Genomic DNA, 57,671 nt, shown 5'->3' with positions numbered 1-57,671 from the left:
TCTTTATTTTGAGGTGAGAAACTTGTTGGCGTTGTTCCTGCAATTTTACCAGCCCAGCTACCGCCACTCATAATAGACCAAGATTCAATAGGCTCACCTTGACCGCTATATTGTGTATCATACTCATCTGGAAGACCTAAATCATGACCATATTCATGTGCGAATACACCAACTGCGCCATCTTCTGGCTCAATTGTGTAGTCAAATGCTGCCATCTTTCCGCCCCAATACGGAACTTTCGCTTGTGTGCCTTCGATTGGGAATGGTTTCGGTCCAACAGTCCAGCGATGCGACCAAATTGCATCGTCACCTAATTTACCACCGCCTGCTTCTTGTCCAACACCTGCATGAATAATCATTAAGTGATCGATTAAACCATCCGGTTGATTTTGATTTCCGTCGCCATTTACATCGTATTGGTCAAATTGGTCGAACTCTGATAAATCAATACCGCTATCTACAGCTGCTTTTAATGCATCTTTTACTAAATCACGTGGTCCTTTTGGTCCTTTATTATCATGACCGCCGCTTGCAGCATCCGCACCGTAATCAGCAGCTTTACCAGGAACTGTTAACCATTTTGTAACTGTTCCGTCTACTGTATAACTACCGCCAGATTGCTCTTCATAATATTGTTTAAATGTTTCGATTTTACTTCCATCATTTAATGTGAATGGCTCATTACCGAATAACATTTTTTCATAATGTTCTTTGTTAAAGTCTTCCGAATACATATAACCAGGTTCTTTATCGATATTGTTATGTTTAAAGTCAGCGTACTCTACAAGTAAAACGAGTACTTTATCTTTACGAACATCACCGTTATACGCTTTTTGCTTTGCTGGAGATGTTGGTACTTTACCATTTAGACCACCTTTAACTGGCCCTGTCGCTGCAGGTGTTCCTGTTGCTGGTTTATCTACCTTTTCTTTTGTATCTGCTTTTGCATCTTTCACTTTCTTTAAAAAGTCAGATGCTTCTTTCGTAAGTGGATCGCCATTTGATACTTCTTTCCCAGGATTTTCACCCTTTTTGTTCTCTACGTATTTTTCGACAGCTTTCTTTGTTTCTGTCTCTGAAGCCTTCGAATCAATTACTCCACGTTTTTTTAGCGCATCTGCTAAACGTTCTTCCGGAATTAAATGATCATCAACTGGGCTCGTAGCTGTCTTATTTACAGGTGTTTCAGCATATGTAGATTGAGTACCAGCTCCGAACGAAAGGCCTAATACAGCTGTCAAAGCAATTGATGATAAAACTTTGAACGGTTTCTTGTTCATCCCTTATTTCCTCCCCTAATAAATAATATGTATTACAAATTGAATTTTATTAAAAATTCAATATTTTTTCAATATTTAGTCATATTATGTAATGTTTTTAATATATTTGTAAAAATTTCATAGTTAATATACGAATATATCACAATTCAACAATGTTTTCTGAAAATATTGAAAATAATTGTCAGAAACTTTATAATTTCCATAGAGAGAATTTAATGGGGATTTTATCTTTGTTTTATCTACAGAATATTTGATAATTCACTACATAAAATACAAAATTCGATTGCATTATCACGTGTTCTGTAGCAGCAGTTATGACCGATAATTAGGGAGGAATTACATTTGTACAAAGATAAGACTGACGCACTGGATCAAGAATGGATTGATTTAATACTTGAAGCTCTAGACTCTGGTATCGCCCTACAAGATATCGAACATTTTTTCCAACGTATGAAGTCATCCAGTCAGGCTCAATAGGTTTGTTCTTTTTAACGAAATTTATGTTATAATAATGACATCATAAGACGACGACATATTGATAGAAAGGTGCGCAAATATGATTGGAGAACGTATAAAACGCCTGCGTTTACAAAAAGGTATTTCATTAACTGAACTTGCCGAAAAAGCTGGTGTTGCTAAATCTTACATTAGTTCTATAGAACGAAATTTACAAAAAAACCCTTCCATTCAGTTTCTTGAAAAAATCGCAGCAGTTCTACAAATTCCAGTTGATACTCTACTTCATGATGAAACAGCAAAGGAAAATCACCTAGACTCCGAATGGACACAACTCGTTAAAGATGCAATGAGCTCAGGTGTCTCCAAAGAACAATTTCGTGAATTTCTTGAATTTACAAAATGGAAGCAAGATCAAAAATAATAAATAGAAAGAAGTGCTTACAATCGGCACTTCTTTTTTCTTTATAAAAAAAAGCGGGGGATACCCGCTTTTTTTATTTATTATCTTTCTTCGCCATCTGCTTGATGAGCGTTGAATGTCCATTCTAAGTTTAATGAATCACCTTGGAATTTATTTTGATCTTCTTGATTATCTGTGAATTCAAATTGTACCCATAAATAGTCCTCTGTACCAGCATCTAAGCCACCGTTTTCTCCCCACTCAGGAGCAAAGATTGCTTTAGCTAAAACATCTGGCTTTTCGTTTTGTAACTTAGCTAATGTTGTTTCATATACAGGCTCACTTTGTTTATCCCAATTCCAAATGAATTTCACCTTAATATGCTCACCAAAGTCTACACCAGCATTATCACCTTTTGCATCTTTCACAGTATACTTTGTTGCTAATTGAACATCTTTAATTGCTATCGTACCACTGTTCTTTAATAAGAATTCTTTCTTAACAGAATCCCCTGGTTTTAAATCTTTAATATCTACAAGCGTTTTAGGGTCTAATGTAAGATCTAACGTCCCAGCTGCAAATGTATTGTTCGATACTTCTTTATCGCTAAAGTAAGCGAATGTTCCTCCACCAATTAAAGATAACCCCAATGCTGCTGATGCAACTCCCATACCTAATTTCTTTTTCAGACTCACAATCAATTCCCCCTAGCTGTTTTTTATATTTTTATTGCCATCTCTTATTTAAAATAAGAGATGTAGCTAAAACTATATTAGATTAGCTACTATTTGTTCTTTTTTAAAAACCTTATGTTCATTATAACGAACATAACTATATAAATACAACACATATTTATTAATATTTTCAGTTATTTTTATTTCTCAATATTATTCCGAAATTTCTAAAAAATATTGAGAAATAAAAAAACATTAATTAATTTTCTTATCTATACTAATTATTAGCCTTCACCATCATACTGCCAATTAATTTTCTCGCATCTGCTTTTTGACATGCATTGTTAAAATAAAGAGGACACGCCGAATAGGTGAGTCGTAATACTTCTCACCTACTCGGCTTTATAACCGCTATTCGCTCTATATGTTGCTATATTTTACTTGCTACTCTTGTTTCTTACTCTCTTCTTGCTTTTTTGCTTCCTCTTGTTTCTTCTCTTCTAGTTTTTTCGCTTCCTCTTGTTTCTTCTCTTCTAGCTTTTTCGCTTCTTCCTGTTTCTTCTCTTCTAGTTTTTTCGCTTCCTCTTGTTTCTTCTCTTCTAGCTTTTTCGCTTCCTCTTGTTTCTTCTCTTCTAATTCCTTTTGCTTCTCAGCCTCACTCACTTGTTTTGCTGTTTCATCTACTAACAACTTCTCAAAATCTTGAATTTGTTTATCAATCACCTGTAAATTAACTTCTTTATCAACATACTCGCAGTTTTCTTTCACTATATGAAAACCAGCATTCACATACGAGAATACTTGCTTATTCGATTCAGTTGTATTTCCTTTTAACTCTTCTTGTACTTGATTATAAGGTTCTTCTATTGATTTATATACTTTTTGTAACGATTCTCTCTCAGTAGCTATCTTCTCACGCCCTTGCTTCCATATAACAAGCGCCTGTTCTAATTCCTGAGTGGATCTAACATTTAATTTTGATTTCATCCCTTCGTACTCATGCAAAATAACTTCCTTATGCTGCTTAGCTTGTTGTATTAATTGATCAACTGTTTTTGGAAAAATACTTGCTGTAGAAATAGTAGCCGCTACTTTCGTTTCATGAATGAAAGCTGCTTCTGTATAAGTCATCATTTGAGAGCCTAAATAAAAAGTAATCGAACACAAACATGGCAATATAAGCATCTTTTTGAATTTACGAGGTGGCTTCAGCATTTTAATCTCTCCTATCGAACAACGTGTTCTTTATCAAGAACTATATCTTTATTATAATAAAATGAATTACAAAATGATATAAAAATTATGTTTCTTTTTACATTTCACTTTTAGCAGAAAAAGAGACTATCACTTTCGATAGTCTCTTTTTGTTGTCCTTATTATTTTGTTTCACCATCGCCTTGCTGTGCATCAAACGTCCAAGTTAATTGTAACTTATCGCCTTGGAATTCATTTTGATCTTTTTTATTATCAACGAATTCAAATTTCACTTTGAATTTATCAGATTTACCTGCTGAAATACCTTTTTCATCCCAGAACCAAGCAGCTAAATCATTATTTACCGCAGTAAGTGTGTCACCCTTCAATTTATCTAGCGTTGTTTCTTTTACGATTGTTTCATGCTTGTCTACATTTTTTAAGAATGTTACTTTAATATGTTTACCAAAATCATCTTTATTATCTTTCTTCACATCTTCTACATTGTAATCTGTTTTTAGTAGTACTTTTTTAATATCTAATGTCCCTTTATTTTCTAATTTAAATTCTTTTTCAACTGTATCACCAGGCTTTAAATTCGATACATTAACAACTGTTGATGGATTTAATGCTAAATCAAGCGTACCAGACGCAAATGTATTATTTGACACTTCTTTATCGCTAAAGTATGCAAATGTTCCTCCGCCAACTAATGCCGCTCCTAATACTGCTGATGCGATACCCATCCCTAATTTTTTCTTTAAAGTCATGTCCATATCCCCTTAATATATATATTTGTTAACTTCCTAAAAGGAAAGTATAACCAAACGAACTAGACGGATTGTTCTACTTTTTTCTCTTTCTTTTCTCCGTCAATGCTACGAATAGCACTAAAAATAGAAATCGCGGAATAGCCTAGTAAAAAGACACCTGGAATAATAAGAAGCAAAGCAGCTCCAGCTTTTGAATTCGCATAATTTAATGCATACCCTGCATATGGAACTGTAATATCTGCATATTTCCCAATGACATTCTCCGCAAGTACTGGTTGTAAATCAGGGCCGTTGTTGTTATCCCCTTTTGTTTCATACATTACTTTTCCATTTGTATCTTTCACACCGATAATACGGTGAGTGATAATTTTTTCATCTTTCTCTTTAAAGGTAATAACATCACCTTTTTCATATTTAGAACCATCTTTCGTCGGCTCTATTGCAATGATTGATCCTGTTAAAAATGTTGGTTCCATCGATCCTGAAAGAACGCTCTTAAATTGATATCCCATCACCGTTGGATCACCACCGCTCGCTTTTGAAGAAATAACTACAAAAGCTAAGCAAACCATTAACGTAAATAAAACAAATGAGATTACGTTGCTAATCACCTTCCAAATTAATTTCATCGTTTCTCTCCCTCTCCGTTGTTTTATATTATTTGAAGTATGCAATATTCACTTAAGTTCTTTAACGAGAACACAAGTAAATAATATAACGAACAAAACTGAAATGCAATAAGAAAATTTACAATTATTAGTTATTTTAAATATAAAAAAAGACTGTGACAAAATCTCTTCACAGCCCTTTAAACTAGTAATTTATTTTTTTTCTGATTTTATTCCTTTTGTATTTCGGCGTAGCACTACAAATAAAATGGCTCCAAATAATATGGCGGCACCTATCCCAATGCTTATTATTTTCACGTTTGATTCGTTTACTTCAGGCTCGACAGTATCTTTTTTAGGCATCGCAAAAGTAACATCTTCTTTAGAAAGAACATTTACCGTCGCAATTGTTTGATTATTTTTCGTAATATCAACTGCCCCAACTACCTCACCACGATGAATTCCTTTATGATACAAAGAATCTTTATCTAATGATGCCGCACGGAAAGTCGTCCTCACATTTTTCCCTTCATCTTTCTTAAGCATCAGTTCTGCACTTTTTTCAAGCTCGCTATCAATATCTTTATTTAAATACGTTGCCTTTTGATGCCAACTATGTTTATCTAGTACAGTTTGCTTCACAAATTGACCAAAAGAATAGTCCGCCATCTGCTTTAAATCTTCATAAATTTCAGGTCTTTGAGAAGCCATTACTACGTTTATAATACGATTTCCATCCTTCTCATTTAATAAAACGAGTGTATTACGCGCTTCATTTGTAAAACCTGTCTTACCACCAATACTAAATGGATTTTCAAAATAAGTAGATTTATTAAAAATAGACACAGTCTGCCTAGATGTCGTAACTGTCGTCCTTTTCGTATTCATCGCTTGCAAAATCTCAGGGTACTTTTGCACACCTCTCGTAATCATAGCCATATCAAATGGCGTAGTATAATGGTTCGGATCGTGCAATCCATTTGGTGTTACAAAATGACTATCGGTAGCCCCTAATTGCTTCGCTCTCTCATTCATCATATTAGCGAAATTCTCAACACTTCCGCCAATACGTTCCGCAATCGCATACGACACATCATTCGCACTCAACACCATTAAAATCATCAGTGCAGTATTTCTATTAATCGTCTCACCAGGTTGAAACTCAATTTGATAATTACTCTTCTCTTGATCTAATGCTAATTGTGAAAACGTAAATTGATCCTCTGGCTTCGTATGCTCCATAAGTAAAATCGCCGTTAACACTTTCGTCATACTAGCCGGAAATGCACGATGATGTGCGTTTTTGTCATACAAAACATCTCCAGTTTTCGCATCAATCGTAGTTGCAAACTGACTAAAAACATTTGGCCCTTCCTTAGGTGGTGGTGCCACTTGTTCTGGATTCACTCCAATATTCGTCTCAGCACGCAACGTCATAGGTGTCAATAAAAATAAACAAATAACGGTAATAAAAGCCAAAATTTTCTTAAAATTTACCATATGACTCTCCCTTTTCGCTATACTCTCACAGCTTACAAACTGAATCTACCAATCTATATGTAATTTGTATTAAATTGGAAGGATATTCACTGTTTTTTACTATATCATACTTTTACGATAAAGAACATAAATATACAATAAAAAATAAGAAAGAATTATTCTTTCTTATCCTTCTCATCAATCAATGAATCTATTAAATTTTGACTAGCTTCCTCAGGTGTAATTTCATCTGTCATCCCCATAAACGACCAACCTTTAGAATCGACCCACTCAACAAACTCTTGTAAAAACTCATCATGTGTAACATCCACATCAAGAATTGAGCCATTAATTGAAATCGTTCTATTTCTAGATACGCGCATCTTGAACGTCTTCCTTACCATTACAATAATTCTCCCTCTACTTCTGAATATTTATAAAGTGAAACTTTAATCAGTGGGGGGTCTTCATTCCCCACTGATTATCAGCCCTCACCAATCGGGCTTTTACGGGCAGTTGATATCCCACCTAACTTCTTTGCTTTCGCTGAATTTTGAGCGAGGATCTTACTGCCCGCAAATAGCGGGGTAAAATAATCTTGTATCTCTGTTATACATGATTTTCAGTAAATTGTAAAAAGGATATATTGGCCAATTTGGACATTAAACATAGAAATCTCTTATCCTACATAAACCTCGTACGATATACAAATGGTCATAGTATTCAACAATTAGACCATTTAGATGAATAAAAAATTATGGTCTTTTGGAAGATATCATGCAAAATAGTATAATTTGAATAAGAGCACTAAGGCAGCTCCATTTAGATGAATTTTTACGTTGTAGACTTAGAGACTGATGCGGAAAGTACTATTTGGTTCCTATTTCTATACATAATATTGCTGGAAAGAAGGTAGTACGGTGAAAACAACAGAAAATTTTACTGACAAGGCCGATATATATGCGAAATATCGGCCTAGTTATCCCAATGAATATATTGAGTATTTGCTTTCGGCTAACGAACTAAATGAGAATCAAATTGCCGCCGATATTGGTTCAGGTACGGGGATATTTAGCCGCCAGCTACTTGAAAGTGGTTTACATGTTATTGGAGTTGAGCCAAATGATGACATGAGAAACATGGCAGAACAATCGTTAAAACGATATCCTCGTTTTCAATCCATAAAAGCAACTGCCGAACATACCACTTTAAAAGAAAATAGTGTAGATTTAGTGACTGTTGCTCAAGCATTTCATTGGTTTGATAAAGAAGCTTTCAAAATCGAATGCCAACGAATTTTGAAACAAAAAGCAAATGTTGCTCTTGTTTGGAATAGTAGAGATGTAATTAGTCCCATTATTAAAGAAAATGCAGACATTTGCGAGAAAACCTGCCCGAATTTCAAAGGATTTAGCGGTGGAATCGAGGAAACTCCAGAAATGTTTAACAGCTTTTTTAAAGATGGAAAGTACGAATTTAAAGAATATCAAAATGATTTACTTTTTGATTATGAAGGTTTTTTAGGAAGAAATCTATCAGCGTCCTATGCTCCGAAAGAAAATGACGAAGAATATCAAAACTTTATTTCTCTCCTATCAGAGTTATTCGAAAAATACAGTAAGAACGGAAAAATTGTTCTCCCAAACTTAACGCGAAGTTACATGGGCAATGTGTAAATAGCTGGAATCAGCCCTCACCAAACAAGCACGATCATTGAATAAACCTTAGCTTTATTTTTATATGTTGAGTACAATGCAGTACACTATATTGAAAATTAAGCAAGCATACTCCCGGTCTTGATTTAGGACGGGGGTATGCTTGTTTCGTGCGATGAAATGTAATAGCTTTATTATCTTTTTATAAAAAACTCACATTTTATCACACGAAATACACTTGACTTTATTACAATGAAATGGAATATATTAGAAAACACTTAAAAACGAGGAGGAACTCAATGGCGCACTGTACGTATTGTAAAACGAATGGAAAGTAAAAGATGTATGGTCGATACTCGTGACATTTGAAAAAGATTGTCCGTATTGTTTCGGAAGGCAATACCTATCAAAGAAAACAATAAACGCTATGCCAGAACTTATAAGCCTACCTTTACACTTCTTATTACCTTTTCTTGTTGATTTGAGTGATGAAGGCCCTTTGGATTGGTATCGAAAAAAATAATATAACCACTTTATTCAAACCCTCTTTTCATTAAATTCTCTACTTATATATTCCTTAATACACTACTAATGTGATTCCAAATACTTTCCTTTCAAAAGATTAATATAAAAATATTGTAAAATTTCAGTTAATTATATATAATTGCTTTAACATAATGATTAAAGATGCTGTTACATACGCATTTTTGAAGATCCCGTAGCTCAGCAGGGAGAGCGCCACCTTGACAGGGTGGAGGTCGTGAGTTCGAGCCTCTCCGGGGTCATAAAAAAAAAGACACCATATCTATGGTGTCTTTTTTTTATGTAAGTCAATCACTTCCCATCAAACATCTGCTTCAACGACTTCGCATTAGCAAACAATACTTCTTTCAAGTTATCATCTGCAACGATTTTATAGTCGCCATCTTTGTTTTTCTTTAAGTTCAATGTAACTTTGCGAGTTGCCATGATTGCATCTTTATCTGATAAATGTTTGATGATCGCTGATGTCATTGTTTTTTCGATTGCTTTTTCAGATTGTTCTTTGTCTTCGCTAAATGCGCTAGCAAAGGCCATTGGCATAACTTCTCCCACTGCTTTTGTTACAGCAACGGATAGATCAGCAGATGTAATTTCCACTTGCACTTCTGATTTGTCATCCTTTTTCGATACTTCTTCTAGCTTTTCAAATTTAAAGTTTTTCGTAATGGCGCTCAGCATTGCTTTCGCTTCCGCATCATCTGTTTTTTCATTTAGTTTATTAAATTCTTTGTCACTCTCAACAAATGTACGAGCCTTTTCTACATCACCTTTTTGTATCGCAGTTAAAAATTCTTCTGTCGTATCTTTCGAATTTGCACATCCTGCTAAAACACCGACTGTTAATCCTACTACCATCATTAACAGCAATAATTTCTGTATCTTTTTCACGTTCATTCTCCTCTTATCTTTTCTAGTAAGTCAGCAGTATACAATAGTATGAAACTTACATTACAAACATTTTTTAGTATAGCATTTATATGAGTCATTCGTTTCTATTTTTTCAAACGTTCCTGCTTTCCATCTCATAACGCCCACTACTCTCTATTAAAAATTTGTTTCTTCATTATAAATAGCAAAATAAAAACCAGCAACTTTAAGATTGCTGGCTTATCTCTTATTCATATTCGAAAATACAATAACAATTGCTCCAAGCACATAATGCCCCGCTACCATCCACATGCTCCGGTCCAAAATCTTAAGTGACACCCAAAGCGATATATTAATAGCAGCAAATAATACGTATAAAATAAAGTCTCTCTTTTGTAGTGCCCCCCTATTCATTACAATGTAAATTGCACCGATTGGCGGAAGGATGAAGCAAAGGAAAAAAACAAACATTTTTCTTAACGACCATGGATATGAGGTTACTGTCTGCATATGAGTCTCCTTTTCACTTTATAGTACTTGGAACATCGGTCTTGCTACTCTATATTCGTCACTATAAGGCTCCTTTATGATTAAAGGTGAGTGAGGATTTTTTTCTTCTTCTACCATTGTGAATACTTTTGTTTTTTCTTGTAATATGTTGGATTCACTGTTTTTAGTAGGTTTTTTACTCGTTTCGATTTTCTTTGTTACTTCTCCGAGCCTTTGTCCAACTTTTTCAGCTTCGGCAGGTTCATGCGTTACATAGTATTCCTGACCCTCCCATACTAACATAGGTGGCACTGGTTGGCGTTTGTTACATATTATATAAGTAATACTAGCTATAAGTAGTAGACATGTTAGTCAACTCTCCCCACTGAGATAAAACGTTTCAGTGGGGGCTTGAGTTTGAATGCTAGGTCTTTTCGGTCTATCACTAGACTGTTTGACGCTCTAGCATTCATGCCACCTTACGGTAACACCCCAAGTATGTTTTTTGGTTGGTACTAAAAACGAACAATCGTTTTCCCACTTGCACCACCCTTTCGCAAAAGAGCAGTTCTTCCTTGCAGAAGAAGCCACCACTCAGATGAATCTGGCGTGTGCTACAAGCCCCGACAAGTCGAGTACACATGGATGGTTGACACACCCACTAAGCTATGCGCGAAGCAACAGCCTTACGTTTTTGCACTTCTAATAGAATCGGCGTTTTTACCTTGAGATTGTCGTCCAATTCTATAACTTTTGATTTTTGCAATGTATTCAGCGCACCATTAATATCAGCGTGGATGCATGTTCCTGCTTTACTTTGATACAGACCACGAGTAATTCGTTTGCCACTAAAGCGATAATGCGTCCTATCTTCCTTAGACCAAACTGGAACTGGATCTTTATCAAGAAAACTAGCTTTTGAAGTATAGCTTTCTTCTTGTTTTAAAAATTGTATACCTTCTTTTACACACTTATTCTCAATTGCTGCCATCAGTTTATGAAATGGGATTTGAACAAATGTTTGATTATTCTTTTTTCCCATATCAGATTTTTGTTTCCAACCCGCGTTATACCCTACGACAATCGTATCTATATCGAATGCTTTCACTTTTTTGAACAATAAGCCTACCGTTTGTGAAATGTAACCATTGATTTGTCTTTCCCGTTTATGCCAAAGTGCAGCAATTTTATTCGTTACAACGCGTTTTGAAAGCCCGTTTTCTATATTTTTCCGTTGCAGATTACGTATCATTTTGTTGAAGTACTGGTTAATAGATTTTAATTTTTTTCCATCAATTAAAAATGCATCGCCTGTATTTGTTACACAACTTACTAATCTATCTACACCTAAATCGCAACTCAAAGCGTTACTCGTAGTCGTGGATAGTTTCTTCATTTGAGAAACGTGCATTTCATATGTATAATGCACCTCAAAGAACCGACCTTTTTGCTTCGGTACAATCTCAATGTAGGAGATTTTTTTATGCCTTACGTTTTTCGGCATACGTATTTTAATGGAACCGAATTTTTTTCTAAATGCAACATTCATCGGAATCATCCAATACCCGTTATCATCCACTTTTGGAATTTGATAGATTTCAATGATTCGTTTATCCGTTGAACGAGAATAATTCGGAAACTTAGGACGACCTGTGAAGGTTTTAGGGTTTTTCTTCCACTGTTCCAACGCTTTAAAAAAGCTCTTCACTTCTGTAAATAAGGCTCTACGAATCGCTTGAACAGAGTTTGATTGAACGCCCGAGTAATTCAAATCAGCTTGCATGGCAGTGTCCACTTCTTTTACAGTAGCCATCTTGTTATAGTTCAAGTAACTTTGTTTAATCGTGTACAATCCGACATTTCGCAACGCTTTTGAACTATGTGACATGCGTTGCAGTAAGCGAAATTCTTTTGCAGTAAGGCAAGCTCGTCCGATATTCTGTTTCTGCGTGAATCGTTGCATGGTTTCTCTTTTCTTTTGTTTCCGTAATACTTTCACTGCTTTCTTTCTAGCCATTGTTTTCACCACCTTTCTCAGAGAGTTCATTACAATTATTTCTTTCCTAAGATCGTGTTTTTTCTTAGGAAAGAAATAATTTTGTAACTGTTAATTACTTTTGACAAATCAATATTTAGAACGGAACAAAATGTGAACATGTTCTTCATCTTAATTTCTTTTGGTTCAAGCAGCCGAATGATTATGATTATCTAATTTCGTTGTCCTACGATATATCCCCTACTCATCTAGAGCAGATTATATCGTAAGACAAAAGAAACAAAATTGTTTCGTCTACCTGCTGACGGCAATTCATCTCCACCTGAATTGTTGTGCTTCACCCGTAACACAAATCAGATGGAGTCTTCTTGCCGAAAAGGATAAAAAAGAAGATAGTTTTTTTATTCATATACTATGCTCCCTATCTATCATTTTATCAAATTATATAATATCAATTATATGTAGCAAATGGATTTAGTGGGGATTTTCGGATTTTATACAAAAAAGAAAAACCTTACTCAAGTAAGGTTCATTCTATAGTGATTGATTTATTAAAACAATCATTATGATAATTGCTATAAACATAACAACTAAACAGCCGATCATTTTATAAAAGCCTCTTTTCGTTAACGTCCCACCTTGCACGTCTTTCCGAATAAATAAGAATACGGCTAAAAATAATACAAGCCCAATGCCAAAAGCATACATCATTTGCATCTGTTAATCTTCCTTTCTCTTTTCCATCTTAATATCTTTTGGCCAAAACAACAAATGAGATAAAGACGGTACTCATCGTGAGTGCCATAAGTATATTCAATAGTTCAGTAGCAGATAGTGTAAATATTTTTAAGTTTAAGCCGATAGAGAAAAGAAGGTAATATGCTGTTAATGCAAAAAAAGTCACGAACATCCCTTTATAACGAATGAGTTTCATGCGTTCGTCTTTTTCTTTAAATTGTGGGTGTAAATAACTTAGGCAGAAACACATAATCATCATACCAAGTAACGGATAAGTCGCTGTTGGCGGTGCGGAATGCGTCATAATACCTGTTAATATCATAAATCCACTCATAAATAGAAAAATAATTCCCATCATCACAAAGTACTTTTGTGAATAATTCATTCCGATTCCCCCTCTTCTGTTCCTTCATAAATAAATACATGTTCTATCGTTGTCTGAAATGTTTTCGCTATTTCAAATGCTAACGGAAGTGATGGATCGTATTTTCCTTTTTCAATTGAAATGATGGTTTGTCTGGAAACGCCAAGTTTCTCAGCCAATTTTTCTTGAGATAGTCCAAATTTTTTTCGGTATTCGACCATTTTATTTTCCAAGGAAATTTCTCCCTCCTCCCTTATACCGAGTATATATGTAAAGCAAACTTTACGTCAAGCTTCCTTTACATATATTTTAGTTTGCTTCATTCCATTTATATAGAAGAAACCTTTTTCAATTTCAGCACGTCTATTTTGTAATGAAACATGGAACAATGTAAATAACTGTTACTATATCTCCACTTCTCTTTTTTTAAAATTTAATATCTCCATATTTGTTTTATCCTTTTAAAATATTTCATTTATCCCTTTCTTCCGCGAAATGTATTATTGGTTTTACGGTGTTTTTCGGCATATTTATAGAAACTAACTGTTTATGAAGCATTTTTTATGTTTAGCAACTTTTTTTGTAGAAATCCTTCACTTTCCTTTCAATATTTAACACTATCTAAATAAAGTTTACGCTAAATTCATAATTTTTTATTTTTTATACTATATCCCGTTATATTGTTGTATAATATCAATGAAAGCGCTTATTATTTCAATATACATAATTCGAACTCATTTTTATCGAAACATTCTAACTATTATACTTATATTTACATGCACCAATCTTAGTTATTTGTATAGGTATACCAAATATATCCACCCTATTTTTCTGTAAAATTACTTTATAACATGAAAGATTAACTTGGGTGATAAGTTATTGTGAATGTTTTTTTACAAAACAGATAAGTAATAGTGTTTGGTATTATGTAAATTATTGTAATAACATAAGAGTAAAGAAAAACATTTACATTGATTATTGGTTCATCAATTATTGAAAAGAGCAAAATGCACCTTTTTGTATGGAAAAAGGATTATATGCATTGGGAGGTTTAAACAAATGACGAGGAAGAATACAACGACAAACCCTTGGGCCAAGTTCCACGGTCCGAACCTTGGTTATGTTATTGAACAGTATGATCTTTACGTAACTGGAGCAGGTTCTGTTGATCCGGAATTACAAGAGCTTTTTGAAATTTTTGGAGCTCCTTCGTTTCAAGATGATGTCGTAACAGGGGACAACACAGCAACACATTTTTCTCCTCAAAACACAGGTAACATTGAAAAGATTCTTAAAGTCGTTCAGCTTGTTGAACAGATTCGTTCTTTCGGGCATACGTTGGCTCACATCAATCCGATGGAGGATGCTGCAAATGGACAATCTCTTCTTGAGAAAGCAATGAACGAACTGAGCGATGCTGATTTGAAAGCGATTCCAGCGAAAACAGTATGGCAAGATGCACCAGAAGGTATTCACACTGCACTTGATGTAATTCATAGATTAAAAGAAGTGTATACACAATCTTTAGCTTATGAATTTTCTCATATACAAGATAGTGAAGAACGCGCGTGGTTGCATCAAATGGTGGAATCAAATTCATTGCGTCAACCACTATCAAATAAAAAACGAACTGCTCTTTTAAAACGTTTAACAGCTGTTGAAGGTTTCGAGCAATTCTTGCATAAAACATTCGTTGGGCAAAAGCGTTTCTCTATCGAGGGCGTTGATATGCTTGTACCTGTTCTAGATGAAATTGTGCTAGAAGGTGCAAAGAACGGCGTAGAAGATGTCATGATTGGTATGGCTCACCGAGGTCGTCTAAGCGTACTTGCACACGTATTAGAAAAACCATATAGTCACATGTTTGCTGAGTTCAAACATGCAAAAATAGAAGGCGCAGTAGCAAACTCTGGCTGGACTGGCGACGTAAAATACCATTTAGGTAGAGAACAAGTCGTTAGTAACGAAGAAGTTAGCACTCGCGTTACATTAGCAAATAATCCAAGTCACCTTGAGTTCGTTAATCCTGTCGTAGAAGGTTTCGCACGTGCGGCTCAAGAAAACCGTAAAAAATCTGGTCTTCCAGAACAAGATACTTCAAAATCATTCGTAATTTTAGTTCACGGTGATGCTGCATTCCCTGGTCAAGGTATTGTATCTGAAACACTCAACTTAAGCAGATTGAACGCGTACCAAACAGGCGGAACAATTCATGTTATCGCAAACAATGCAGTTGGTTTTACGACTGATAGCTATGATTCTCGTTCTACAAAATATTCAAGTGATCTTGCAAAAGGTTTCGATATTCCGATTGTTCACGTGAATGCTGATGATCCGGAAGCTTGTCTTGCTGCTGCTAACCTTGCGATTCAATATCGCATGTTGTTCAAAAAAGATTTCTTAATCGATTTAATTGGTTACCGCCGCTACGGTCATAACGAAATGGATGACCCAGCAGTTACACAACCACAAGTGTACAAAAAGATTAAAAATCACCCAACGGTAAGAGCAATTTATGCAGATCAATTACAAGCTGCTGGTGTTCTAAATGCAGATGAAATTGAAACAATTACACAGTTTACGCAAGAGCAATTAAAATCTGACTATGCACAAGTACCGCCAGCTGATACGAGCGATGCAACAATTCACGTTAAAGTGCCAGATGTTGTTGCAAAAGGTATTCAGCCAATTGATACTGGTGTTGAGCTTGACTCACTTCGTGCAATTAATGAAGGTCTACTCTCTTGGCCAGAAGGCTTTAACGTATATCCGAAAGTGAAGAAAATTCTTGAGCGCCGTAAAGATGCTCTTGAAGAGAACGGTAAAATTGAATGGGCACTTGCTGAGTCATTAGCATTCGCTTCTATTTTACAAGAAGGTACGCCAATTCGTTTAACTGGTCAAGATTCACAGCGTGGTACATTCGCGCACCGTCACATCGTATTACACGATACTGATACAAATGAAACATATTCACCATTACATCGCTTACCAAACATCAACGCTTCATTCTCTGTTCATAACAGTCCGTTATCAGAAGCTGCTGTTGTTGGTTACGAGTATGGTTATAACGTATTCGCTCCAGAAACGCTTGTTATGTGGGAAGCGCAATATGGTGACTTCTCAAATACTGCACAAGCATTATTTGATCAATATGTTTCAGCAGGAAGAGCAAAATGGGGTCAAAAATCTGGTTTAGTTCTTCTATTACCACACGGTTATGAAGGTCAAGGACCAGAGCACTCTAGTGCGCGTCCTGAGCGTTTCTTACAGTTAGCTGCTGAGAACAACTGGACAGTTGCAAACTTAACGAGCGCGGCACAATACTTCCATATTTTACGTCGTCAAGCATCTATCTTAGGAACAGAAGCTGTTCGACCATTAGTACTGATGACGCCGAAGAGTTTATTACGTCACCCACTTACGCTTTCAACTGCTAGTCAGTTAAGCGAAGGACGTTTCCAACCTGCTTTAGAACAAGAAAACCTTGGTACAAAACCAAACAAAGTAAAACGTCTTGTTTTAAGCACAGGTAAAATGGCGATTGACTTAGCAGCAGAAATCGAGTCTGGTAAACATGAGTACAACTTAGATGAAGTTCATATCGTTCGCATTGAGCAGTTGTACCCATTCCCTGCTGAGAAAGTTCAGTCTATTATTAAACGTTTTAAAAACTTAGAAGAAATTATTTGGGTTCAAGAAGAACCTCGTAATATGGGCGCATGGCATTACATGGCTCCAATTCTGTTCGAACTAGCTGGAGATAAAGTGAAAACGGGTTACATTGGACGCCCAGATCGCTCTAGTCCATCTGGTGGCGATCCATTCGCTCACAAAGCTGAGCAAGAACTAATTGTTGCTCACGCTTTAGACGTGAAGTATAACTTCCGTCAAGATAAATTAGAAATTGAAGTTTTCAGCAACTAAAAAGTAACAATGAAGGTTTCTAGCTTGTTCCCCTGGGCAGATATTCTGCCCAGGGGGGCGGCTAACAAATGGAGATTACCGAAGACAAAAGAAGAAAAAACACACCGTTAGGCAAATAAGGGGAGGACATTTAAAATGATCGAAATTAAAGTACCTGAGCTTGCAGAATCTATTACTGAAGGAACTATCTCACAATGGCTTATCAACGTAGGCGACAAAGTTGAGAAAGGTGGCAGCGTTGTTGAGCTTGAAACTGATAAAGTCAATGTAGAAATCATTGCAGAAGATTCAGGTATTGTATCGAAGTTACTAGGCGAACCTGGGGATACAGTTGAAGTTGGCGCAACTATCGCAATTTTAGACGCAAACGGGGCACCAGTTGCAGTAAGTACACCTGCACCGGCTGCTGAGCAACCAAAACAAGAAACAGCTGAAGCACCAAAAGCTGCGGCACCAAGTGCTGAACAAACTGCAACTCTACAAGGTTTACCAAATACAAACCGTCCTATCGCATCACCAGCTGCTAGAAAAATGGCTCGTGAATTAGGAATCGACTTAAACGACGTACGTAGCACAGATCCACTTGGACGTGTGAGACCACACGATGTACAAGCTCATGCTGCAGCACCAAAAGAAGCACCAGCTGCTCCAAAAAGTCCAGCTCCTGCTCCAGTTGCAAAAACTGAATTCGAAAAACCAGTTGAGCGCGTGAAAATGTCCCGCCGCCGTCAAACAATTGCAAAACGTCTTGTAGAAGTTCAACAAACATCTGCAATGTTAACAACATTTAACGAAGTTGATATGACTGCAATCATGGAATTACGTAAAGAGCGTAAAGATGCTTTCGAGAAAAAACATGATGTACGTCTTGGTTTCATGTCATTCTTCACAAAAGCAGTTGTTGCAGCATTAAAACAATTCCCATTATTAAATGCTGAAATTCAAGGTGACGAGCTTATCATTAAAAAATTCTATGATATCGGTATTGCAGTAGCAGCTCCAGATGGATTAGTTGTTCCAGTTGTACGCGATGCAAACCAATTAAACTTCGCTGAAATCGAAAGCGAGATTCGTGAATTAGGTAAAAAAGCACGTGACAACAAACTTTCATTAAAAGAACTACAAGGTGGTACATTTACAATTACAAACGGTGGTGTGTTCGGTTCTCTAATGTCAACACCGATCCTAAACAGCCCACAAGTTGGTATTTTAGGAATGCACAAAATCCAAGTACGTCCAGTTGCAATTGATAACGAGCGTATGGAAAACCGTCCAATGATGTACATCGCTTTATCTTACGATCACCGTATTGTTGATGGTAAAGAAGCAGTTAGCTTCCTTGTTGCTGTTAAAGATATGCTTGAAGATCCAAAATCATTATTATTAGAAGGTTGATAGATTAACAATCTATTCCAGGCTGTAGAATGAATCATTCTACAGCCTTTTTTTATTGCGTTCATACGGGACAAATGTCATGACATAAGCTAATAATGTATGCCTAAAACGTAAGGAGGATTAAAATGAGTACCCTTCCAATTCATGCAAAATTGAAAGCAAATAAAGATACTTTCTTCCTCCCCGACTCAAACGGGGGTGTCTATTTTCGAAATAACGCCAGTTCATTTCGTATGGACGGTGATGGAATTTATAATTGGATTGAAAAATTAATGCCGATGTTTAACGGTAATTATTCTTTAGCAGAAATAACGGATGGTCTCCCTCTTCCCTATCAAAATCGTGTGTTTGAAATTGGAGAGATTTTATATACAAATGGGTTTGTCCGTGATGTAAGTCAAGATGCACCTCATGAATTAAACAGCGCATTACTTGATAGATACGCTTCGCAAATTGAGTTTCTAGAAGCTGATTCTCATTCAGGCGCATTAAAATTCGAAACGTACCGCAAAGCGAATGTCCTTATAATTGGTTCTGGAGATATGCTTACTTCCTTAGTTTCTTCTTTATTAGAATCCGGATTACCTACCTTCCATTACCTTGTGACAGATTATGAAGAAACGAATTACGACCGCATTCATGAGCTAATAGAACTTGCACATGAAGTGGATGATACTGTACTTGTTCAAGAAATAGATACGACAATTGATCGTCCCCTGCATGAAGTGTTCGAGCCCTTCGACTGGGTTTTATACGTTTCTCAAAATGGAGATATTGATGGCCTAAGAGCAGTTCACACGATTTGCAAGGAAGTAGGAAAGAACTTCATACCAGCCGTCTGTTTATCAACAGTTGGTTTAGCTGGTCCTGTCGTAATGGCTAATCGTGAAGAATGCTGGGAATCCGCATGGCATCGACTACATGAAACGACTTTACAAAATGAAAATTCATCAGCCGCCTTCTCTCCTATTACATCTGCAATGCTAGCAAATATAATCGTTTTTGAATTATTTAAGCACGTTGCTAATGATTCTTACCGAGAAAAAGAACCTCAATTCTTTTTATTAAATTATGAAACACTCGAAGGAACATGGCATCCCTTTATAAAACATCCTCTCGCAACTGATGAAAGTTTTACAATTGATACGATAGAAAATCTTTCTGAACAACTTGAGCAGCGGTCTATCCAGCATACTTCAACTGATTTATTCCGTTTTTTCGATTCATTAACTTCTAAAGAAGCTGGTATATTCCATGTATGGGATGAAGAAGATTTATATCAATTACCATTATCACAATGCAATATTCAAGTAGCTACACCTCTATCAGATGGCCCAGCTTCCCTCCTGCCTCTTATGACTTGCGCTGGTTTAACTCACAATGAAGCGCGCCGAGAAGCTGGTTTAGTAGGAATTGAAACATACGTAGCAGAAATTATGCACCGCCTTATCCCTGAACATACCGATATCGGTATTGGCGCTGGAGAAACGATGACAGAGGGTGTATACCGGGCATTACAACAACATTTAAATCACAAACTGTATGAACGACAATCACATATGCTAGAAGAAATTACGACGATCGACTTAACCGAAATTCATGATAAACATTGTAGATTTTATTACGATGCCCTCGCTACAATTCATGAAACACCTAAAATCGCAATGGGTGAAGATATTCTCAGCTTTCCAGTCGTTTGGGTCGGTATAAATGATCGATGGTATGGTGCATCTAATATTAATATGACGTTAGCCTTACGAAACGCACTACAACTATCACTTCTTCATAGTCAAAATGAAGAGACTCCTTACAGAACTAATATCTTGCCTGAATCCTCTATTATTTTATATGACACGGATTCTTTTAGAGTGGAAATACAAGCGGAAAAAGAAATTCCAGGTATGCAATCATTACAACTTGCCCTGCACCATTTAGAAGAACATAATTTTTATCCATTTGTGTTTGATTTAGCGATTGAATCATTTTTGAAAGAAAACTTAGATGGTGTGTATGGCGTATTAATTGCAAAGGAGGACGGTCTATGACTCAAAATATATTGCTTATAGGAGATAGCCTTCTTGCAGACTATGTACATGATCAATTATGCAAACAATATTCCATCATTCGCCAACATACAATTGCAGATGAACTCCCTGAAAATATCGAACTCGCTCTCGTATTACACGACGGCTCTCCTTCTACTATTCATCATGACGCTGAGCTAATTTTCCGTTCAAATCATATTCCGTGGCTACGTGGTTTTACTTCATTTGGTGAAGGTATTATCGGTCCTTATATTCATCCTCTTGCAGCAGGATGTACTCATTGTGCTGATGGACGACGCTTTATCGCTGGATTTGATCAAAAAGAAATGTGGGAGTTACAACGAAAATATGCGGTAAAAGAAGAAAACGTAACGAGGCGTGATGTACGTGCCACCCAAAATGGCATTCTGCAAATGTGCCATCTTATTTGCGCAGAAACAGAGAAAATATTAACTCATACTCATTCTTCTTTAGAAAATGAACTCATTTTACTAAACTTACAAACACTGCAATGTACGCGGCATTCTTTTCTTCTAGATCCGCTCTGTCCTGTATGTAGTAATTTGCCTGATGACACGGCAGATGCAGCAGCGATTTCATTACAACCGAGCTTAAAAACAAGTGATGCAACATATCGCTGTCGTTCCATTCATGAACTAAACACATTTTTAACGAAGGACTATTTAGATTACCGAGTCGGTATGTTGAACGGAAAAATGCAGCATTCTTTATTACCATTTGCTGACGTTATTATAAACATGCCGTTACTGTTCGGAAATGAAGGGGTTGCAGGCCGAACTCTTTCATTTGCAATAAGTGAAGCAACTGCTATTTTAGAAGGTTTAGAACGATATTGTGGTATGTCACCTCGAGGGAAAAAGACGAATGTGCATGGTAGTTTTCATGATTTAAAGGATCATGCACTGAATCCCCTTACGCTCGGTGTTCATACAAATGAACATTATAATCGTGATGGTTTTCCATTTAAACCGTTTGATCCTGACTATGAACAAAACTGGGTATGGGGATATTCATTGTCACAAAACCGGCCAATTTTAGTTCCTGAATCAATCGCTTATTATAGCCTCGGTCATCGAGATGCTTACGTATATGAAACATCAAATGGATGTGCCATTGGTGGTAGTTTAGAAGAAGCAATTTTTCACGGCATTTTAGAAGTTGTAGAGCGTGACGCCTTTTTGCTCACTTGGTATGCTGCATTACCTCTTCCCCGCCTTGATCTTAGTTCAGCAAATGATACGGAATTACAATTAATGATTCAGCGGCTGTACACGATTACCGGTTATGAATTGCATGCTTTTAACGCAACGATGGAACATGGCATCCCAAGCTTATGGGTAATTGCGAAAAATACGCGTGAAAATGGAATGAACGTTGTTTGCGCTGGAGGCTCTCATTTGGACCCAGTCCGCGCTTTAAAGAGTGCCATTCACGAAATAGCAGGCATGTTACTTATAACAGACGATGAGCTTGAACAAAAAAGAGAGCACTACGAAAACTGCTTACAGGACCCTTATCTCGTTAGCCAAATGGGAGACCATAGTATGTTGTACGGATTGAAAGAAGCGGAAGAACGTCTTCACTTTCTTCTGCGTAACGATGCCCCGATGCAAACGTTCCAAGAAATGAACAGGTTACAATCATTTGATCTTGATTTAACATCCGATCTTCATCAACTTTTAAACCGTCTAGGGCAATCTGGACTTGAAGTAATCATTGTAGATCAAACCGTACCTCTTATAGAAAAAAACGGATTACATTGTGTAAAAGTCATTATTCCAGGCATGCTACCGATGACGTTCGGTCACCATCTTACTCGGGTTACAGGACTGGATAGAGTGTATACCGTACCGATGACGCTTGGATATAGCGCTGAGCCTTTAACGAATGAACAATTAAATCCACATCCGCATCCGTTTCCATAGTAAAGGAGGGATTCTATGCAGCTGGATACTTTTTTACATCATCTCCATTTTTCTATAGACGAAATTATGCCGAATCATGAAGTGGACTGGGAAGATGCACCGCTTCCTTATAAATTATATCGAAATGTACCTATCATTCCTCTCTCTTTAGAAATCCCATTATCTTTACCCAACTCTTCTACTACACCTACTTTGAATGAGATTGGTCATTACCTTTGGTGCTCATTTGGTTTAACCCAGTTATGTCAGCTAAATAGCGAGAAAATTTTATTCCGAAGATCTATCCCTTCCGGCGGTGCTTTATATCCAAATGAATTGTATATATATTTAAAGATTGACGATTATCCAGACGGTATTTACCATTACGATGCCGCGCATCACCGACTTATCTTACTACGCGAAGGGAATTTCGATTCTTATCTTTCAGAAGCACTCGGCAATCGTTGTAACTTACAGTCTTGTTTTGGTGCTGCATTCGTATCCACTATGTTTTGGAAAAACTACTTTAAATACAATAACTTTTCGTATCGGCTTCAAGGGTTAGATAGTGGTGTTCTCATCGGACAATTACTTGAATGTGCCAAACAGTTCGGTTACACAAATGGCGTATATTTTCAGTTTTTAGATCGTGCAATCAATCATTTACTCGGACTGCCAGAAGGCGAAGAAAGCGTGTATGCTGTTGTTCCTTTCAGCACAGAGCCGCAAATTGATTGGTTTCACAATGATTACCGCGAAAATAAAACAGTTACTTCCCATGAGTTGTTACAACAAATCCCGTCGCTCGCACATGAACATTTCATTCGCTCAAAACATGTAGATGAATATCCGATGATAACAAAAATAAATGAAGCTTCTATGATTGAATCGACAGCACACTTCCAAACACTACATCATGAAGAGCACTATCAACATCATGCACACGCTGTACAACTACCGAAAGTAGAGCGATTATCATACGATTTTTTACAACTATGTAAACAACGGTATTCACCCGATGCTGATTTTACTTTAACGAAATGGGATGCAGCCGAGCTCGCTACTTTACTACAAGAAGCGAGCCTCTCCTTCCCTTATTACAACGACCTTGATGGTCAGTATGTAAATGAAAATGCACGCGTCGCATTATATGGGTGTTTCTATAACGTAAAAGATATAAAAAACGGTGCTTACACTTATAACAGTAAAACGCATTCCATACAACCACTTCGATATGGGGACCTTCGTTATCCCCTTCAATCTAGTATGACGATGGATAACGTAAACCTTTTTCAAGTGCCGCTTTGCTTGCATGTAGTCGGAAAGAAAGATTACTATACAAATGCATTAGGTTATAGAGGATACCGCATTCATCAAATGGAAGCTGGTATACTCGTTCATAAACTCGTTTTTGCAGCGACCGCGATGGGGATGGGCGGGCATCCTTTACTTAGTTTTGATACAAATTCATGTGATCAGCTATACGGGATAGATGCTGGAAATAAAACGTCACTTATTCAAATTCCTGTTGGGGCTTATCGGGCGCGGAATTGGTTAAAAGGGGATTTGCGTAATTAGAAGCACGCCGGTGTACGGCGTGCTTTTTTTAAAGGACTTAATTTATAAAAAGCGAAATGAGTATATATTCTTACATAAAAGGAGAGTTTAACTTGAGCATTTTACAACGATTAATCCAGCAAGCAAAAAATCCTCGCGGGACAATTGGTTCTTCCATGCTTTGTATTATGAACAGTGCACATACGAGACTAACCAATTGGGCACTACAGAAAGTACATATAAAGAAAGATGCAATCATATTAGATATCGGTTGTGGTGGCGGTAAAACGATACACACTCTTTCAAAACGAACTCCACTTGGGAAAATATACGGGATTGATTACTCCGACCAAGCTATAAAAAATTCTATACAGACGAATATAAAGGATGTTCAAAAACAAAAAGTCATTGTTCAACAAGCAAGCGTTTCTTCTATTCCCTATCCTACAAACTTCTTCGATCTCGTTACCGCTTTTCAAACACACTACTTCTGGCCTGATGTGGAACAAGATATAAAAGAAGTATTTCGCGTCTTACAACCGAAAGGATCTTTTTTATTAGTAGCTGAAACTTTTAAAATTCATTATCATATGGAGAAATGGAAAAAGAATGAAGAATTAATAAACCTATTTTATAAGACAGGATTTACAAATGTGAAATGTTATGAAGAAAGAGGATGCCTTTGTGTAATAGGAATGAAATAAAAAGCAGACCCTTTGAGGTCTGCTTTTTTACTAGATTAATTTAAAGATACTTTTAATTTGTCTTGCAAATAACCAGTTTTTCGTACCGTAGTTATCATTTAAACTATCTAAATTGATAGTTTGTCCGTTAGCAAACTTTAATTCTAACATTGTATTTTTGTCATTTGTTTTTAAATTACTATTTGTAATGGCATCATACTTTAATTTTTCAATTTCAACATATTCGTCTTTTTCTTGTCCGATCACGACATGGTCTTGGAAGAAGAAAAATACTTCTACTTTCTTACCGAAACAAAATACATTTTTCGTATAAATTAATGTCGCATTATCAAGTCCAACGCATACTTCTTTCATCTCTTCAATAACGTGTCCAAAGTCTTCTTCATGTCTTGCGTTTGATTCAGCAATCCATTCTTCGATTGTTTTCATATTAATTGCCATACTGTGCCCCCTGGTTCGTTCATTGCTTTGTAAAAAATAAATACTATATGAAAATATAAGCGATAAATACTATGTTTTCAAGGGTGAACGCTATATTCAAAATAAAGTTAAATTTCAAAGTAATATACTAGGAGCACCAATCTCATTATATTTTAAACGTTTGAACGAGGCATTCTTCCTCATCGATTAACTGTATTTTCTCATCAAATTCGATGTTTAGCTCCCTATATACTTTCTTCCAAAAAGAAACAGCTGGTACATTTTTCACAAGTTCGATAACGAAATATTGTCCTCGTTTCTCCTTTAGCAAACTCTCAATAACTTGTTTACCGATTCCTTTTCCTTTGTACTGATTCAATATGAAAATGTCATTTATACCAAAATCGTTTTCCTTCTTCAAAAATGGACGTTCCAGTAGTAATAAAAATCCTACAATCTCATTATCACTTTTAATAAAATACGGAGTGATTCCGTCATTTTCCCAAAACATATGTAAATCTTCGTATTCAAAAAAGCCATTTGCTCCAATTGTTATATGAGGTGTGAACTTAGAGAGGTCATGTAGATATAGTGCGTACAAATTACGTAATATTTCTTTTTCTGATTCTTGAACGGTTTGAAGTGTTGCAAACATTTTTAATGATCCCCTTTCCCATCTATAACTGTTTCTCCCTCTTTATTATTCGCTAAAAAAGTGTACCTCCCTTTGCAAAAAAAATAGCACTTAAAAAGTGCTATTCTGCTCGCCTTGCCGCTTGCTGAATTGGATCCCAAACGCTGTTATATGGTGGTGCGTAACTTAAGTCGACATCTTCTAAATCGTGAATGCTCATTTTATTAAAGAGTGCCATTGCGATTACATCAATGCGTTTATCTACACCTTCTTCTCCAATTACTTGTCCGCCTAATAATTGTTTCGTGTCAGAACGGTATAGTAATTTCAAGTAAAGTGGTTTCGCATTTGGATAATAGCCCGCCATATTAGTCGAATCTACTTTAACTGTTTTATACGGGATATGTAGTCCTTTTGCTTCTTTTTCATTTAAGCCTGTTCTTGCAAGCGTCAAATCCATAAATTTAATAATACCTGTACCTAACGTACCTTTAAAGGCTCTTCGTTTATCCAGCATATTTAGTCCAGCAAGTCGCCCTTGTTTATTGGCAGTCGTTCCGAGCGGGATATGATCATGAATTTCCTTTATAACGTGATAATGTGTTGCGCAATCACCAGCTGCATATACGTCTTGCACATTCGTTTGCATATATGCATTTACTTCAATTGCCCCTTTATGATTTGTACGTATATTTGTTCCTTCAAGAAAATCAGTATTTGGCTTCACTCCAACAGATACTAAAACAAGATCCGCTTTATACGTACCTTTATCCGTTTCAACTGCTTCTACTCGTTCATTCCCTTTGAACGCTTTTACATTTTCATTCGTTAAAATTTCAATATTATGTTTATCTGCTTCTTTATGTATATATTCCGCCATATCTGCATCGTAAATTGTACCGATATGATCATTTCTCTCAATCATTCTTACTTTCTTACCAAGTTCGACGAATGTTTCTGCCATCTCAAGCCCAATTGCACCGCCGCCAATAATGGTTACATCTTCAACTTTATTCGTTTCTAGCGTTTTTAATATGCGCTCAGCATCTGGAATTGTTTTTAAAAGATGAACACCTTGTAAATCTCGGCCTTCCCATTCTGGCATAACAGGACGTACTCCGGTCGCAATTAATAAACGATCGTACGGAAATTCAAAGACATCTTTCGTCTTCGTATGCTCTGCGTATACCATTTTCTTTTCCGTATCTACTTTCGTTACTTCATGTCGTACTTTCGCATCAATTCCATATTTATCACGAAACGTCTTTACATTACGCGCGATTAACTTTTCCGTTGAAGCGATAGCACCACTAATGACATACGGTAACCCACACTGCGCGTATGAATAAATCTCACCTTTTTCTAACGTCACAACATTTGCATTTTCATCGTTTCTAACAATTTGCATCGCTGCACTCATACCAGCTGCATCTCCGCCAATAATGACATAGTTCACTTTACCACTCCTTCTTTTTTACATATTCTTTACGTTTTCCACATTTTATAGAAATAACACCTACTTCCATTGTAAAGAAAGAGAATTTCATCTTCAAATTTTGTGCACAAACCTATGCCTGAATAGGTAACTGTCGTGTCTTATAAGCAATATGTTTAATATGCTATAACAGTAACAATTGAAAGTAGGTGAAACACATATGTGCGCCGGCCTTCTCGCTCAAACTCCAGAGGAACCGAAAGAACCAAAACCCGCCTTGTCGCTTGATCAAGAATTCTCTATTAACGCAACCATTTATAGTGCTCGTGCTTGGTTATCTAGTGATGAGACTTTCCCACAAACGATTTGGAAAGGCTCTCGCTTCGCTTCAGCATCACACGCTGGCAAGTCCATCTTACCAATCGGTACTGTGAAAATTTTGAACTTATCTGATGATACAATAACAGTTACTGCATCATCAGAATCAGATGATAATCTCAAAATAGTCGTACCCCCTCATTCTGAAGGTGTTTTAACATCTAATGGTTTATCTGATGTGCAAGCAAGTACATCAGGAGGAGCAAGTAAAGTCACATTCCTCTTTCATATCTTTTTCTCAAGGGATCCTGGTTCAGATAAAAAACCATAAAAAAGGTACAGTTATGCACTGTACCTTTTTTCACGTGTTCTATTCTCTTGATTTGATTAGTTCAACATTATAAGATTCAATATCCGTTAGCTTTCCTGTAAAATATGGATTTTCTCTATACCAAGACTGTTTTGAAAAATACGCTTGCATGTCTTTCGTTTGAAACATATGTCCATGTCTTGCGTATATTTCGTTTCTCGCTATTTTCAACTGTTCTTTCGATAAATATGCTAAGTCCGCACTCGTTAGTTTTCGAATATCACTATCAGGGAAGATAAAGCCATTATATACATACCGAGTCGTAGCTGGCGGAGTAACATTGTAAACAACTGTTTTTTCCGAGCTCTTCTTCTGGAATGGAAGATTATACGAAGGAAATGCCGTTACCGTTTCTACCTTCGTCGTTTCCCTTCCATTTTCTCCATTTCGTTCTAAATAAATCGTCGCACTTCCATCAGTCGCTACAGGCCCCCACGTAATTTCTTCTCCAACCAGCGCTGTAACTGGCTTTTGATTCACGTACAATGTTGCACCAGGCACGTTCGTTTGGACAGTAATATATTGACCTTGCAACGTTAAATCTATCGTTACATTATTTTGACCTTGTTTCATAAGTACAACCTTTTCTTCACGTGATAGTTTCACATAGTCATTTTTATATTCTGCTTGAAACACTTGAGTTCCCGGAAGAAACGGTCCATATTGCTTCTCAAACTTTTTGTCATCTGTTTTATCAATTTCTTTTCCGTTCATTTTTAAAGCTGCACCTTTTTCATTTGAAAGCAACGTCGTATAATACGTCTTTGCTTTCAATTTATACCGATCAAATAAAAAGAAATACTTTCCGTCTTTCGTTAACGAAAAGTCTGTTCTTTCGATTCCGTTCCCTTGTTTTTTATCTATCCTCAAATGTTCTTTCAATTCATTCACGTAAGATGGATTTTCTTTTATATACGAAAAGAGTGGCATTAGACTCTCTCTCGTTATAACAACTGACGGATCATCTGCCGTGACGATTTCAGCTAACTTCTCCCCATCCTGCTCTTGTAAAATCGTAATCATCCGGTCTACTTGTGCCGACTGCTTATAATACGATGATCCGTACAAATAGAGTCCGACAATCGCTATAACAAATATTGCCAACAGCGTAATACCAACCTTTGCACTACCACTCATGTTCTTCTTTACTACAGGACTTCCCCTCTTCATCCCGCAGTTTTGACAAAATTGCACACCTTCTTCAAACTGAGCCCCACACTTTGTACATACATTCATCCATCCAACCACCTTTTCGTTAGATGCCAGTTATTCCCTGTGTAAAGGTTTGAATTATCGTGCTAATGTAAGACCACAGTACAATGAATGTTGCAATTCCGATTAAAACATTTGCGATAAGTAGTGTATAAATAGGATCTAATCCGCCGTTATCTAGTTTTACTATAGCGACAATTATACTAATTCCCATATACGTTGTAGCCAACCCTAATAAGATTGGTAAGAAAAAGATTAATAAAAAGCTAAACAGAAAAGAAAGAACTAATATAGCAATAGCTGGCGTCGCCATTGCTCCCCATACACCGAATACTTCAAAAAATGTAAATGAAGATTTCATCATCTTCCCACTTACAAAAATAATAAATCCGACAAATAAAGTTAAAATCAATAGAAAGAAAAAGACCGTTATAGCTTCTCCAAAAAATGTAGGAGTAGAAACATCTGGCACTAAAGTTCTCGTAAGCGCTGCCCCAGCGCTCATTATTCTATAAAAAATACATGCTCCTAAAAAACAAATAAGAATGAGACTTGTAATTCCATTTCGTACTTCAATACTTCCACTTTTCATAATAGTCGATGGGGATTTAAAAGCATTTTTAAAGAACTGAAAATAGCCACTTGCAAACCGCTTCGCTTGCTCTACCGTTTCATTTGGTCGAGCTTCCTTTTCTTGTGCTACGCGTGCCTGTTGCTCACCTTCTTCCTGTGCACTACTCGCTACTGCTCCCTCCGTTAACGAATGTCCACAATTCCCGCAAAACTTTGCCTCTGTTGCATTTTCTGTATGACACGCCGGACATTTCATTCTCTCATCCCTCCTTAAGCATATACCGTATAGGGTGTTACAAATTCAATATATGACTTTGTACATAAAACATGACTACAAGAAAAAGATTCTGAAATCCTTCTTCCGAAAGAAAATATATGTGCTAGCAATCTTGAAAAAAAATGCTATTATGAAACAGAATAAATAATATTTTTAACAGATTGGATGAAAAACAATGGAATTGGTAAACTCAATTTTTCAAATACTCCTTACAAGCGTAATCCAATTATCTTCTTTAATTGGTGTTATCATTGTAATTGGATTTCTATTAGGTTATTTAGAATCTCTCACACGAATGTATTGGTCGAGAGCTTTCGGAAGAAAAGGATTCCTATTAACGGCTTGGATCGGTGTTCCTATTCACGAACTTGGACATGCCATTATGTGCGTGCTGTTCCGTCATAAAATTGTAGCAACGCAGTTTTTTCCAACAGATACAAGTCAAGGTGCTTTAGGTTACGTACAGCATCAATACAATCAAAAAAGTGTATATCAACGAATTGGGAATTTCTTCATTGGAATTGGTCCTATTATTTCCGGTATTACTGCACTAATACTTTTAATGCGCTATTTCGTACCAAATTCATATTTCTTATTTAATACAACTCTCGAAAAAACAATCGCTTCTACTTCTATTAATGTAGAAATGGTTCAAAACATGCTCTCGTCAACATTCATATTATTAAAGAGCTTATTTACAATAAATAATGTATTGAATCCTTCCTTTTGGCTATTTTTATTTATCGCCATTTGTATTTCTGCACATATCGCTTTAAGTAAACCAGATATTAAAGGATCAATAGACGGTGTTATCGTCATGTTTATCTTGTTATTTTTATTCAATATAATAGCAGGACTGTTCCAGTACGACAGTAACCAGCTCATTGGCAAAGTGATGAAATATAATATGTACCTCATTGCATTTTCTAGTGTGGCACTTCTGTTCTCTTGTCTTTCTACACTTGTTAGTTTTGGGTTTTATAAAATAAGAGGAGGGCGTTCGTTGTGAACGCCCTCCTCTTGTCAATTATTTCCTTTATAATCACAATGTTCAACCGGAACACGAGCATGTCCCTCTTCATCGGTACACCATGACTGCGATTGGAAGGCAAGAAAGATACCAATCCATTTTTCTTCCTTTTCAAAATGAATGAGTATTCCTCCGTCTTGCCATATACCATTATCACCTTTCCATTTCTCTACATTTCCTTGATTCATGTGAATATCATGTATCCCGTTTCCTGGCTCGAAATGAAAGTAAGAATCAGGTGTATTTTCTTCTGGTCCCCATCTTTCACCAAACGCGTAAATAATTGCTTTTTCTTCTATTGCTCTTTTTATATAACGTTCTATTTTTTCATTTAAATCATTATCCACTCCTGCTTTTTCAGCAGGTAAAGGAATCATTTGTTTCGAATCAAATACATTACCTCTTACGTAGTCTAAAGCTACTTTCGGTTCATTGTTTTTTATTTCTGTAAAACCAAATGGTAATGTTGGTAAAATATGAATCGCCTCTGACCGAATATTGTCGCTTGCAAAATATAAAACTTCTGACGGATAACTTTGCGACTTTACGTTAATTGCAATACGATAATCTACTTCTGCTTCACCTTGTAAATGAACTTGATAATGAGGTATTTTCCCTTTTCCAATCTTTGATTGTATAACGGTACCTTTTAACACACCATAATTTTTTAAGGGCATACATTTCATCTCCTATTCATTTAGTAGAAGCTATTCATATTTAAATCATTATCCACTCATAAAAAAAATCCTCCTATGTTAGGAGGATTTTTAATTTCTCAACATATACCAAACAATAACCTCTACCACTACAAGTAACACCGCACCAAAAATCATTAATGTCGTCTTTTTTAATAGTTCATTTTCACGATACGGAATGTTACATAAATACGCACCTAGTGTAATCCGTGACGGGCAAGCGATCGTCGCTACTGATGATGCGGTGTTTTGCAATGTTGTGACGTATTGCCACGGGAGTGCTAGGTTTTGCGCCGTTTGCATTTGTAGTTTTATGAACATCGCATTTGATCCTGCATTACTACCTGTTAAAAAGCCACCGATTCCACCGATGAACGGAGCAACGAAAACGAAAAAGGTTCCAAATGTGTCACCAGCTGTTTTTGCCAGTAATGCATGCATGCCAGATGCACCCATTAGTTCTGAAATGGCGATAAACATTGTCGTCGTAATCGCAAATGGAATCCATTGTTTTATCGTTTGCGAGAGTGATTGTTTCATAATATGAGATGGAATGCGGAAGAAAATGATTGTAAATAAACAAGTCATACCGAGCCAAAATCCTGGTGAATACAGCATTTCTAATTTGTAAGAGTATGATTTTAAATCAAGGACTGCATATGATCTGAACAAGTCATGTAATGCAGGAACGAGGCGAGAAAGTAAAATACAAACCGTTAGAAATATATAAGGGCTAATAATTTTTAGAATAGATACTTCTCTCTCCGTTGCCGCAGCATGTTCTGTCATTAGATTTTGTTCATTTTTTCCCTTTAATTTAATGATAAGAAATCCAAATGTAATGGTAACGATAGAACTTAATATACCTGCTAATTCTACACTTACGTATGCGTTAGAAAGATAGATTCCGAGAGAAAATAATAGAAAGAAACCGAATCCTTCCTTCCACTTTTCAATAACGGCCTGCCAGCCACCAACAACATGTAAAGAAAGAATGACGAAATAAGCAAACATCGGAATACTTAATAGCGCTGTATTTGTACCGAGTGTTGTAAGAGGCATATTGGTAAGCTGCGAACCGATAATCGTACCGGTTGCCATTGCCCCCCATGAACTAGCTAGTAAGCCGATAAACGAGAGCAGTACAGCTTGGAACGGTTTATAACCTAATGAAAGAAAAATAGGTGCTGCAACCATAAAGCCGATTCCGAATCCACTTACTGATTCAATTAGTGGGCAAATACCAAAACACATAAGAAGCATTTGTAATAAACGATCTTGCGTCACTTCTTCTAAAAAACGCGCTACTTGATCGATGTACCCCATTTTGTTCATGAGGTGAAATAAAAAAATACCGAAAAATAAAACGTACCCGACAATAAAACAAATTAACCAACCTTTAATCGTTGCGTGCACAGTTTCACTTATCCCTAGTTGAAATGTTGGCGAAAGTAAAACGATTCCAACAGATACAACGTAAGCAATTAAAGAAGACCTTAATGACGTTTGTTTCAATAAAAATAAACAAATGAAAATCATCATAATTGGGATAAGTGCCAACAATATGGCCATGTTATCATCTCTTTTCATTAAAAATACAATTTTTAACTATTATATAACAGATGTCATAATTTTCAATTGTTTTTGCAACAGATTTAAAAAAGGAGCCAAACGGCACCTTTTTCATTCACCCCCATTTTCTTTTATCCTGAAAAACCGTCTGCTGTCCGACTATTTTGTCTAACACAACAAACACAATATAAGCACATATTACTTGCAATACAACATTCCCAAATTTCATTAATTCAAATGAATGGATCCATCCAAATAATTCATTTAATAATACAATCGAGACGATACTAAATAGTTCTATACTAATCGAAAATAGACATATTTCTAAAATAGATTGCTCTTGAATGCGATTTAAGTTAGAAAAGATGAATACATATCCTAAAAATAGAGCCATCAATTCTATTTTCGTCATGCTAATGAGCCAAGCGTATAGTGGTACAGTTAAAAGAAGATATAGTAGTTTACGTCTTAGCATGCTTTCTCACCCTCTGAATTATATGTATTTTCTGTATATTTTAACATTTATTACGTAAAACAAAAAGAAGAGACTTACGCCTCTTCTTTTTGTTTTGTTGCCTGTATGAATTCACATATTTCTTCTCGTTTTTCATTTTCTAACAGTTCAATAATTTTACTTCCAACAACAACTCCATCACATATTGTAATCATTTCTTCTACATGTTCCTTTGTTGAAATACCGAACCCTGCTACTACCGGTAAATGCGTATGTGATTTTACTTTTTCTAAGTAACTATGAATCTCATCTTTAAAGTTTTGACGTACTCCTGTTACGCCTGCTACTGTAACGGCGTAGACGAACCCTTCTGATTCACTCGTAATTTTCTCGATTCGCTCAATTGGGCTCGTAACGGTAACGAGTGGGATTAAAGCGATATTTGCAGTTCGGAGAAGCGGTGCAATAATGTCTTGTTCTTCATACGGTAAATCTGGAACGATAATACCGTCCACACCTGCCTCTAAGCATCTCTCAATGAATCGTTCTTTTCCGAATGCAAGTACTGGATTTAAATATGTCATGAGTACAAACGGAATTTGTACTTCTTTTCTTACTTCTGCTAACGCTTGAAAAATGCCCTTTAATGTTACACCGCCATCTAGCGCTCGTTTCCCTGCTCTTTGAATCGTTGGGCCATCTGCGACTGGATCTGAAAACGGGATACCAATTTCAACGATGCTTGCTCCTGCTTCATCGAGAAAACGAATTCTTTCTTTTAATTTTTCAAGGCCACCATCTCCGCCCATTACGTACGGAATAAATGCTTTCTTGCCATTTTCAAATGCTTCTTTAATTTTTTCTACTCCCATTTTTTACACCTCTTCCATATAATGTTTTATACTCTCTACATCTTTATCACCGCGGCCAGATAAACAAATGACAAGCCCTTCGTCTTTCTTCATTTGCGGCGCTAATTTTAATGCGTATGCGACAGCATGCGAGCTTTCTAACGCCGGGATAATCCCTTCTTTTTTCGTTAATAATTGAAATGCTTCTAACGCTTCATCATCAGTAATGGAATGATACGAAACGCGGCCAATATCTTTTAGCAAGCTATGTTCTGGCCCAACACCAGGGTAATCAAGTCCCGCCGAAATAGAGTGAGCTTCTTGAATTTGTCCTTCTTCATTTTGCAGAAGATACATCATCGATCCGTGGAGAACGCCAATGCTTCCTTTCGTTAAAGTAGCTGCATGCTTTTCTGTATGAACTCCTTTTCCAGCTGCTTCTACGCCGTAAAGAGCAACTTCTTCATCGTGTACGAACGGATAAAACATTCCCATCGCATTACTACCACCACCAATACAAGCAACGACTGCTTCTGGTAACTTTCCTTCTAATGCCTCATATTGTTTTTTCGTTTCATTTCCAATTACACTTTGGAAATCACGGACAATTTGCGGGAATGGATGTGGTCCGAGAACAGATCCCATAATGTAGTGCGTATCATGCACGTGTGAAACCCAGTAACGAAGCGCTTCATTTACCGCATCTTTTAATGTACCGCTACCTGCCGCTACACTTTCTACTTTCGCTCCGAGTAATTCCATTCGGAACACATTTAATTTTTGACGTCTTACATCTTCTTCTCCCATAAAAATGACGCATTCTAATCCGAGTAGAGCACATACAGTAGCTGTTGCAACTCCGTGTTGTCCAGCTCCTGTTTCAGCGACAACTTTTTTCTTGCCCATTCGCACTGCAAGTAGTGCCTGACCGATTGTATTATTAATTTTATGAGCTCCTGTATGGTTCAAATCTTCACGTTTTAAATAAATCTGTGCACCACCGCAATACTTCGTCATATTTTCAGCATAATATAGCGGTGTTTCTCTTCCGACATACGTTTTTAAATAATGATTTAATTCCTTTTGAAATGCTTCATCTTGCATCGCTTCTTTATATGCTTCTTCTAGTTCTAGTACAGATTGCATTAACGTTTCTGGAACGTATCGGCCTCCGTATATACCGTAATGTCCTTTTTCATCTGGATATGCGTAGTTCATTTGGAACACTCCTTCGCTTTTATAATAAATTGTTTTATTTTCTCTACATCTTTCTTTCCTTCTGTCTCTACTCCGCTGCTCACATCGACCATATATGGCCGAACAGTTCGAATTGCTTCTTCTATATTAAGAGCGTTTAATCCACCAGCTAATATCGTTTTCTTTCTCCATTCTTTTGGCATATGCCCAAGTAGTTCCCATGAAAACGTCTTTCCATTTCCTCCATGAAACTTTTCTTTCGGGCTATCAAATAATATATAATCCGTTTCATACCCTTGAGCGTTTTTCATATCACTCTCTGAAGTTACTCCTAGCGACTTTATAGACGGAATATTCAATCTTCTAATTTGATAATTGTCTTCATCCCCATGTAGTTGCACATGCGTTAACCCGCACTCATCTGCAATTTTCTGGATCACTTCTACTGATTCATTTACGAAAACACCAATTTTTAACACGTTAGCTGGAAGCTCCTGAATGATTTCTTCCGCTCTCTTTGGAGTGATTTTCCGCTTACTTTCTGCAAAAACAAATCCGAGTGCATCTGCTCCGTATTCGCAAGCACGTTTTGCTGTTTCCATATCAGTGATGCCGCAAATTTTCACTTTCATATATTCACCTTACAATCTTCAAAAAAGGGACGAATAGAAGATGATGTCATAAGTGCTTCCCCAACTAATACACCTTTTGCTCCTGCTTTTTTAACACGAATAATATCCTCTTTTGAATGAATCCCGCTTTCGCTAATCCAAAGTAATTTCTCCTCATTCAATCTTTTTCCAAGCTTTTCAGTTTGACTTAAATCTACTTCGAACGTTTTTAAATTACGATTATTAATGCCAATCACGTGAGGATTTAATTGAATCGCAGTTTCTAATTCCCGCTCATCATGAACTTCAACAATCGCTTCCAATCCTTTTGCTAACACATAGCTATACAACTCTTTTAACTTCTCTTTCGTTAACGCTGCTACAATTAGTAAAATAATATCTGCTCCCGCTTCATACGCTCTATCGATTTGAATCTTATCAATTATGAAGTCTTTACATAAAAGCGGAATGTTACTTTCTTCTCGTGCTGTTTGTAAATCATGAAACGATCCTTTAAAAAATTGACCATCTGTTAAAACAGATACTGCTCCTGCACCACATTTCTCATATGTTCCCACTTGTTTTCGTACGTCAACGTGTAAATTGATATCCCCTTTTGATGGTGATGCTCGCTTTACTTCTGCAATGACAGTAAACTGCTGTAACGCTTCTACAAGTGAATGTGTCTTTCTTTTTGTTTTTACTGGTGTATATATTTCATATAACTCCGCAACTTCCTTTTTCTTCTGTTCTACAATTTTATCTAAAATCGTCCCCACTTTAGTTCACCCTTTCTAATTTTTCGTTGCTTGCTGCAATTAATAAGTTTAATTTGGCCAATGCTTTTCCAGAGTCAATGCTATGTGCCGCGAGTTTAATTCCTTCTTCAATCGTTTCCGTTTTTCCATTTGCGAAAAGAGCTAGACCTGCATTTAATAAAACTGTATCGCGATAAACACTCTTTTCTCCGCTCAATACTTCAAGCGTAATCTTTGCATTTTCTTTTGAATTCCCCCCTCTAATTTCTTCATTTTTCACTCTTGAAAAACCATACTTTTCTGGATCAATGCTCATTTCTACTATTTCATTATCTTTTAAAAGGACTACATGATTTTCCCCTTGTAATGACGCTTCATCTAAAAAACCACTTCCATTTACGACAAGCGCTTGTTTCCGGCCTAACTTTTGTAATACTTGTGCAACTGGTAATAACATATCTCGTTTATAAATACCGACAAATTGTGTTTCTAAATTCACTGGATTTGTTAAAGGGCCAATTAAATTAAAGATCGTCGGCACGTTTAACTCTTTTCTTATTTTCATAATGCGTCTTAGTGCTGGATGCATCGCTGGTGCAAATAAGAATGCAATGCCCACATGCTCTAATAAATAATCAATTTCGTTTGGCGTACTGCTAATATTTACACCGAGTTCTTCTAATAAATCTGCACTTCCTGTTTTACTAGAAACAGCACGATTACCATGTTTTGCAACTTTTACGCCAGCTCCTGCCAGTACAAATGCCGATGTTGTACTTATATTAAACGTCTGTGCACCGTCACCACCCGTCCCGCAATTGTCCATTGCTCCTTGTATATGGTTCGAAAACGGCAATGCCTTTTCGCGAAGAGCTCGAACGAGACCGTATATTTCTTCTGCAGTTTCACCTTTCGCTTTCAGTAAGACTAAGAAAGCTGCAATTTCACTTTCTAATATGTTTTCACTTAATAAAAGTAGTCCTGCTTTATACATTTCCTCTTCTGTTAAATGTTGACCCTCAACTAATTTACGAAGATAGTTATTCATACTCTTTCCTCCTCTTTCACTTCTGTTAAAAAGGCACGTATTAACTTTCCGCCTTCTTCTGTTGCGATTGATTCCGGATGAAACTGTAATCCGAAGAGCGGATAATAATTGTGACGGACTGCCATTATTTCTCCGTCGTCCATCGCTGTCGCTAATATGTCAAAACACTCTGGCAAGCTCGTTTGCTCTGCAACAAGGGAATGATAGCGCATTGCCGTTAGCGGCTGTGTAGCGTATGAAAAGATTGACGTTCCGTTATGTTTCACACGCGATGTTTTTCCGTGTTTAATACGTTCTGCTCTAACAATGTCTCCTCCAAATGCAGCTATGATCGCTTGGTGGCCAAGACAAATCCCTAATATGGGAACGTTCTTATAAAGATGACGAATCACTTCAATACAAATGCCAGCATCCTCTGGTTTTCCTGGTCCTGGTGAAAGTACAATTCCTTTCGGCTTCATTTCTTCTAATTGTTCTATCGTTATTTGATCATTTCTTACGACAACAATATCTTCTTCGTATTCACCTAACAGTTGATACAAGTTATATGTGAATGAATCGTAATTATCAATCAGTACAATCATTTCATTACCTCCAAAAGCGCTCTCGCTTTATTTAACGTTTCTTCATATTCAGCAACTGGGTCTGAATCGTAGACGATACCCGCTCCTGCCTGAACGTATGCTTTTTCATCCTTTACGACCATCGTTCGAATGGCGAGCGCCATATCAAGATTTCCTGAAAAACTAACGTATCCAACTGCACCGGCGTATACATTTCTTTTTTCATTCTCTAGCTCATTTATAATTTCCATCGCTCTAATTTTTGGAGCCCCAGAAACCGTGCCTGCTGGTAAGCAATACGCTAGCGCATCAAATCCGCCCATTTGTTTTCGCAATGTTCCGTAAACTTCAGATACAATGTGCATAACGTGAGAGTATTTTTCTACTTTCATATATTTATCTATCGTAACCGAGCCGATTTCGCTCACTCTACCAATATCGTTTCGCCCAAGATCTACAAGCATCATATGCTCTGCTCGCTCTTTCTCATTGCCTAACAGTTCTTTTGCAATTTCCTCATCTTCCCTCTTCGTTTTCCCTCTTGGTCTCGTACCAGCAATTGGATTCGTCATCACTTTATCTTCCCTTACTGATAGTAAACTTTCTGGCGAAGAACCGAGTACAACATAATCTTGAAAATCGATATAGAACATATATGGTGATGGATTGGCAATTCGAAGTTTTCGATATAACGCGAATGGATCTCCCATACATTCACTTTGCAAACGCTGAGATAATACAACTTGAAATATGTCCCCGGCTCGAATGTGTTCTTTCGCCGTTTCTACCATCGCGCAAAATTCTTTTTCCGTTATAGAAGAAGTGAATGATAATGTTGATCTTATTTCAGTTACTTCAGCTTCTTCTCCCTGTAGCACTTCCTCTTTGTATATTTGCAACCTTTCATATACTTCTTCGTAATCTGCTGAATCATCTTCCCTGCATACATATACAAACGACAACTTTTGGCGTAAATGATCGTAAACGATAAACTCACGATATAGTAAAAGGTGTACTTCCGGAATATTTAATGGATCGTGTAAATCCGCTCCAATGTTTTCATACTGCCGAATGACATCATATCCAATATAACCAACTGCTCCTCCGCAAAATGGAAATGGACTGTCTACTTGTGACGGTGCAATTACTTCTTCTAACACTTGTAGTACGTTACCTTGTACCTTTTCTGCCCTGCCGAAAATCGTTTGTTCCACTTCCGTACCAACGCTTTTCACTTCTCCATAGGGATTACATCCCAAGTAAGAATAACGTCCTTTATCTTGATGAAGCTGTGAACTTTCTAATAAGAATTTCTTCTTCCCTTTCATACGTCTATATAAAGAAATTGGCGTAATGCTATCTCCTTCTTCTTCAGTGATTACTAAAAATGTCTTTCTCTCTCTTTTTTGTTTTATAAATTCTTCTTTCGTCATCATGTCCTTCACCTCGCCCTGAAAAATAAAAAAGTCCTCTACATATCGAAAATATGTAGAGGACGATAAATATACCGCGGTACCACCTCGTGTTGGATGCAAAAGCATCCCGCTTTGTTCAGGTACAAAATTTATACCTTATCCTTGTAACGGCGGAACCCGGGTTGCCTACTGAAAATAATTGTTCAGCATACCTCTCGTAAGCCCATTCCGTATTTGGCACCGCACCGGGCTCCCACCTATCCCCGGCTCTCTGTAACGTCTCCAATATACGTACTCTTCTTACTTCAACGATTTCATTTATTTAATTTTTTGTACACAAAAAGGGAGTACTCATCCTATAGAAAGGACGGGTACTCCCGTGGTGCCACCTTAATTCGTTACGAATGTAACGCACTTTACCGTATCAAAAACAATACGTGTCTCTTGTATCGATGAGATCATGTCGCCAAAGCCTACTTCTTTCGTTTCGGTTTGGAAGCTCCGAAGCCCATTCCACATCAATTCCATACTGATTCGCACCAACCATCAGCTCTCTGACATGTTCATCATGTGTACTCTTCTTCATCAACGCTTGCATTTTTTTTAGTTGCACTCATTATAGACCTGACTTTTTTCACAAGTCAATACTTTTTCAAAAATTTTATTTTTCTTTCCTTTCAATATTATATTGACAAAACAACCGCTTTTTATGTAAATATAATAAATACTCTATTAAAAATAAGGTTTTTTGTATGAATATTATATATTAAAAAAGTAAAATAACATCAAAAAACGCTTACATTTCTGAAAATTCATATTTCTGTATGGATTTTTCAGAATAATCATGATAGATTATAAATATGCATAACGCATCAAAAGACATGACAAAAGGAAGGGGAACTACATGAGTACGCAGATGTTAACTTTAACTTCAATCTCTATTTACATGCTCGGGATGTTAGTAATTGGCTATTTCGCCTATAAACGAACGTCCAACTTAACAGATTATATGCTTGGCGGGCGTACACTAGGCCCCGCAGTAACAGCATTAAGTGCTGGAGCATCCGATATGAGTGGTTGGCTTTTAATGGGATTACCCGGAGCAATGTTTAGCGTTGGATTAAGTAGTAGTTGGATTGCGATCGGCCTGACACTAGGCGCATACGCAAACTGGCTATATGTCGCTCCTCGCTTACGTACCTACTCTGAAATTGCAAACAACTCTATTACTATCCCAGAATTTTTGGAACACCGTTTCCACGACAAATCTCACATGCTACGCTTAGTATCCGGACTTGTTATTATGATTTTCTTTACTTTCTATGTAGCTTCAGGATTAGTTTCAGGTGCTGTATTATTTGAAAATTCATTTGGCATGAACTATCATGTTGGATTATTCATTGTTGCGGGCGTTGTTGTCGCTTACACATTATTTGGTGGTTTCTTAGCAGTAAGTTGGACAGACTTCGTGCAAGGAATCATTATGGTAGTCGCTCTTATTCTTGTTCCTATCGTAACAATTATGAATTCAAACGGACTGGGACCTGCATTTGATACAATTCGTTCTGTAGATCCAACACGTTTAGATATTTTTAAAGGTGCCTCTACTTTAGGGATTATTTCTTTATTTGCATGGGGCCTTGGTTATGTTGGACAACCTCATATTATCGTACGCTTTATGGCGATTTCCTCTGTAAAAGAAATTAAAAGCGCACGAAGAATTGGTATGAGCTGGATGATTTTCTCTGTTGTCGGAGCTATGTTTACTGGCCTTATCGGTATTGCTTACTACTCACAACAAGAGTTAACATTATCTAACCCAGAAACAATTTTTCTTGAACTCGGAAAAATTTTATTCCATCCACTTATTACTGGATTTTTATTAGCAGCTATTTTAGCAGCGATTATGAGTACAATTTCATCTCAATTACTCGTTACTTCTAGTGCTATAACAGAAGATTTATATCGTACATTCTTTAAACGTTCTGCTTCTGATAAAGAACTTGTATTTGTCGGTCGTATGGCTGTACTTGTTATTGCCTTAGTTGGGTGCGCATTAGCGTTTAAACAAAATGATACGATTTTAGCTCTTGTTGGATACGCTTGGGCTGGATTTGGTTCTTCATTCGGACCTGCTATTTTATTAAGCTTATATTGGAAACGCATGACGAAGTGGGGCGCACTTGCTGGTATGATTTCTGGTGCCGCTACAGTCATTATTTGGACTCAATTCAAATTCTTAAAAGAATTCTTATATGAAATGATTCCTGGTTTTACTATTAGTTTACTAGTAATCGTAATTGTTAGTTTACTAACACAACCTTCAAAAGAAATTGAAGAGCAATTTGAAAATTTCGAAAAACAACATAGTCATAATCTATAAAAGAAGAACTCTGCTGTTATCGTATCAGCAGAGTTTTCTTTTTATCAAAGTTCGACAATCTTCTGCTCGAATTTAACAATTTCTTTATGTTTCGTTAAATTAAACGTAACACTACTCCTTTATAGTAGTACTATCAGCACTTATACAGAAAGGGGACTCCAACATGTTAGCAGCTTTCCAGCAACAACAAACACGAAAATTTTCACCTATCACCAATACTTCTGCGTCTTGTTTGAACATACAACCTAATCCACCTAAAATTTCAATTGCTCCTTCTGTTATTTCAGTCATTGGTGTTCATATGGAAAAAAATAAGTTAAAAGTAAGAACTGGACAAAGCACTGAGCTATCAGCTTCTGTTTTGCCAGTGCAAGCAACGAATACAGAACTTATTTGGACAAATATGAATGCTGATGTTATCACAATGTATCCAAAAGGTGATACGGTAACGATTACTGGAAAAAGTGCCGGAAGAGCAGTCGTAATTGTCACAACTGCTGAAGGAAAGTTCCGTGACCTATGTATGATTCATGTACAACCTTATATGACAAATCCAAAGTAAAAGAGTGGCTACGAAGCCACTCTTTTACTTTGTTTCAATGTATGAATTTTTACTTGTAACGAGATTGATGAATTGATCTTTATCTTTAGGAGAAATAATTTCTGTTTGATGTGCACCGTAAACAATTTCAAGTCGATCAAACGATAAGGCATAGGCTGCTACTGGATTTTTCGTATTTGAAATTTGTTTTATATCTCGTATAAATATGCGCTTTTTAACGAAACCCGATTTAATAGTAATTCTTTCTTCTCCGACGATATATTTTGTTGAAAACCAACTCCACATAAATAAGATGGCCAATGGAATTGTGAAAAATAAAAGAAAATATTCTCTTCCTGCAAATATTGGAGCAAAACAGGCTCCAATGACAACGAAAAAAATCGGATATAACCATACATCTTTTTTTGATGGAAATTCCACTAAACTTCTCCTCTCTTGATTTAAGTCAATGAATCCCTTCCCCTTCCACGATTACAATAAAAACAACATGAGAATAGGAGGACATATTATGACAGAACGAAAGTATGCCTTATTTGCTAGCTTTTCTCTTCTTGTTATGGCATTCATTGCATTTTTTTCTTACGGTTTTGTTCATGGAAATCTCGTTGTACAAGAAGACGCGGGCGCGACATTCCATAATATCCAAACTTCAAATTCACTTTTCAAAGCGGAAATCTTCGGTTGGATTATCATTTTCATTACTGATATTGTCGCCGCGTGGGCTCTTTATTTCTTTCTAAAACCAATTCATACTAGCCTCTCATTACTAGCTGCCTTGCTTCGTCTTATGTATACAGCGATACTTGGAATCGCCATATTCAATTTAATATTGGCATTGCTACTTTCAAAAAGTATGATTGCGAATCCAGAAACATATGTGATGTTGTCTCTCAGTACATTCGAATACATTTGGTCTGTAGGGTTAATCATTTTCGGCTTACATCTTTTCACTTTAGGATATGTAACTTTTCTATCTAAACAAATACCGAAATTGATTAGTGTATTACTATTCATCGCTGCTATCGGTTATATCGTAATTCACGTCATGAATACAATGTTTTCACAATATGATGCGATGATTTCCATTCTTAATGTTGTCTTTCAACTACCGATGATCGCAGGTGAACTTGGATTTAGTATATGGCTATTGATTAGAGGTGGAAAAGACTCTACTGTTTGAGTCGTTTCTTAATTCTACTTAATGATTCTGGCGTAATACCTAGATAACTTGCCAATTGATATTGAGGAACACGATTGATTAAATGAGGTCGTTTTTGTAATAATGATTTGTAGCGCTCTTCTGGTGTCGATGCAATAAATAATGTAAGTTCTTCTTGTACCTCACCAAAATTGTATTCAATCATTTGACGTGTCATTTCTTCTAACTGTGAATATCTCTTATACATGTCCTTTTCACAATACAGGTCGCCAACTACAACTAGACAGTCTTCTAAACACGTTAACGTATGCGGAGATGATTTATCTTCTTTATGATGATTAAAATTTGCGATTGCTTGTTCTTCTGTATAAAAATTTGATGTGACTTCCTTCCCTGCTTCATCTATACTATGTTGCCTCACGCATCCTTTTAATACAAAGTAACATTTAGACGGAACATCTCCTTGCCTTAGGAGCACTGTTCCTTTTTTATATTCTTCAATTTGTAATTCACTGAGAATCATGTGCTGCTCTTCTTCACTTAGTGTTGTAAGGCTCTGCATATACTTCTTTAATATCTCTTCCATTTCCCTCTCCCTTCTACGCCCGTATTTCTATAAAACAAAAAGAGAAGTATTACAACTTCTCTTTTCTCTCTTAACATTATAATTCCTGTGTATAAACAGGCTCGTTTACCACATCTTTTGCTGTTCGTTTTTGTTGCTGCAATAAGAAAACAGATACACCAAACAATACGAGCATGCTACCGATCATTTGCATAGCATTTAATCTTTCCCCAAGTATGAAGAACGCTAGTATAGATGCTCCAACTGGTTCCCCTAAAATACTCATCGAAATTGTTGTTGCATTTACGTAGTTTAATAACCAATTATTAATGACGTGTGACACTGTCGGCACGACCGCAAGTAAAAGAAAGACGGTCCAATCCCACTTTGTATAACCTGTAAAAGGCACTTGCAACACTATATTATAAATCCCCATAAAAATACCTGCGAATGCAAAAACAGTAAAGCTGTAAATCCAGTGTGATACTTTCTTTACTGTCGTTTGCCCGATAAATAAATAACCGACAACTGCTATTACACTTAAAAAGGATAATATATCTCCATAAATTGCTTGTTCACTTAGTCCTAAATCTCCCCAACCGATACACACTACACCTAGTATCGCAATTCCCATTGTCGCAATGGCTGAGTATGTTGTTCTTTCTTTAAATAAGAAAAAACCTCCAACTAAAGATACGATTGGTTGAAGCGCTAAAATAATCGTCGAACTCGCAACTGTTGTATGCTTTAAAGATTCAAACCATAAAAGAAAATGAAGTGCTAAAAAGAAACCAGATCCAATTAAAAATCCCCAATCTTTTATTTGAATCTTACTAAACTCTTCCCGTTTTTTCCAAACGATAGGCAGCATAATAAGTACGATAATCCATAATCGATACATACTTAATATGGAAGATGGTGCTGAGGACATCTTTACAAAAACTGCTGCGAATGAAATGGCTATAATGGAAATGGCTAATGGTAGTGCGATTGATCTTTCTTGTTTCAAATTCCGTCTCCCCTCTCACCTGTCAAAAATCCCACTTCATTATATCCGTTTTCTTCCCTAACTTAAATACTAATTTTTTAGATTCTTCGTACCATTATGGTAAAATAGAAACGAAAGCACCTATTAGTGAATATTTCTTTCTTTTTCACTACAAGCGTCGCTCTTACAATCATTACAGTAAATTTTATTTAGGGGGATCTACATGAATCAAACAATTGGGAGAATTGAAGAGATTTCATTTTATAGTGCATCACTTCAAGAAGATGTTACACTTCTCGTTTACTTACCGGTAAATTACACACCGCTGCACAAACATACAGTTGTAATTGCACAAGATGGCAGAGATTATTTTCAGCTTGGGAAAGCACACCGTGTAATTGAGCGCCTTCGTGAAACTGAAGAAATTGACCGTACAATTATTGTCGGTATTCCATATAAAAATGTACACGATCGTAAAGAAAAATATTTCCCAAATGAAGTGAAAAACGCTGCGTATATTCGTTTCCTTGCTCATGAACTTGCACCATATATCGATGAAAATTATCCAACGTACCAAATGGGGAAAGGTCGTGTGTTAATTGGTGATTCTCTTGGCGGAACAGTTTCCTTCATGACCGCACTTATGTATCCGCATACATTCGGTAAAGTCGTTATGCAATCACCATTTGTGGATGAAACAGTAATGAACTTAGCAAAAGACTTCAAAAATCCGGAGGCGCTAGAGCTTTATCACGTTATTGGGACAGAAGAAACAGCTGTAAAGCGCACGGATGGACAAGTATCTGATTTCGTAGGGCCGAACCGTGAGCTTAATACGCTTCTGACAGATAGAAATTTCATCACGCATTACGAGGAGTTTGAAGGTAATCATACGTGGAAATATTGGCAAACTGATTTACCGAAAGCTTTCTCTCATATACTATCAATGAAATAATAGAGAGCAGTATTCAGAATAATTTGATATAATAGATTAAGAGAGTTATTTTCTCAAAATCTAACTAGACTTACAAAGGGAGGAATTGGAACATGAAATTAGGCATTGTAATTTTTCCATCTAAAATGATTCAAGATAAAGCGAACGGATTGCGTAAACGTTATGATCCGCACTACGCATTAGTTCCGCCACATATTACATTGAAAACACCCTTTGAGACGCAAGATGAACAATTAGAATCGATTGTAAACGAGTTACATACAATCGCAAGTAAAACGAACCCTTTTACCCTTCATGTTGGAAAAGTTGGTTCATTCGCACCTGTTAATAATGTTCTTTATTTTAAAGTAGAAAAAACACCTGAACTTACTTTCTTAAATGAGGAAATGCATAGCGGATTCTTTACACAAGAACGCGAATACGCTTTTGTACCTCATTTAACAATTGGACAAGGCTTATCAGATGCAGAGCATGCTGATGTACTAGGTCGATTACGTATGAAAGATTTCTATTACGAACAACCAATTGACCGCTTCCATCTTCTATATCAATTAGAAAACGGAACATGGACTGTACACGAAACATTCCGCCTTGGAAAGGGGAACAACTAATTTGCATGCACAGATCGTACAAACGGACGAACAACTAAGAGATGCATTCTCTGTACGTAAGCAAGTATTTGTGAAGGAACAGCAAGTTTCTGCCGAAGAAGAGTATGATGAGTTTGAAGAAACTTCCATACACGTTGTTATATATGATAATGATGTTCCCGTTGGTGCTGGACGTTTTCGCACCATTGATGGAATAGGAAAAATGGAACGCATTTGCGTACTAGCTTCCCATCGTAAAAAAGGCATTGGAAAAATTGTTATGGATGCACTTGAAGCATATGCAAAAGAAAACTCGCTTCCAAAATTGAAGCTGCATGCCCAAACACATGCTGAAGATTTCTATAAGAAACTTGGATATGTAACGAGTTCTGATGTATTTATGGAAGCAAATATTCCTCACATCGTTATGATAAAAGAATTGTAATTTGAAAACAGGAGGTATCCCCTCCTGTTTTTTACATTGCTATTTTCTTTTTCTTCCGCTAAAGTTAAATGTTGATGCTATAGTTTTGAAGGTGAATATATGACACAAGAAAAATTTTCACAAAAATCATTAACGCACGCTGATATTCCACGTGCAACATATCATATTCCGAAAACATCTACCCATTTAATTATGGAAGAAGATGCAGATGCGGCGTATTTCCGCGCTCTCGAACAGCAAAATGTATTTTTAAACGAAAAACAATTAGAGGCCGTACGAACGACAGAAGGCCCTGTTCTTACATTAGCTGGTGCCGGAAGCGGGAAAACATCTGTTTTAACAACTCGCGTCGGTTATCTAGTAAATGTAAAACAAGTTCATCCGAGAAATATTTTATTACTTACATTTACACAAAAAGCGGCTGAAGAAATCCGAAATCGTGTAGCGAATTTACCAGGTATGAATCATGCAGCAAGTAGCTACGTTGTTGCCGGTACGTTCCACTCTGTCTTTTTAAAATTGCTTCGTAGTCAAGGATATAATCAGCAAATTTTAGCAAACGAAAAACATAAACAAATTATGATAAAGAAAATTCTAAAAGAATTGCGTTTAAAAGACGATTATGATGCTGAAACGATGCTCGCGATGATTTCACTTGAGAAAAACAAGTTGAATCGTCCGAAAGATGTAAAAGCAAAAACACCCGTTGAACAAGAATTTAAAGAAGTATACGAGCGTTTTGAAGAAGTGAAACAACGATATAATTATATCGATTTCGATGACATCTTATTAGAAACATATTATATGTTAGAAAATAACGCTCCTTTGCTTACCCAATTACAACAACGTTTCCACTATATCGAAGTAGATGAGTTCCAAGATACATCGTATGCTCAATATGAAATTGTAAAATTGTTAGCTTCGCCAAGAAATAATTTATTTATCGCAGGTGATGACGATCAGGCTATATACGGCTGGCGAGGAGCAAGTCACCAAATTATTTTATCTTTCCCAAAAGAATTTGATAACACTACGATTATCGCCCTTAATACGAATTATCGATCCAATCCTTTTATCGTCGGACTTGGAAATGAAGTTATCAAACTAAATCAAGAACGGTTTGATAAAGAGCTATATTCTGTTCGCGAAGAAGGTGTACAACCTTTTTATGCAAGACCAGCTACGACTCTTGATGAAGCAAACCAAATTTTGCAGCTCATTCAAGAAAAGGTAGATAGCGGTGAACGAAACTATAAAGATTTTTGTTTACTATATCGCACACATTCCGTCAGTCGTTCGTTACTTGATCAGCTTACCATTCATAAAATCCCGTTCATTAAGCACGGTGCGAGTCAGTCATTTTATGAACATTCTTTAATTAAGCCTGTATTGGATCATTTACGACTCGTAATTGAACCGTTTCGATTAGAATCACTTTCAAATATATTACCAACTATGTATATCGGGCGTGATGATTGTATTTCATTTATTGAACGTGAACAATGGAAATATGGTGAGGGTCGTTTTCCTTCTCTTCTTCATTTCTTATTATTAAATCCTAGCTTAAAACCTTTTCAAGTGAAAAAGGTAAATGAGCGTATCGATTTTATTAAATTTATAAAAGAATTAGAACCGAAAAAAGCTTTAAAAGAAATTATTCATGGTAAAGGAAAGTATTTAGAGTACTTACAAAGTAACGATCGTTCTTCCTTTACGATGCATAAAGATATACAAGAAGAAATGTTAGAAGAATTAATGGAGTCGGCAAATCGTTTCACCGATATTCCAGCTTATTTACAATTCATTGATGAAGCCATTCAAGGGCAAAAAGAAATGGAAGCATTAAAAACAATGCCGCAAAAAGATGCTGTTTCACTTATGTCTATTCATAACGCAAAAGGCCTTGAATTTCCATGTGTCTTTTTACTCGGAGCGAGCGATGGTATTCTGCCCCATACTTCTTCTTTGAAAGATGCAAATGATCGTGTTACAGAGACTTCTGAAGCTTTAGAAGAAGAACGCCGACTACTTTATGTCGCGATTACACGTGCAAAAGAAGAACTATACATTTCCTCTCCGCAATTTTTCAGAGGAAAAAAATTAGATATATCTCGTTTTTTGTACACTGTACAAAAGGATTTACCTGAAAAGACATCCACTAAATAAGGATGTCTTTTTTTTATATTGCATTATGTACATCCCTCCTATATAAATTCCCTGTTTTCATCATGATAATTAACGTAATATCAACCATATCTCATTCATATTGTAATAGTGTATGTCAGAACTCACGATAAGGAGTGAACATAATGAGCTGCAATTGTAACGAAGACCATCATCATCATCACGATTGTGATTTCAACTGTGTATCAAATGTCGTTCGTTTTATACATGAATTACAAGAATGTGCAACCACAACATGTGGATCTGGTTGCGAAGTTCCATTTTTAGGAGCACATAATAGTGCATCCGTAGCAAATACACGTCCTTTTATTTTATACACAAAAGCTGGAGCACCTTTTGAAGCATTTGCACCAACTGCAAGCCTTTCTAGCTGCCGATCTCCAATTTTCCGTGTCGAGAGTATAGATGATGATGATTGTGCTGTATTGCGTGTATTAACTGTAGTATTAGGTGATACTTCTCCTGTACCACCTGGTGACGATCCAATTTGTACGTTTTTAGCTGTACCAAATGCAAGATTAATATCGACCAACACTTGTCTTACTGTTGATTTAAGCTGCTTCTGCGCTATTCAATGCTTACGCGATGTTACGATTTAAATCTAAATAATGAGTTAAGCATGGATTGGGTGGCAGAATTATCTGCCACCCAATCCATGCTTAACGAGTATTATTATGTAAATTTCTTAAAATTGGGAACTTGTCTAGAACATAGAACCTGTCCTTTTCATTAACTGAAAGTAGAAACAGATAAAGGAGTGAAAAACATGTTCTCTTCTGATTGCGAATTTACGAAAATCGATTGTGAGGCAAAACCAGCTAGTACACTACCTGCCTTCGGTTTTGCTTTCAACGCGTCTGCACCTCAGTTCGCTTCATTATTTACACCACTACTATTACCTAGTGTAAGTCCAAATCCAAATATTACTGTTCCTGTAATAAATGATACAGTAAGTGTCGGAGATGGCATCCGAATTCTACGAGCTGGTATTTATCAAATCAGTTATACATTAACAATTAGTCTTGATAATGTACCTACCGCGCCAGAAGCTGGTCGTTTCTTCTTATCATTAAATACACCAGCTAACATTATTCCTGGATCAGGTACAGCGGTTCGTTCTAACGTTATTGGTACTGGTGAAGTAGACGTATCCAGCGGTGTTATTCTTATTAACTTAAATCCTGGTGACTTAATTCAAATTGTACCAGTCCAGTTAATTGGAACTGTAGACATCCGCGCTGCAGCATTAACAGTTGCACAAATTAGCTAGTAAAAAGCGGTATTTCTAATACAGAAATACCGCTTTTTATATATAATAAAAAAACACTCACAGTAACATGAGTGTTTCATTCTTCATAGTGTTTTATTGTGTTCTTCTTTTTCCCACAATTACATCCTTTTTTCTTCACAAAACCTTGTTGTTGCAATTGTTCTTGATATGCCTGTTGTTGTGCATGGTGCTGTTGCTGTATGTTATACCATTGCTGCAGGTCATATGAATTTTGCCTTGGATTATTGCTCACAGCAAACATCTCCTCTACTGTCAATTCTGTCTATTTACTATATGAACAACTTTTTATTTCCGTTCCCTCATTCTTTTAAACTCCGCATTTTCTCGTATTATGAAAATATATTATTCTCCCATAAAGTATCCCGTAATCGTTTCAATGATTGCTGCTGCTCCTGCAATAGCTAATAATGCAAGTAACGGCTCTGCAACGATCGGAATCCAATTATATAAAACTAATAAAAAAGCACTAACCCATACACCTGTACACCAATAACAGCTTAATAATTCGCCAATCCACTTTCTTAATCCTTTCCCTTTTACTTTTGTAAAAGTTGATACACTTCCATCCGGCTCTGTAATCTCTAATTCATCAATAAATGGTCTTCGCAAAAAAGCTGTAATTTTATCATAAACAATTAAACGGGTGAGCCTAAAAGCAGCTAACGCAAAAATAAAAAATAAAAGCCAACTTGTAAACAGCATAATTCCACCTTCCCTTATCTTCTTTCGCCTATTTAAAAAAAAAGGTCTTGAGATTGTGACCAAATCTCCTCAACTCCAATATCTTATTAATGTAAATACAAACAAGAAGATAAGGAGTGACATTAATGAGTTGTAACGAAAATAAACACCATGGCTCTTCTCATTGTGTAGTTGACGTTGTAAAATTCATCAATGAATTACAAGATTGTTCTACAACAACGTGTGGATCTGGTTGTGAAATCCCATTTTTAGGAGCACACAATAGTGCTTCAGTAGCAAATACACGCCCTTTTATTTTATACACAAAAACTGGAGAACCTTTTGAAGCATTTGCACCAACTGCAAGCCTTGTTAGCTGCCGATCTCCAATTTTCCGTGTGGAAAGTGTAGATGATGATAGCTGTGCTGTGCTACGGGTATTAACTGTAGTATTAGGTGACGGTTCTCCTGTACCACCTGGTGATGATCCAATTTGTACGTTTTTAGCTGTACCAAATGCAAGATTAGTATCGACTAACACTTGTCTTACTGTTGATTTAAGCTGCTTCTGTGCGATTCAGTGCTTACGCGACGTTTCTATCTAATAAGTGAAGTAAACCAAAAAAACTATTGGGGTGGTAGAAGATTTCTACCACCTTTACATATTTAAAAGCCGGCCATACTAATCGATTGGATATCATCTATAGACAACCTAATATCTCTCATACTATTTTGTGGCATAATGGATACAATGCCATTACGATACGATATGATTGATCCAACATAAGAAACTGTAGCCGTTTTTATTCTGCACCTTACTTTCGGAATGTAATGAGGACGGTTTAATAAGAAATGAATTTTCTCATCATTATTCATATCCTTAAATGATTTATTATACGGAACAGTTCTCACTGGCTCTTGCTGTTCTTGTACTTGTTCCTCTTCTTCTATTGTTTCTTCTACTTGCTGCTCTTCTTGTTGTTCTTCTTGTTCTATTACCTCTTCCACAGCACTACTTACAACATTTTCGTTTCTATTCCTTTCCTCTTTTCTATCCTCATTTTCAAAGTTTGTTAAGATAATTCTTTTTATTTTCGGTGCGGCAAGTTCCAAACTTACTTGCGCAATATATAACAACGGTTTTCCAACTGTTGAACTTTTATTTTTATTCTTCACACTCGTCCCTCCCACTTCCATACGTAGCTGAATAAATCGTGTACTATTATAGTTATATTCATAACATGGTAAGAACTTTCGTTAAAAATCGTTCTTTCCAGTAACAAATAAAAAGGACAATCTCAACATATAGAGATTGTCCTTTAAAATTTAATATTATATTTATCCTAGGATATGATAACCTGAATCAACGTGAATGTTTTCTCCTGTTACGCCGCGTGCTAAATCACTAAATAAGAATACTGCTGTATCCCCAACTTCTTCTGGAGTTGTTGTACGACGAAGTGGTGCGCGTTCCTCAATTTCTCTTAAGATTGAGTTAAAGTCGCCTACACCTTTTGCAGATAACGTACGAATTGGACCTGCAGAAATAGCGTTAACGCGAATGCCATGTTGGCCTAAATCGTTAGCTAAATATTTCACGCTCGCTTCTAATGAAGCTTTTGCTACACCCATAACGTTATAGTTTTTCACAACGCGCTCGCCGCCAAGATATGTTAACGTTAAAATATTTCCGCCTTCTGTCATTACTTTCTTCGCTTCTCTTGCTACAGCTGTTAAAGAGAATGCACTAATATTTTGTGCAAGTAAAAATCCATCGCGAGAAGTATCTACAAATTCACCTTTTAAGTCGTCACGATTTGCAAAAGCAATACAATGTGCTACACCGTGAATTGTACCAACTTCTTGCTTGATTGTTTCAAAGCAAGCTGTAAGTTCTTCATCATTTGTTACATCACAAGGTAATACAAGTGATTCTTGTCCTTCTAATGTATCCGCTAATTCACGAACGTTTCTCTCTAAACGTTCTCCTGCATATGTGAAGATTAATTTTGCACCTGCATTATGCAAAGAGCGAGCAATTCCCCATGCAATACTTCTTTGGTTCGCAACGCCCATAACAACAAATGTTTTCCCTTGTAATAGTTCCATGATATATCCTCCCAGAAATACTTATACTTGTTATTAGTACCTGATACTATAATTATAGTAACATAAAACCTCTTAAAGGCAAACAAAAAAGTCATTAACTTAAAATTGTTAATGACTTTTTGTTTCTATAAAAAAACGCTCTAATCCTTCTTCCCAAGAAGGCATTTGTAAAAAACCATTTAATCGTAGCATGTTATGTTGGAAAATAGAATATTTTGGTCTCGCTGCCGCCGATCCAAATTCTTCAGTTGAAACCGGTAATACATCCACTTTCATATTTGCATACGAAAATATTTTCTTTGCAAATTCAAACCAAGAACATGATCCTCTATTTGATACGTGATACGTACCGTATAAAGAAGTATGAATGAGTTTATTAATCATTACATTTAAATCCGCCACATACGTAGGAGAACCGATTTGATCCGCTACAACAGATACTTCTTCTCTTTCTTTCCCTAATCGGATCATCGTTTTCACAAAATTATTTCCATATTTACCATATAACCACGATGTACGAACGATAAAGTATTTATTATGTAACTCTTTGACGAACTGCTCTCCCGCATATTTAGAAGCCCCGTATATATTTATCGGCGCCGGATTATGAAATTCATCGTATCCCTCTGGTCTATCGCCCTGAAATACATAATCCGTACTAATATAAACTAACTTCGCTCCTACTAATTGTGAAGCAACCGCTACATTTCGAGCTCCTATTGCATTGATTCTATAAGCTAGATCTTGTTCTTTCTCAGCATGATCAACCTTCGTATACGCCGCACAATGAATAATTATATGTGGCCTTATTTTTTGTACCACTTGCTGCACTTGGGATATATTTGTTATATCTAGTAACTTTTTATCAAATGGGTATATGTCATATTCTTCAGGATTTAACTCTTCTTGTAGTTGCTTTCCCAATTGACCATTTGCTCCTGTTATGATAATCCGTTCTTTCATTTATATGCCCCTTACTTTTCTTTTAGTGGTTTCCACCATTCTATATGATGTTCATACCATTCCACCGTTTCTTCTAGCCCTTGTTCAAACGTATACTGCGGTTCCCATCCGAGCTCATTTTTCATCTTTTGTGCATCAATCGCATAACGACGATCATGGCCTAATCGATCTGTAACATATGCAATATCTTTCTTTGTTTTTCCTAAAAGCGTAATAATTTGTTCCACAACATCTACATTTGTTTTTTCATTATTTCCACCTATATTATATACTTCTCCTATACGTCCCTTATGCAATACAACATCAATCGCACTGCAATGATCCGTTACATGTAACCAATCTCTTACATTTAATCCATCACCATACAACGGTAATTTTTTTCCTTCCAGCGCATTCGTAACCATTAACGGAATTAATTTTTCAGGATATTGATACGGGCCATAGTTATTGGAACAACGCGTTACGATAACTGGTAATTGATATGTTTTATAATAAGATAAAGCTATCATATCGGCGCTCGCTTTGCTTGAAGAATATGGACTATTTGGAGCTAACGGGGTTTCCTCGGTAAACCTCCCTGTTTTTCCTAAAGAGCCATACACCTCATCCGTTGATACTTGCACGAGTTTAATATGTGGGTATTTTTTTACTAATTCTAATAAGGTGACTGTCCCAATTACATTTGTATCATAAAAAGGGATTGGATTTTCAATACTACGGTCCACATGTGATTCTGCTGCAAAATTGACAATTACTTGCACATCACGTTCCTTAATAACATGCTCCAGCAGCTCTCCATTTTGAATTTCCCCTTTTACAAAATAGTAATTCGGATGATTTTGAATAGACTTTACATTATTTAAGTTCCCACTATATGTTAATGCATCGAAATTAATAATTTTATATGTTTCATATCTTTGTAACATATAATGCACGAAGTTACTTCCAATAAATCCGGCCCCACCTGTTACTAATATATTCATACACAACTCTCCTACTCAAAAACTATCTTCACATTCCAGAAGTGATGGTAATATTCGATCTTTGTCAGATAAAATAGGACTTGTTACCGGCCATGGAATTGCTAAGTCTTTATCGTTCCAAAGTACCCCTGAGTCATGATTGGCACTATAATACTCATCTACTTTATACATAACAATAGTATGCGGGACAAGTGTACAAAAACCATGTGCAAATCCTTTTGGTACTAATAGTTGCCGATGATTATCCGCGCTTAAAATATATCCTCTCCACTGTTTAAACGTTGGTGAATCTTTTCGCAAATCAACGATAACATCATAAATTGCTCCTTGCATAACTTGAATAAGTTTCGTTTGTGCTTTCGGTTTTTTTTGAAAGTGTAATCCCCGAATCGTTCCCGCTTCTGCCGAATACGAAACATTATCCTGTACAAATGAATACGTAACTCCTAATGTTTCTAGCACCTTCTTATTATAACTTTCAGTAAAAAAGCCACGCTCATCTCCAAATAACCTCGGTTCTAACAATTTTGCGTCGGTAAAGTTTGTTTCTATAACTTCCATATTCTCACCTATTCTCCGTTAAACTGTTTACCAAAGTTTATATCCCGCGCTAACGTATTTGCCCTTTGAAGAGAAACATGAGTTCCTGCATCAGTCCACCAACCGCTCATTTCATTATAAGTAAGTACCCCACGTTTTAAATACCAATTATTAATATCAGTAATTTCAAGCTCTCCCCTTGCAGAAGGTTTTAATTCTTTTATATAAGAAAAGACTTTCGAATCATACAAATAAATCCCTGTGACTGCATAGGAACTTTTCGGCTCTTTCGGCTTTTCTTCAATTTCAATTATTTTGCGGTTTTGAATATTTGCTACGCCAAATCTCTCCGGATCATCTACAGATTGCAGCAGTACTTTCGCACCTTCTTTTTGATTTGCAAACTCTTCAACATACGGACGAATATCATCCGAAAAAATATTATCACCTAATATAACTACCATGCGATCATTCCCAACGAAACTCTCACAAAGCCCTAATGCTTGCGCAATTCCGCCAGCCTTATCTTGCACACGATACGTAAAGGACACGCCAAACTCTTGACCGCTTCCTAAAAAACTAACAACATCTCCCATATGCTCTTTACCTGTAATAATCATAATATCTGTAATCTCGCATTGTTTCAGCTTATATACCGCATGATAAATCATTGGATAACGTCCAACAGGAAGCAAATGTTTATTCGTTACTTTCGTTATTGGGTATAGCCTCGATCCAGTACCGCCTGCTAAAATAATCCCTTTCACT

61 protein-coding genes, 1 tRNA gene, 1 pseudogene and 2 other annotated features (1 of these 65 running past the window's edge) are annotated in these 57,671 nt (G+C 36.5%); of the genes and pseudogenes, 23 read left to right on the top strand and 40 right to left on the bottom strand.

The window, feature by feature from the left end; genetic code table 11:
* Positions 1–1,280: the 5' portion of a M6 family metalloprotease immune inhibitor InhA1 gene (inhA1, locus tag AC2CGR_RS01795; RefSeq protein WP_484480468.1), read on the bottom strand. The gene continues 1,111 nt to the left of window position 1, outside the view; 1,280 of the gene's 2,391 nt are visible here — the first part of the coding sequence; its start codon is at positions 1,278–1,280; its stop codon lies beyond the left edge, outside the window.
* Between the two features lie 342 nt (positions 1,281–1,622).
* On the opposite strand from inhA1, the gene AC2CGR_RS01790 reads away from it, so the two are divergent.
* On the top strand, positions 1,623–1,757 hold the full coding sequence (locus AC2CGR_RS01790) for an anti-repressor SinI family protein (RefSeq protein WP_048526766.1): 135 nt from the start codon (positions 1,623–1,625) through the stop codon (positions 1,755–1,757).
* A 79-nt stretch (positions 1,758–1,836) separates the two neighbouring features.
* Positions 1,837–2,160, top strand: a complete 324-nt coding sequence (locus tag AC2CGR_RS01785) for a helix-turn-helix domain-containing protein (protein WP_060630023.1) — start codon at positions 1,837–1,839, stop codon at positions 2,158–2,160.
* Positions 2,161–2,240: 80 nt separating this feature from the next.
* On the opposite strand, the gene calY is transcribed toward AC2CGR_RS01785, so the two are convergent.
* The 6 genes from calY to AC2CGR_RS01755 form a co-directional block, all read right to left on the bottom strand.
* Complete coding sequence (gene calY / locus AC2CGR_RS01780; RefSeq protein ID WP_087965352.1) at positions 2,241–2,834, bottom strand: biofilm matrix protein CalY; 594 nt, start codon at positions 2,832–2,834, stop codon at positions 2,241–2,243.
* A 423-nt stretch (positions 2,835–3,257) separates the two neighbouring features.
* Positions 3,258–4,028: a DUF4047 domain-containing protein gene (locus AC2CGR_RS01775; protein WP_131101696.1), complete on the bottom strand. Its 771-nt coding sequence runs from the start codon at positions 4,026–4,028 to the stop codon at positions 3,258–3,260.
* A 161-nt stretch (positions 4,029–4,189) separates the two neighbouring features.
* Entirely contained in the window at positions 4,190–4,777 is a 588-nt protein-coding gene (locus tag AC2CGR_RS01770; RefSeq protein WP_000172849.1) for a CalY family protein, read from the bottom strand.
* A 62-nt stretch (positions 4,778–4,839) separates the two neighbouring features.
* Positions 4,840–5,409, bottom strand: a complete 570-nt coding sequence (gene sipW, locus AC2CGR_RS01765; protein ID WP_087965356.1) for a signal peptidase I SipW — start codon at positions 5,407–5,409, stop codon at positions 4,840–4,842.
* A gap of 192 nt (positions 5,410–5,601) precedes the next feature.
* Positions 5,602–6,888, bottom strand: coding sequence for a D-alanyl-D-alanine carboxypeptidase family protein (locus AC2CGR_RS01760; protein ID WP_484480467.1), 1,287 nt, complete (start codon positions 6,886–6,888; stop codon positions 5,602–5,604).
* A 155-nt stretch (positions 6,889–7,043) separates the two neighbouring features.
* Positions 7,044–7,271 carry a hypothetical protein gene (locus AC2CGR_RS01755; protein WP_000251865.1) on the bottom strand — a complete coding sequence of 76 codons (228 nt, stop codon included), beginning with the start codon at positions 7,269–7,271 and terminating at the stop codon, positions 7,044–7,046.
* A gap of 516 nt (positions 7,272–7,787) precedes the next feature.
* Here AC2CGR_RS01755 and AC2CGR_RS01750 point away from each other — a divergent pair.
* The 3 genes and pseudogenes from AC2CGR_RS01750 (at position 7,788) to AC2CGR_RS01740 (ending at position 9,307) form a co-directional block, all read left to right on the top strand.
* Positions 7,788–8,543, top strand: a complete 756-nt coding sequence (locus AC2CGR_RS01750) for a class I SAM-dependent methyltransferase (protein ID WP_484480466.1) — start codon at positions 7,788–7,790, stop codon at positions 8,541–8,543.
* A gap of 278 nt (positions 8,544–8,821) precedes the next feature.
* Positions 8,822–9,045, top strand: a pseudogene (locus AC2CGR_RS01745) (hypothetical protein).
* Between the two features lie 189 nt (positions 9,046–9,234).
* Positions 9,235–9,307 (top strand) — tRNA-Val (locus AC2CGR_RS01740).
* A 49-nt stretch (positions 9,308–9,356) separates the two neighbouring features.
* Here the strand turns inward: AC2CGR_RS01740 and AC2CGR_RS01735 are convergent.
* The 7 genes from AC2CGR_RS01735 to AC2CGR_RS01705 form a co-directional block, all read right to left on the bottom strand.
* Entirely contained in the window at positions 9,357–9,953 is a 597-nt protein-coding gene (locus AC2CGR_RS01735; RefSeq protein ID WP_484480465.1) for a hypothetical protein, read from the bottom strand.
* 219 nt (positions 9,954–10,172) lie between these two features.
* On the bottom strand, positions 10,173–10,442 hold the full coding sequence (locus tag AC2CGR_RS01730) for a hypothetical protein (protein WP_270185375.1): 270 nt from the start codon (positions 10,440–10,442) through the stop codon (positions 10,173–10,175).
* Positions 10,443–10,460: 18 nt separating this feature from the next.
* Complete coding sequence (locus AC2CGR_RS01725; protein WP_484480905.1) at positions 10,461–10,775, bottom strand: hypothetical protein; 315 nt, start codon at positions 10,773–10,775, stop codon at positions 10,461–10,463.
* Between the two features lie 307 nt (positions 10,776–11,082).
* A complete protein-coding gene (locus tag AC2CGR_RS01720; RefSeq protein WP_484480464.1) occupies positions 11,083–12,438 on the bottom strand; it encodes an RNA-guided endonuclease TnpB family protein in 1,356 nt (451 codons plus the stop codon).
* Between the two features lie 513 nt (positions 12,439–12,951).
* A complete protein-coding gene (locus AC2CGR_RS01715; protein ID WP_087965401.1) occupies positions 12,952–13,134 on the bottom strand; it encodes a DUF3976 domain-containing protein in 183 nt (60 codons plus the stop codon).
* A 28-nt stretch (positions 13,135–13,162) separates the two neighbouring features.
* Positions 13,163–13,540 carry a permease gene (locus AC2CGR_RS01710; RefSeq protein WP_270185377.1) on the bottom strand — a complete coding sequence of 126 codons (378 nt, stop codon included), beginning with the start codon at positions 13,538–13,540 and terminating at the stop codon, positions 13,163–13,165.
* Positions 13,537–13,752 (bottom strand): helix-turn-helix transcriptional regulator, encoded by a 216-nt coding sequence (locus tag AC2CGR_RS01705; protein WP_087965405.1) that lies wholly within the window; start codon positions 13,750–13,752, stop codon positions 13,537–13,539. Before AC2CGR_RS01705 ends, AC2CGR_RS01710 begins: the two co-directional genes overlap by 4 nt.
* A gap of 826 nt (positions 13,753–14,578) precedes the next feature.
* Between AC2CGR_RS01705 and odhA the strand changes: the two genes are divergently transcribed.
* The 6 genes from odhA to AC2CGR_RS01675 all read left to right on the top strand — a co-directional run bounded on the left by odhA (position 14,579) and on the right by AC2CGR_RS01675 (position 25,072).
* Entirely contained in the window at positions 14,579–17,446 is a 2,868-nt protein-coding gene (gene odhA / locus AC2CGR_RS01700; protein WP_073542626.1) for a 2-oxoglutarate dehydrogenase E1 component, read from the top strand.
* A gap of 135 nt (positions 17,447–17,581) precedes the next feature.
* Positions 17,582–18,841: a 2-oxoglutarate dehydrogenase complex dihydrolipoyllysine-residue succinyltransferase gene (gene odhB, locus AC2CGR_RS01695; RefSeq protein ID WP_000569898.1), complete on the top strand. Its 1,260-nt coding sequence runs from the start codon at positions 17,582–17,584 to the stop codon at positions 18,839–18,841.
* A 125-nt stretch (positions 18,842–18,966) separates the two neighbouring features.
* Positions 18,967–20,886: a putative thiazole-containing bacteriocin maturation protein gene (locus AC2CGR_RS01690; protein WP_087965407.1), complete on the top strand. Its 1,920-nt coding sequence runs from the start codon at positions 18,967–18,969 to the stop codon at positions 20,884–20,886.
* Positions 20,883–22,832, top strand: coding sequence for a TOMM precursor leader peptide-binding protein (locus AC2CGR_RS01685; protein ID WP_484480463.1), 1,950 nt, complete (start codon positions 20,883–20,885; stop codon positions 22,830–22,832). Before AC2CGR_RS01690 ends, AC2CGR_RS01685 begins: the two co-directional genes overlap by 4 nt.
* A gap of 15 nt (positions 22,833–22,847) precedes the next feature.
* On the top strand, positions 22,848–24,389 hold the full coding sequence (locus tag AC2CGR_RS01680; protein ID WP_087965411.1) for a SagB family peptide dehydrogenase: 1,542 nt from the start codon (positions 22,848–22,850) through the stop codon (positions 24,387–24,389).
* A 92-nt stretch (positions 24,390–24,481) separates the two neighbouring features.
* The gene (locus AC2CGR_RS01675; protein WP_087965413.1) at positions 24,482–25,072 is read left to right on the top strand and encodes a class I SAM-dependent methyltransferase; all 591 of its coding nucleotides are present in this window, start codon (positions 24,482–24,484) and stop codon (positions 25,070–25,072) included.
* Positions 25,073–25,102: 30 nt separating this feature from the next.
* Here the strand turns inward: AC2CGR_RS01675 and AC2CGR_RS01670 are convergent, their stop codons facing one another.
* The 3 genes from AC2CGR_RS01670 to AC2CGR_RS01660 form a co-directional block, all read right to left on the bottom strand.
* Complete coding sequence (locus tag AC2CGR_RS01670) at positions 25,103–25,513, bottom strand: DUF3908 family protein (RefSeq protein ID WP_484480462.1); 411 nt, start codon at positions 25,511–25,513, stop codon at positions 25,103–25,105.
* A gap of 145 nt (positions 25,514–25,658) precedes the next feature.
* On the bottom strand, positions 25,659–26,147 hold the full coding sequence (locus AC2CGR_RS01665) for a GNAT family N-acetyltransferase (RefSeq protein ID WP_087965417.1): 489 nt from the start codon (positions 26,145–26,147) through the stop codon (positions 25,659–25,661).
* A 100-nt stretch (positions 26,148–26,247) separates the two neighbouring features.
* Positions 26,248–27,582: a CoA-disulfide reductase gene (locus tag AC2CGR_RS01660; RefSeq protein WP_131101660.1), complete on the bottom strand. Its 1,335-nt coding sequence runs from the start codon at positions 27,580–27,582 to the stop codon at positions 26,248–26,250.
* A gap of 199 nt (positions 27,583–27,781) precedes the next feature.
* Between AC2CGR_RS01660 and AC2CGR_RS01655 the strand changes: the two genes are divergently transcribed.
* Complete coding sequence (locus AC2CGR_RS01655) at positions 27,782–28,210, top strand: hypothetical protein (RefSeq protein WP_087965423.1); 429 nt, start codon at positions 27,782–27,784, stop codon at positions 28,208–28,210.
* 39 nt (positions 28,211–28,249) lie between these two features.
* On the opposite strand, the gene AC2CGR_RS01650 is transcribed toward AC2CGR_RS01655, so the two are convergent.
* Both AC2CGR_RS01650 and AC2CGR_RS01645 read right to left on the bottom strand, forming a co-directional pair.
* Positions 28,250–29,485, bottom strand: coding sequence for a TcaA 3rd/4th domain-containing protein (locus AC2CGR_RS01650; RefSeq protein WP_484480461.1), 1,236 nt, complete (start codon positions 29,483–29,485; stop codon positions 28,250–28,252).
* 19 nt (positions 29,486–29,504) lie between these two features.
* A complete protein-coding gene (locus tag AC2CGR_RS01645) occupies positions 29,505–30,290 on the bottom strand; it encodes a zinc ribbon domain-containing protein (protein WP_270185381.1) in 786 nt (261 codons plus the stop codon).
* Positions 30,291–30,486: 196 nt separating this feature from the next.
* Here AC2CGR_RS01645 and AC2CGR_RS01640 point away from each other — a divergent pair, with 196 nt between their 5' ends.
* Positions 30,487–31,320 (top strand): hypothetical protein, encoded by an 834-nt coding sequence (locus AC2CGR_RS01640; RefSeq protein WP_087965429.1) that lies wholly within the window; start codon positions 30,487–30,489, stop codon positions 31,318–31,320.
* Positions 31,321–31,334: 14 nt separating this feature from the next.
* Here AC2CGR_RS01640 and AC2CGR_RS01635 read toward each other — a convergent pair whose 3' ends face one another.
* From AC2CGR_RS01635 to trpE, 10 genes are all read right to left on the bottom strand, one after another.
* The gene (locus AC2CGR_RS01635) at positions 31,335–32,018 is read right to left on the bottom strand and encodes a DUF2278 family protein (RefSeq protein ID WP_484480460.1); all 684 of its coding nucleotides are present in this window, start codon (positions 32,016–32,018) and stop codon (positions 31,335–31,337) included.
* Positions 32,019–32,108: 90 nt separating this feature from the next.
* Positions 32,109–33,608 carry an L-lactate permease gene (locus AC2CGR_RS01630; RefSeq protein ID WP_484480459.1) on the bottom strand — a complete coding sequence of 500 codons (1,500 nt, stop codon included), beginning with the start codon at positions 33,606–33,608 and terminating at the stop codon, positions 32,109–32,111.
* Positions 33,609–33,723: 115 nt separating this feature from the next.
* Complete coding sequence (locus tag AC2CGR_RS01625; protein ID WP_087965433.1) at positions 33,724–34,083, bottom strand: DUF4029 domain-containing protein; 360 nt, start codon at positions 34,081–34,083, stop codon at positions 33,724–33,726.
* A 74-nt stretch (positions 34,084–34,157) separates the two neighbouring features.
* Positions 34,158–34,934 carry a tryptophan synthase subunit alpha gene (gene trpA / locus AC2CGR_RS01620; RefSeq protein ID WP_270185382.1) on the bottom strand — a complete coding sequence of 259 codons (777 nt, stop codon included), beginning with the start codon at positions 34,932–34,934 and terminating at the stop codon, positions 34,158–34,160.
* A 3-nt stretch (positions 34,935–34,937) separates the two neighbouring features.
* Positions 34,938–36,131, bottom strand: a complete 1,194-nt coding sequence (gene trpB, locus AC2CGR_RS01615; RefSeq protein WP_484480458.1) for a tryptophan synthase subunit beta — start codon at positions 36,129–36,131, stop codon at positions 34,938–34,940.
* A complete protein-coding gene (locus tag AC2CGR_RS01610) occupies positions 36,128–36,742 on the bottom strand; it encodes a phosphoribosylanthranilate isomerase (RefSeq protein ID WP_484480457.1) in 615 nt (204 codons plus the stop codon). Before AC2CGR_RS01610 ends, trpB begins: the two co-directional genes overlap by 4 nt.
* A complete protein-coding gene (gene trpC, locus AC2CGR_RS01605; RefSeq protein ID WP_087965439.1) occupies positions 36,739–37,500 on the bottom strand; it encodes an indole-3-glycerol phosphate synthase TrpC in 762 nt (253 codons plus the stop codon). The genes AC2CGR_RS01610 and trpC overlap by 4 nt, the downstream gene beginning before the upstream one ends.
* A gap of 1 nt (position 37,501) precedes the next feature.
* A complete protein-coding gene (trpD, locus tag AC2CGR_RS01600; protein ID WP_029437874.1) occupies positions 37,502–38,527 on the bottom strand; it encodes an anthranilate phosphoribosyltransferase in 1,026 nt (341 codons plus the stop codon).
* Complete coding sequence (locus tag AC2CGR_RS01595) at positions 38,524–39,111, bottom strand: aminodeoxychorismate/anthranilate synthase component II (RefSeq protein ID WP_087965440.1); 588 nt, start codon at positions 39,109–39,111, stop codon at positions 38,524–38,526. Before AC2CGR_RS01595 ends, trpD begins: the two co-directional genes overlap by 4 nt.
* Complete coding sequence (trpE, locus tag AC2CGR_RS01590) at positions 39,108–40,526, bottom strand: anthranilate synthase component I (RefSeq protein ID WP_131101654.1); 1,419 nt, start codon at positions 40,524–40,526, stop codon at positions 39,108–39,110. The genes AC2CGR_RS01595 and trpE overlap by 4 nt, the downstream gene beginning before the upstream one ends.
* A gap of 52 nt (positions 40,527–40,578) precedes the next feature.
* Positions 40,579–40,823: a binding site (T-box leader), on the bottom strand.
* Between the two features lie 42 nt (positions 40,824–40,865).
* Positions 40,866–41,103 (bottom strand) — a binding site (T-box leader).
* A 306-nt stretch (positions 41,104–41,409) separates the two neighbouring features.
* Between trpE and putP the strand changes: the two genes are divergently transcribed.
* On the top strand, positions 41,410–42,888 hold the full coding sequence (putP, locus tag AC2CGR_RS01585) for a sodium/proline symporter PutP (protein WP_484480456.1): 1,479 nt from the start codon (positions 41,410–41,412) through the stop codon (positions 42,886–42,888).
* Positions 42,889–43,051: 163 nt separating this feature from the next.
* The gene (locus tag AC2CGR_RS01580) at positions 43,052–43,450 is read left to right on the top strand and encodes an Ig-like domain-containing protein (RefSeq protein ID WP_087965444.1); all 399 of its coding nucleotides are present in this window, start codon (positions 43,052–43,054) and stop codon (positions 43,448–43,450) included.
* Between the two features lie 24 nt (positions 43,451–43,474).
* Here the strand turns inward: AC2CGR_RS01580 and AC2CGR_RS01575 are convergent, their stop codons facing one another.
* A complete protein-coding gene (locus tag AC2CGR_RS01575; protein ID WP_087965446.1) occupies positions 43,475–43,870 on the bottom strand; it encodes a PH domain-containing protein in 396 nt (131 codons plus the stop codon).
* 88 nt (positions 43,871–43,958) lie between these two features.
* Here AC2CGR_RS01575 and AC2CGR_RS01570 point away from each other — a divergent pair, with 88 nt between their 5' ends.
* Entirely contained in the window at positions 43,959–44,630 is a 672-nt protein-coding gene (locus tag AC2CGR_RS01570) for a DUF4386 domain-containing protein (RefSeq protein ID WP_484480455.1), read from the top strand.
* Here the strand turns inward: AC2CGR_RS01570 and AC2CGR_RS01565 are convergent.
* Entirely contained in the window at positions 44,620–45,195 is a 576-nt protein-coding gene (locus AC2CGR_RS01565; protein ID WP_087965449.1) for a Crp/Fnr family transcriptional regulator, read from the bottom strand. The genes AC2CGR_RS01570 and AC2CGR_RS01565 overlap by 11 nt on opposite strands.
* 76 nt (positions 45,196–45,271) lie before the next feature.
* Positions 45,272–46,183, bottom strand: coding sequence for a DMT family transporter (locus AC2CGR_RS01560; RefSeq protein WP_029437869.1), 912 nt, complete (start codon positions 46,181–46,183; stop codon positions 45,272–45,274).
* 202 nt (positions 46,184–46,385) lie between these two features.
* Here AC2CGR_RS01560 and AC2CGR_RS01555 point away from each other — a divergent pair, with 202 nt between their 5' ends.
* From AC2CGR_RS01555 to exsF, 6 genes are all read left to right on the top strand, one after another.
* On the top strand, positions 46,386–47,117 hold the full coding sequence (locus AC2CGR_RS01555) for an alpha/beta hydrolase (RefSeq protein WP_087965451.1): 732 nt from the start codon (positions 46,386–46,388) through the stop codon (positions 47,115–47,117).
* 92 nt (positions 47,118–47,209) lie between these two features.
* The gene (locus tag AC2CGR_RS01550; RefSeq protein ID WP_000765878.1) at positions 47,210–47,728 is read left to right on the top strand and encodes a YjcG family protein; all 519 of its coding nucleotides are present in this window, start codon (positions 47,210–47,212) and stop codon (positions 47,726–47,728) included.
* A 1-nt stretch (position 47,729) separates the two neighbouring features.
* Positions 47,730–48,152, top strand: a complete 423-nt coding sequence (locus tag AC2CGR_RS01545; RefSeq protein ID WP_000543275.1) for a GNAT family N-acetyltransferase — start codon at positions 47,730–47,732, stop codon at positions 48,150–48,152.
* A gap of 99 nt (positions 48,153–48,251) precedes the next feature.
* Positions 48,252–50,318: an ATP-dependent helicase gene (locus AC2CGR_RS01540; protein WP_270185383.1), complete on the top strand. Its 2,067-nt coding sequence runs from the start codon at positions 48,252–48,254 to the stop codon at positions 50,316–50,318.
* A 143-nt stretch (positions 50,319–50,461) separates the two neighbouring features.
* Positions 50,462–50,935, top strand: coding sequence for a spore coat protein CotY (gene cotY, locus AC2CGR_RS01535; RefSeq protein WP_087965454.1), 474 nt, complete (start codon positions 50,462–50,464; stop codon positions 50,933–50,935).
* A 167-nt stretch (positions 50,936–51,102) separates the two neighbouring features.
* Positions 51,103–51,606: an exosporium protein ExsF gene (gene exsF / locus AC2CGR_RS01530; RefSeq protein ID WP_000492943.1), complete on the top strand. Its 504-nt coding sequence runs from the start codon at positions 51,103–51,105 to the stop codon at positions 51,604–51,606.
* Positions 51,607–51,682: 76 nt separating this feature from the next.
* Here the strand turns inward: exsF and AC2CGR_RS01525 are convergent, their stop codons facing one another.
* Positions 51,683–51,868, bottom strand: coding sequence for a hypothetical protein (locus AC2CGR_RS01525; RefSeq protein ID WP_003266501.1), 186 nt, complete (start codon positions 51,866–51,868; stop codon positions 51,683–51,685).
* A gap of 101 nt (positions 51,869–51,969) precedes the next feature.
* Positions 51,970–52,329: a DUF1360 domain-containing protein gene (locus AC2CGR_RS01520; RefSeq protein WP_000899662.1), complete on the bottom strand. Its 360-nt coding sequence runs from the start codon at positions 52,327–52,329 to the stop codon at positions 51,970–51,972.
* Positions 52,330–52,454: 125 nt separating this feature from the next.
* Between AC2CGR_RS01520 and exsY the strand changes: the two genes are divergently transcribed.
* Positions 52,455–52,913 carry an exosporium assembly protein ExsY gene (exsY, locus tag AC2CGR_RS01515; RefSeq protein WP_087965456.1) on the top strand — a complete coding sequence of 153 codons (459 nt, stop codon included), beginning with the start codon at positions 52,455–52,457 and terminating at the stop codon, positions 52,911–52,913.
* A 61-nt stretch (positions 52,914–52,974) separates the two neighbouring features.
* Here the strand turns inward: exsY and AC2CGR_RS01510 are convergent, their stop codons facing one another.
* From AC2CGR_RS01510 to AC2CGR_RS01485, 6 genes are all read right to left on the bottom strand, one after another.
* On the bottom strand, positions 52,975–53,505 hold the full coding sequence (locus AC2CGR_RS01510; protein ID WP_087965458.1) for a spore coat CotO family protein: 531 nt from the start codon (positions 53,503–53,505) through the stop codon (positions 52,975–52,977).
* Between the two features lie 141 nt (positions 53,506–53,646).
* Complete coding sequence (gene fabI, locus AC2CGR_RS01505) at positions 53,647–54,417, bottom strand: enoyl-ACP reductase FabI (RefSeq protein ID WP_000421885.1); 771 nt, start codon at positions 54,415–54,417, stop codon at positions 53,647–53,649.
* A 108-nt stretch (positions 54,418–54,525) separates the two neighbouring features.
* Positions 54,526–55,380, bottom strand: coding sequence for a dTDP-4-dehydrorhamnose reductase (rfbD, locus tag AC2CGR_RS01500; protein WP_087965460.1), 855 nt, complete (start codon positions 55,378–55,380; stop codon positions 54,526–54,528).
* A gap of 11 nt (positions 55,381–55,391) precedes the next feature.
* Entirely contained in the window at positions 55,392–56,363 is a 972-nt protein-coding gene (rfbB, locus tag AC2CGR_RS01495) for a dTDP-glucose 4,6-dehydratase (protein WP_087965462.1), read from the bottom strand.
* 15 nt (positions 56,364–56,378) lie between these two features.
* Complete coding sequence (gene rfbC / locus AC2CGR_RS01490) at positions 56,379–56,924, bottom strand: dTDP-4-dehydrorhamnose 3,5-epimerase (RefSeq protein ID WP_087965464.1); 546 nt, start codon at positions 56,922–56,924, stop codon at positions 56,379–56,381.
* A gap of 8 nt (positions 56,925–56,932) precedes the next feature.
* Positions 56,933–57,670: a sugar phosphate nucleotidyltransferase gene (locus tag AC2CGR_RS01485; protein ID WP_087965466.1), complete on the bottom strand. Its 738-nt coding sequence runs from the start codon at positions 57,668–57,670 to the stop codon at positions 56,933–56,935.
* Position 57,671 lies beyond the last annotated feature (1 nt).

The sequence above is a fragment of the Bacillus sp. LSHTCR4 genome (assembly GCF_057197025.1).
Note: the sequence above shows the minus strand (reverse complement) of the source record. Positions and strands in the feature narration are given on the sequence as shown.

What these genes read in the sequence shown, in the direction of transcription:
- AC2CGR_RS01785 (WP_060630023.1), top strand. Translation starts at nt 1,837, where the DNA reads ATGATTGGAGAACGTATAAAACGCCTGCGTTTACAAAAAGGTATTTCA.
- AC2CGR_RS01775 (WP_131101696.1), bottom strand. Translation starts at nt 4,028, where the DNA reads ATGCTGAAGCCACCTCGTAAATTCAAAAAGATGCTTATATTGCCATGT.
- AC2CGR_RS01770 (WP_000172849.1), bottom strand. Translation starts at nt 4,777, where the DNA reads ATGACTTTAAAGAAAAAATTAGGGATGGGTATCGCATCAGCAGTATTA.
- sipW (WP_087965356.1), bottom strand. Translation starts at nt 5,409, where the DNA reads ATGAAATTAATTTGGAAGGTGATTAGCAACGTAATCTCATTTGTTTTA.
- AC2CGR_RS01760 (WP_484480467.1), bottom strand. Translation starts at nt 6,888, where the DNA reads ATGGTAAATTTTAAGAAAATTTTGGCTTTTATTACCGTTATTTGTTTA.
- AC2CGR_RS01755 (WP_000251865.1), bottom strand. Translation starts at nt 7,271, where the DNA reads ATGGTAAGGAAGACGTTCAAGATGCGCGTATCTAGAAATAGAACGATT.
- AC2CGR_RS01730 (WP_270185375.1), bottom strand. Translation starts at nt 10,442, where the DNA reads ATGCAGACAGTAACCTCATATCCATGGTCGTTAAGAAAAATGTTTGTT.
- AC2CGR_RS01720 (WP_484480464.1), bottom strand. Translation starts at nt 12,438, where the DNA reads ATGGCTAGAAAGAAAGCAGTGAAAGTATTACGGAAACAAAAGAAAAGA.
- AC2CGR_RS01715 (WP_087965401.1), bottom strand. Translation starts at nt 13,134, where the DNA reads ATGCAAATGATGTATGCTTTTGGCATTGGGCTTGTATTATTTTTAGCC.
- AC2CGR_RS01710 (WP_270185377.1), bottom strand. Translation starts at nt 13,540, where the DNA reads ATGAATTATTCACAAAAGTACTTTGTGATGATGGGAATTATTTTTCTA.
- odhA (WP_073542626.1), top strand. Translation starts at nt 14,579, where the DNA reads ATGACGAGGAAGAATACAACGACAAACCCTTGGGCCAAGTTCCACGGT.
- odhB (WP_000569898.1), top strand. Translation starts at nt 17,582, where the DNA reads ATGATCGAAATTAAAGTACCTGAGCTTGCAGAATCTATTACTGAAGGA.
- AC2CGR_RS01690 (WP_087965407.1), top strand. Translation starts at nt 18,967, where the DNA reads ATGAGTACCCTTCCAATTCATGCAAAATTGAAAGCAAATAAAGATACT.
- AC2CGR_RS01685 (WP_484480463.1), top strand. Translation starts at nt 20,883, where the DNA reads ATGACTCAAAATATATTGCTTATAGGAGATAGCCTTCTTGCAGACTAT.
- AC2CGR_RS01680 (WP_087965411.1), top strand. Translation starts at nt 22,848, where the DNA reads ATGCAGCTGGATACTTTTTTACATCATCTCCATTTTTCTATAGACGAA.
- AC2CGR_RS01670 (WP_484480462.1), bottom strand. Translation starts at nt 25,513, where the DNA reads ATGGCAATTAATATGAAAACAATCGAAGAATGGATTGCTGAATCAAAC.
- AC2CGR_RS01665 (WP_087965417.1), bottom strand. Translation starts at nt 26,147, where the DNA reads ATGTTTGCAACACTTCAAACCGTTCAAGAATCAGAAAAAGAAATATTA.
- AC2CGR_RS01655 (WP_087965423.1), top strand. Translation starts at nt 27,782, where the DNA reads ATGTGCGCCGGCCTTCTCGCTCAAACTCCAGAGGAACCGAAAGAACCA.
- AC2CGR_RS01650 (WP_484480461.1), bottom strand. Translation starts at nt 29,485, where the DNA reads ATGAATGTATGTACAAAGTGTGGGGCTCAGTTTGAAGAAGGTGTGCAA.
- AC2CGR_RS01645 (WP_270185381.1), bottom strand. Translation starts at nt 30,290, where the DNA reads ATGAAATGTCCGGCGTGTCATACAGAAAATGCAACAGAGGCAAAGTTT.
- AC2CGR_RS01640 (WP_087965429.1), top strand. Translation starts at nt 30,487, where the DNA reads ATGGAATTGGTAAACTCAATTTTTCAAATACTCCTTACAAGCGTAATC.
- AC2CGR_RS01635 (WP_484480460.1), bottom strand. Translation starts at nt 32,018, where the DNA reads ATGCCCTTAAAAAATTATGGTGTGTTAAAAGGTACCGTTATACAATCA.
- AC2CGR_RS01630 (WP_484480459.1), bottom strand. Translation starts at nt 33,608, where the DNA reads ATGGCCATATTGTTGGCACTTATCCCAATTATGATGATTTTCATTTGT.
- AC2CGR_RS01625 (WP_087965433.1), bottom strand. Translation starts at nt 34,083, where the DNA reads ATGCTAAGACGTAAACTACTATATCTTCTTTTAACTGTACCACTATAC.
- trpA (WP_270185382.1), bottom strand. Translation starts at nt 34,934, where the DNA reads ATGGGAGTAGAAAAAATTAAAGAAGCATTTGAAAATGGCAAGAAAGCA.
- trpB (WP_484480458.1), bottom strand. Translation starts at nt 36,131, where the DNA reads ATGAACTACGCATATCCAGATGAAAAAGGACATTACGGTATATACGGA.
- AC2CGR_RS01610 (WP_484480457.1), bottom strand. Translation starts at nt 36,742, where the DNA reads ATGAAAGTGAAAATTTGCGGCATCACTGATATGGAAACAGCAAAACGT.
- trpD (WP_029437874.1), bottom strand. Translation starts at nt 38,527, where the DNA reads ATGAATAACTATCTTCGTAAATTAGTTGAGGGTCAACATTTAACAGAA.
- AC2CGR_RS01595 (WP_087965440.1), bottom strand. Translation starts at nt 39,111, where the DNA reads ATGATTGTACTGATTGATAATTACGATTCATTCACATATAACTTGTAT.
- trpE (WP_131101654.1), bottom strand. Translation starts at nt 40,526, where the DNA reads ATGATGACGAAAGAAGAATTTATAAAACAAAAAAGAGAGAGAAAGACA.
- putP (WP_484480456.1), top strand. Translation starts at nt 41,410, where the DNA reads ATGAGTACGCAGATGTTAACTTTAACTTCAATCTCTATTTACATGCTC.
- AC2CGR_RS01580 (WP_087965444.1), top strand. Translation starts at nt 43,052, where the DNA reads ATGTTAGCAGCTTTCCAGCAACAACAAACACGAAAATTTTCACCTATC.
- AC2CGR_RS01570 (WP_484480455.1), top strand. Translation starts at nt 43,959, where the DNA reads ATGACAGAACGAAAGTATGCCTTATTTGCTAGCTTTTCTCTTCTTGTT.
- AC2CGR_RS01565 (WP_087965449.1), bottom strand. Translation starts at nt 45,195, where the DNA reads ATGGAAGAGATATTAAAGAAGTATATGCAGAGCCTTACAACACTAAGT.
- AC2CGR_RS01555 (WP_087965451.1), top strand. Translation starts at nt 46,386, where the DNA reads ATGAATCAAACAATTGGGAGAATTGAAGAGATTTCATTTTATAGTGCA.
- AC2CGR_RS01550 (WP_000765878.1), top strand. Translation starts at nt 47,210, where the DNA reads ATGAAATTAGGCATTGTAATTTTTCCATCTAAAATGATTCAAGATAAA.
- AC2CGR_RS01540 (WP_270185383.1), top strand. Translation starts at nt 48,252, where the DNA reads ATGACACAAGAAAAATTTTCACAAAAATCATTAACGCACGCTGATATT.
- cotY (WP_087965454.1), top strand. Translation starts at nt 50,462, where the DNA reads ATGAGCTGCAATTGTAACGAAGACCATCATCATCATCACGATTGTGAT.
- exsF (WP_000492943.1), top strand. Translation starts at nt 51,103, where the DNA reads ATGTTCTCTTCTGATTGCGAATTTACGAAAATCGATTGTGAGGCAAAA.
- AC2CGR_RS01525 (WP_003266501.1), bottom strand. Translation starts at nt 51,868, where the DNA reads ATGTTTGCTGTGAGCAATAATCCAAGGCAAAATTCATATGACCTGCAG.
- AC2CGR_RS01520 (WP_000899662.1), bottom strand. Translation starts at nt 52,329, where the DNA reads ATGCTGTTTACAAGTTGGCTTTTATTTTTTATTTTTGCGTTAGCTGCT.
- exsY (WP_087965456.1), top strand. Translation starts at nt 52,455, where the DNA reads ATGAGTTGTAACGAAAATAAACACCATGGCTCTTCTCATTGTGTAGTT.
- AC2CGR_RS01510 (WP_087965458.1), bottom strand. Translation starts at nt 53,505, where the DNA reads ATGGAAGTGGGAGGGACGAGTGTGAAGAATAAAAATAAAAGTTCAACA.
- fabI (WP_000421885.1), bottom strand. Translation starts at nt 54,417, where the DNA reads ATGGAACTATTACAAGGGAAAACATTTGTTGTTATGGGCGTTGCGAAC.
- rfbD (WP_087965460.1), bottom strand. Translation starts at nt 55,380, where the DNA reads ATGAAAGAACGGATTATCATAACAGGAGCAAATGGTCAATTGGGAAAG.
- rfbB (WP_087965462.1), bottom strand. Translation starts at nt 56,363, where the DNA reads ATGAATATATTAGTAACAGGTGGGGCCGGATTTATTGGAAGTAACTTC.
- rfbC (WP_087965464.1), bottom strand. Translation starts at nt 56,924, where the DNA reads ATGGAAGTTATAGAAACAAACTTTACCGACGCAAAATTGTTAGAACCG.